The 57,671-nt window shown below is 71.5% G+C and carries 45 protein-coding genes, 1 pseudogene and 1 riboswitch (1 of these 47 running past the window's edge); of the genes and pseudogenes, 26 read left to right on the forward strand and 20 right to left on the reverse strand.

Annotation, left to right across the window (positions count from 1 at the left end; translation table 11 throughout):
• Positions 1-39: 39 nt before the first annotated feature.
• Positions 40-1,257, reverse strand: coding sequence for a class I SAM-dependent methyltransferase (locus ACZ5K7_RS13850; RefSeq protein ID WP_468913274.1), 1,218 nt, complete (start codon positions 1,255-1,257; stop codon positions 40-42).
• A gap of 90 nt (positions 1,258-1,347) precedes the next feature.
• On the opposite strand from ACZ5K7_RS13850, the gene ACZ5K7_RS13855 reads away from it, so the two are divergent.
• The 4 genes from ACZ5K7_RS13855 (at position 1,348) to groL (ending at position 5,583) form a co-directional block, all read left to right on the forward strand.
• Entirely contained in the window at positions 1,348-2,235 is an 888-nt protein-coding gene (locus ACZ5K7_RS13855) for a polysaccharide deacetylase family protein (protein WP_468913276.1), read from the forward strand.
• Positions 2,232-3,035 carry a polysaccharide deacetylase family protein gene (locus ACZ5K7_RS13860; RefSeq protein ID WP_351693591.1) on the forward strand — a complete coding sequence of 268 codons (804 nt, stop codon included), beginning with the start codon at positions 2,232-2,234 and terminating at the stop codon, positions 3,033-3,035. Before ACZ5K7_RS13855 ends, ACZ5K7_RS13860 begins: the two co-directional genes overlap by 4 nt.
• 495 nt (positions 3,036-3,530) lie before the next feature.
• Entirely contained in the window at positions 3,531-3,839 is a 309-nt protein-coding gene (groES, locus tag ACZ5K7_RS13865; protein ID WP_066995800.1) for a co-chaperone GroES, read from the forward strand.
• 118 nt (positions 3,840-3,957) lie between these two features.
• Positions 3,958-5,583: a chaperonin GroEL gene (groL, locus tag ACZ5K7_RS13870; protein WP_351693584.1), complete on the forward strand. Its 1,626-nt coding sequence runs from the start codon at positions 3,958-3,960 to the stop codon at positions 5,581-5,583.
• Positions 5,584-5,806: 223 nt separating this feature from the next.
• Here the strand turns inward: groL and ACZ5K7_RS13875 are convergent, their stop codons facing one another.
• The 6 genes from ACZ5K7_RS13875 to ACZ5K7_RS13900 all read right to left on the reverse strand — a co-directional run bounded on the left by ACZ5K7_RS13875 (position 5,807) and on the right by ACZ5K7_RS13900 (position 11,928).
• Entirely contained in the window at positions 5,807-8,095 is a 2,289-nt protein-coding gene (locus ACZ5K7_RS13875) for an ABC transporter permease (protein WP_468913279.1), read from the reverse strand.
• Positions 8,092-8,784, reverse strand: a complete 693-nt coding sequence (locus tag ACZ5K7_RS13880) for an ABC transporter ATP-binding protein (protein ID WP_468913281.1) — start codon at positions 8,782-8,784, stop codon at positions 8,092-8,094. Before ACZ5K7_RS13880 ends, ACZ5K7_RS13875 begins: the two co-directional genes overlap by 4 nt.
• Positions 8,785-8,843: 59 nt before the next feature.
• Positions 8,844-9,254, reverse strand: a complete 411-nt coding sequence (locus ACZ5K7_RS13885) for a hypothetical protein (protein WP_351693576.1) — start codon at positions 9,252-9,254, stop codon at positions 8,844-8,846.
• 351 nt (positions 9,255-9,605) lie between these two features.
• A complete protein-coding gene (locus tag ACZ5K7_RS13890) occupies positions 9,606-10,313 on the reverse strand; it encodes an ester cyclase (protein ID WP_351693573.1) in 708 nt (235 codons plus the stop codon).
• Between the two features lie 75 nt (positions 10,314-10,388).
• The gene (locus ACZ5K7_RS13895) at positions 10,389-11,162 is read right to left on the reverse strand and encodes an SDR family NAD(P)-dependent oxidoreductase (protein ID WP_351693570.1); all 774 of its coding nucleotides are present in this window, start codon (positions 11,160-11,162) and stop codon (positions 10,389-10,391) included.
• 97 nt (positions 11,163-11,259) lie between these two features.
• Positions 11,260-11,928, reverse strand: a complete 669-nt coding sequence (locus ACZ5K7_RS13900) for an MOSC domain-containing protein (RefSeq protein WP_468913284.1) — start codon at positions 11,926-11,928, stop codon at positions 11,260-11,262.
• Between the two features lie 79 nt (positions 11,929-12,007).
• On the opposite strand from ACZ5K7_RS13900, the gene ACZ5K7_RS13905 reads away from it, so the two are divergent.
• Positions 12,008-12,907, forward strand: coding sequence for a LysR family transcriptional regulator (locus ACZ5K7_RS13905; RefSeq protein ID WP_351693564.1), 900 nt, complete (start codon positions 12,008-12,010; stop codon positions 12,905-12,907).
• 81 nt (positions 12,908-12,988) lie between these two features.
• On the opposite strand, the gene ACZ5K7_RS13910 is transcribed toward ACZ5K7_RS13905, so the two are convergent.
• Entirely contained in the window at positions 12,989-13,318 is a 330-nt protein-coding gene (locus tag ACZ5K7_RS13910; protein ID WP_351693561.1) for a WhiB family transcriptional regulator, read from the reverse strand.
• Between the two features lie 381 nt (positions 13,319-13,699).
• Here ACZ5K7_RS13910 and ACZ5K7_RS13915 point away from each other — a divergent pair, with 381 nt between their 5' ends.
• From ACZ5K7_RS13915 to ACZ5K7_RS13930, 4 genes are all read left to right on the forward strand, one after another.
• Entirely contained in the window at positions 13,700-14,311 is a 612-nt protein-coding gene (locus ACZ5K7_RS13915; protein ID WP_003948568.1) for a response regulator transcription factor, read from the forward strand.
• 277 nt (positions 14,312-14,588) lie between these two features.
• Positions 14,589-15,176: a sigma-70 family RNA polymerase sigma factor gene (locus tag ACZ5K7_RS13920; protein ID WP_351693558.1), complete on the forward strand. Its 588-nt coding sequence runs from the start codon at positions 14,589-14,591 to the stop codon at positions 15,174-15,176.
• Between the two features lie 152 nt (positions 15,177-15,328).
• Positions 15,329-16,831 (forward strand): IMP dehydrogenase, encoded by a 1,503-nt coding sequence (gene guaB / locus ACZ5K7_RS13925; RefSeq protein ID WP_450973572.1) that lies wholly within the window; start codon positions 15,329-15,331, stop codon positions 16,829-16,831.
• A 104-nt stretch (positions 16,832-16,935) separates the two neighbouring features.
• Positions 16,936-18,060 (forward strand): GuaB3 family IMP dehydrogenase-related protein, encoded by a 1,125-nt coding sequence (locus tag ACZ5K7_RS13930; RefSeq protein ID WP_351693552.1) that lies wholly within the window; start codon positions 16,936-16,938, stop codon positions 18,058-18,060.
• 70 nt (positions 18,061-18,130) lie between these two features.
• Here ACZ5K7_RS13930 and ACZ5K7_RS13935 read toward each other — a convergent pair whose 3' ends face one another.
• Complete coding sequence (locus ACZ5K7_RS13935; protein WP_468913287.1) at positions 18,131-18,694, reverse strand: hypothetical protein; 564 nt, start codon at positions 18,692-18,694, stop codon at positions 18,131-18,133.
• 144 nt (positions 18,695-18,838) lie between these two features.
• Positions 18,839-20,047, reverse strand: a complete 1,209-nt coding sequence (locus tag ACZ5K7_RS13940; RefSeq protein WP_351693546.1) for a nucleotide sugar dehydrogenase — start codon at positions 20,045-20,047, stop codon at positions 18,839-18,841.
• Positions 20,048-20,337: 290 nt separating this feature from the next.
• Between ACZ5K7_RS13940 and ACZ5K7_RS13945 the strand changes: the two genes are divergently transcribed.
• Positions 20,338-22,044, forward strand: coding sequence for a glycerol-3-phosphate dehydrogenase/oxidase (locus tag ACZ5K7_RS13945; RefSeq protein WP_351693543.1), 1,707 nt, complete (start codon positions 20,338-20,340; stop codon positions 22,042-22,044).
• A gap of 54 nt (positions 22,045-22,098) precedes the next feature.
• Here ACZ5K7_RS13945 and ACZ5K7_RS13950 read toward each other — a convergent pair whose 3' ends face one another.
• Positions 22,099-23,142 carry a serine hydrolase domain-containing protein gene (locus ACZ5K7_RS13950; RefSeq protein WP_468913290.1) on the reverse strand — a complete coding sequence of 348 codons (1,044 nt, stop codon included), beginning with the start codon at positions 23,140-23,142 and terminating at the stop codon, positions 22,099-22,101.
• 170 nt (positions 23,143-23,312) lie between these two features.
• Between ACZ5K7_RS13950 and ACZ5K7_RS13955 the strand changes: the two genes are divergently transcribed.
• The 7 genes from ACZ5K7_RS13955 (at position 23,313) to ACZ5K7_RS13985 (ending at position 36,513) form a co-directional block, all read left to right on the forward strand.
• Entirely contained in the window at positions 23,313-25,400 is a 2,088-nt protein-coding gene (locus ACZ5K7_RS13955) for a serine/threonine-protein kinase (protein WP_468913292.1), read from the forward strand.
• Between the two features lie 136 nt (positions 25,401-25,536).
• Positions 25,537-28,227 carry a protein kinase domain-containing protein gene (locus tag ACZ5K7_RS13960; RefSeq protein WP_468913294.1) on the forward strand — a complete coding sequence of 897 codons (2,691 nt, stop codon included), beginning with the start codon at positions 25,537-25,539 and terminating at the stop codon, positions 28,225-28,227.
• Positions 28,228-28,404: 177 nt separating this feature from the next.
• On the forward strand, positions 28,405-30,153 hold the full coding sequence (locus ACZ5K7_RS13965) for a serine/threonine-protein kinase (RefSeq protein ID WP_351693533.1): 1,749 nt from the start codon (positions 28,405-28,407) through the stop codon (positions 30,151-30,153).
• Between the two features lie 88 nt (positions 30,154-30,241).
• Entirely contained in the window at positions 30,242-31,846 is a 1,605-nt protein-coding gene (locus tag ACZ5K7_RS13970) for a serine/threonine-protein kinase (RefSeq protein ID WP_468913296.1), read from the forward strand.
• 109 nt (positions 31,847-31,955) lie between these two features.
• The gene (locus tag ACZ5K7_RS13975; RefSeq protein ID WP_468913298.1) at positions 31,956-32,870 is read left to right on the forward strand and encodes a serine/threonine-protein kinase; all 915 of its coding nucleotides are present in this window, start codon (positions 31,956-31,958) and stop codon (positions 32,868-32,870) included.
• A 136-nt stretch (positions 32,871-33,006) separates the two neighbouring features.
• On the forward strand, positions 33,007-34,632 hold the full coding sequence (locus ACZ5K7_RS13980; RefSeq protein ID WP_468913300.1) for a succinic semialdehyde dehydrogenase: 1,626 nt from the start codon (positions 33,007-33,009) through the stop codon (positions 34,630-34,632).
• Between the two features lie 105 nt (positions 34,633-34,737).
• Entirely contained in the window at positions 34,738-36,513 is a 1,776-nt protein-coding gene (locus ACZ5K7_RS13985) for a GMC family oxidoreductase N-terminal domain-containing protein (protein WP_468913302.1), read from the forward strand.
• Positions 36,514-36,609: 96 nt separating this feature from the next.
• Here the strand turns inward: ACZ5K7_RS13985 and ACZ5K7_RS13990 are convergent, their stop codons facing one another.
• Positions 36,610-37,641, reverse strand: coding sequence for an LAETG motif-containing sortase-dependent surface protein (locus tag ACZ5K7_RS13990; RefSeq protein ID WP_468913304.1), 1,032 nt, complete (start codon positions 37,639-37,641; stop codon positions 36,610-36,612).
• Positions 37,642-37,857: 216 nt separating this feature from the next.
• Here ACZ5K7_RS13990 and ACZ5K7_RS13995 point away from each other — a divergent pair, with 216 nt between their 5' ends.
• Positions 37,858-39,003 carry a hypothetical protein gene (locus ACZ5K7_RS13995; RefSeq protein ID WP_468913306.1) on the forward strand — a complete coding sequence of 382 codons (1,146 nt, stop codon included), beginning with the start codon at positions 37,858-37,860 and terminating at the stop codon, positions 39,001-39,003.
• 719 nt (positions 39,004-39,722) lie between these two features.
• Here the strand turns inward: ACZ5K7_RS13995 and ACZ5K7_RS14000 are convergent.
• Positions 39,723-40,031: a chorismate mutase gene (locus ACZ5K7_RS14000; RefSeq protein ID WP_351693511.1), complete on the reverse strand. Its 309-nt coding sequence runs from the start codon at positions 40,029-40,031 to the stop codon at positions 39,723-39,725.
• A 282-nt stretch (positions 40,032-40,313) separates the two neighbouring features.
• Between ACZ5K7_RS14000 and guaA the strand changes: the two genes are divergently transcribed.
• Positions 40,314-41,894, forward strand: coding sequence for a glutamine-hydrolyzing GMP synthase (guaA, locus tag ACZ5K7_RS14005; RefSeq protein ID WP_351693508.1), 1,581 nt, complete (start codon positions 40,314-40,316; stop codon positions 41,892-41,894).
• Between the two features lie 11 nt (positions 41,895-41,905).
• On the opposite strand, the gene ACZ5K7_RS14010 is transcribed toward guaA, so the two are convergent.
• Positions 41,906-42,373, reverse strand: a complete 468-nt coding sequence (locus ACZ5K7_RS14010) for a pyridoxamine 5'-phosphate oxidase family protein (protein ID WP_468913890.1) — start codon at positions 42,371-42,373, stop codon at positions 41,906-41,908.
• Between the two features lie 175 nt (positions 42,374-42,548).
• Between ACZ5K7_RS14010 and ACZ5K7_RS14015 the strand changes: the two genes are divergently transcribed.
• Positions 42,549-43,343: a class II aldolase/adducin family protein gene (locus ACZ5K7_RS14015; RefSeq protein ID WP_351693505.1), complete on the forward strand. Its 795-nt coding sequence runs from the start codon at positions 42,549-42,551 to the stop codon at positions 43,341-43,343.
• Positions 43,344-43,411: 68 nt separating this feature from the next.
• On the opposite strand, the gene ACZ5K7_RS14020 is transcribed toward ACZ5K7_RS14015, so the two are convergent.
• Entirely contained in the window at positions 43,412-44,299 is an 888-nt protein-coding gene (locus ACZ5K7_RS14020) for a DUF4429 domain-containing protein (RefSeq protein WP_450973568.1), read from the reverse strand.
• A gap of 188 nt (positions 44,300-44,487) precedes the next feature.
• Here ACZ5K7_RS14020 and ACZ5K7_RS14025 point away from each other — a divergent pair, with 188 nt between their 5' ends.
• Together ACZ5K7_RS14025 and ACZ5K7_RS14030 are read left to right on the forward strand one after the other, a co-directional pair.
• The gene (locus ACZ5K7_RS14025) at positions 44,488-45,765 is read left to right on the forward strand and encodes a hypothetical protein (RefSeq protein ID WP_468913309.1); all 1,278 of its coding nucleotides are present in this window, start codon (positions 44,488-44,490) and stop codon (positions 45,763-45,765) included.
• 213 nt (positions 45,766-45,978) lie between these two features.
• Positions 45,979-46,509, forward strand: a complete 531-nt coding sequence (locus tag ACZ5K7_RS14030; RefSeq protein WP_468913311.1) for a DoxX family protein — start codon at positions 45,979-45,981, stop codon at positions 46,507-46,509.
• On the opposite strand, the gene ACZ5K7_RS14035 is transcribed toward ACZ5K7_RS14030, so the two are convergent.
• Both ACZ5K7_RS14035 and ACZ5K7_RS14040 read right to left on the reverse strand, forming a co-directional pair.
• Positions 46,506-46,736 (reverse strand): hypothetical protein, encoded by a 231-nt coding sequence (locus ACZ5K7_RS14035; RefSeq protein WP_351693493.1) that lies wholly within the window; start codon positions 46,734-46,736, stop codon positions 46,506-46,508. The genes ACZ5K7_RS14030 and ACZ5K7_RS14035 overlap by 4 nt on opposite strands.
• Positions 46,723-48,150: a PspC domain-containing protein gene (locus ACZ5K7_RS14040; RefSeq protein WP_468913314.1), complete on the reverse strand. Its 1,428-nt coding sequence runs from the start codon at positions 48,148-48,150 to the stop codon at positions 46,723-46,725. The genes ACZ5K7_RS14035 and ACZ5K7_RS14040 overlap by 14 nt, the downstream gene beginning before the upstream one ends.
• Positions 48,151-48,556: 406 nt before the next feature.
• Between ACZ5K7_RS14040 and ACZ5K7_RS14045 the strand changes: the two genes are divergently transcribed.
• Both ACZ5K7_RS14045 and ACZ5K7_RS14050 read left to right on the forward strand, forming a co-directional pair.
• Positions 48,557-49,849, forward strand: a complete 1,293-nt coding sequence (locus ACZ5K7_RS14045) for an ATP-binding protein (RefSeq protein ID WP_468913316.1) — start codon at positions 48,557-48,559, stop codon at positions 49,847-49,849.
• A complete protein-coding gene (locus ACZ5K7_RS14050) occupies positions 49,846-50,559 on the forward strand; it encodes a response regulator transcription factor (RefSeq protein ID WP_351693484.1) in 714 nt (237 codons plus the stop codon). Before ACZ5K7_RS14045 ends, ACZ5K7_RS14050 begins: the two co-directional genes overlap by 4 nt.
• A gap of 48 nt (positions 50,560-50,607) precedes the next feature.
• On the opposite strand, the gene ACZ5K7_RS14055 is transcribed toward ACZ5K7_RS14050, so the two are convergent.
• Positions 50,608-51,666, reverse strand: a complete 1,059-nt coding sequence (locus ACZ5K7_RS14055) for a C40 family peptidase (RefSeq protein ID WP_468913318.1) — start codon at positions 51,664-51,666, stop codon at positions 50,608-50,610.
• Positions 51,667-52,167: 501 nt separating this feature from the next.
• Here ACZ5K7_RS14055 and ACZ5K7_RS14060 point away from each other — a divergent pair.
• Complete coding sequence (locus tag ACZ5K7_RS14060; RefSeq protein ID WP_351693476.1) at positions 52,168-52,521, forward strand: hypothetical protein; 354 nt, start codon at positions 52,168-52,170, stop codon at positions 52,519-52,521.
• Positions 52,522-52,524: 3 nt separating this feature from the next.
• Here ACZ5K7_RS14060 and ACZ5K7_RS14065 read toward each other — a convergent pair.
• Positions 52,525-53,494 (reverse strand): annotated as a pseudogene (locus tag ACZ5K7_RS14065) (tellurite resistance/C4-dicarboxylate transporter family protein).
• 90 nt (positions 53,495-53,584) lie between these two features.
• The gene (locus tag ACZ5K7_RS14070) at positions 53,585-54,730 is read right to left on the reverse strand and encodes a C40 family peptidase (RefSeq protein WP_468913320.1); all 1,146 of its coding nucleotides are present in this window, start codon (positions 54,728-54,730) and stop codon (positions 53,585-53,587) included.
• An 8-nt stretch (positions 54,731-54,738) separates the two neighbouring features.
• A riboswitch (cyclic di-AMP (ydaO/yuaA leader) is annotated at positions 54,739-54,911 on the reverse strand.
• Between the two features lie 323 nt (positions 54,912-55,234).
• Between ACZ5K7_RS14070 and pcrA the strand changes: the two genes are divergently transcribed.
• On the forward strand, positions 55,235-57,671 hold the 5' portion of the coding sequence (gene pcrA, locus ACZ5K7_RS14075; protein ID WP_468913322.1) for a DNA helicase PcrA. It continues 50 nt past the right edge of the window; only the first 2,437 of its 2,487 coding nucleotides appear in the window; the start codon lies at positions 55,235-55,237; its stop codon lies off the right edge, out of view.

Genomic DNA, 57,671 nt, shown 5'->3' on the forward strand with positions numbered 1-57,671 from the left:
CAGCTAACCCACCCCCCACCCCCCCCGACCCGAAAACCATCACGAAAAGGAAGGGCCCCCCCCCCCCCCTCCCCCCCCCCCCTCCCCCCCCCCCACCCCCCCCCCCCCCCCCCCCGCCACCCGGGTCAGGAACACGGTCGCCGCGTTCGGCCCCTGCGGCTTGACCTTCCTGCGCAGCTCCTCCGGCTCCACGGCCGAGCCGCGCTTCTTCACGGTCAGCGTGCCGACCCCGCGCTCGCGCAGCAGCGCCTTCAGCTTCTTGACGTTGAAGGGGAGCTGGTCGGTGATCTCGTACGCGCTGGCATACGGGGTCATGTGCCGCTCGTCCGCCGTGATGTACGCGATGGTGGGGTCGATCAGTCCGCCGTCCAGGTCCGCGGCCACCTCGGCGACCAGGTGGGCCCGGATGACGGCGCCGTCGGGCTCGTACAGGTACCGCCCGACGGGCCGCACCTCGGGATTCGGCAGCATGCTGTCGGGCGAGGCCCACACGCCGGCCCCCGAGGGCAGCAGCACCGCCCGCCGGGCGCCGGGCGTCACCCGCGCGCCGAACCACACCGTCGCCTCCTTGACGTCGCCCCCGTCCGAGATCCATTCGGCCTCGGCATCCGCGGGGATCGCCTCGTGCGGGATGCCCGGCGCGACCTTCAGCACACCGCACGACGCCTGCCGGGCCGCCTCGACGGCCCACGACAACGGTGGGGAGTAGGCCTCCGGATCGAAGATGCGGCCCCGGCCGCCGCGCCGGGCCGGGTCGACGAACACGGCGTCGTAGCCGGCCGTGTCCACCTCCGTGACGTCCGCCTCCCGCACCTCGATCAGGTCGTCGAGCCCGAGCGCCTCGGCGTTGGCCCGTGCCACGGCCGCGGCCGACGGGTCCCGGTCCACCGCCAGCACGCGGATCCCGGCACGGGCGATCGCGATCGCGTCGCCGCCGATGCCGCAGCACAGGTCGGCGATGGTGCGGACGCCCAGCGCCCGGAGAGACTCCGCCCGGTACGAGGCGACGCTCGCCCGCGTCGACTGCTCGACCCCGTTCGGCGTGAAGAACATGCGGTCCGCGTCCGCCTCCCCGAACTTCGCCGCCGCCCGCTGCCGCAGCCGGGCCTGGGTGAGCGCCGCCGACACCAGTTCGGCGGGGTGCTCGCGGCGCAGCCGGGTGGCCACGGCGAGTTCGTCGGCGGGCGCGGTGCCGCGCACCTCGGCGAGGAGGGCGCGGCCCTCGGGGGAGAGGAGGGGGGCGAGGAGGTCGTTCACCGGGACATTGTCGGCCAGTCGGTGGATGGTTCGCCTCCGGCGGCGGTGTCGGCGCCGGTTCCGGGGGAGGTCCTGGAAGGATCCGACGCCATGCGAGTAGTCGTACAAAATGACAAAAAAGGGTTGAAGGCGGGTATGGCGGGCCTGCTGGCCGCGGCCACCCTGATGTCCGGCTGCGCGGGGCCCGACACCGGCTCCACCGCCCGTCCCGCCGCCGGCCAGCAGCCGCACCGGGCAGCGCCCGCCCCCGACTCCCACGCCGCCCTGGTCGCCGCCGCCAGGCGCTGGGGCCTGGACGCGGTCCCGCTGCGGCCCCCGGCCCCGCCGAAGGTGAAGCCGAGGATCACCGCGCGCGACGGCTTCGAGGTGGACGGGCAGGAGGAGGACGACCTGCCCCCGGTCTTCACCACGATCCCGACCAAACAGAAAATCGTCTTCCTGACCATCGACGACGGCTGGAACAAGGACCCGCGGTTCCTCCGCATGATGAACGACCTGCGGATCCCCTACACCGCGTTCCTCAGCAACTACCTGGTCAAGGACGACTACGGCTTCTTCCGCAGGATGCAGGCCGAGGGCCACACCCTCAACAACCACACCCTGACCCACCCCTATCTGCCCGGTCTGTCCTACGAGGAGCAGAGGGACGAGATCTGCGGCATGCAGGCGATCATGAAGAAGCAGTTCGGCAAGGCGCCGACGGTCTTCCGGCCGCCCTACGGCAACTACAACGGCGACACCCTGCGTGCCGCCAAGTCCTGCGGCATCAAGTACGCGCCGATCTGGGACGAGGAGGTGTTCGTCGACCACTGGGAGTATCGCGAGTGGGACCGCGGCCTGCACCCCGGTGACATCGTGCTCACGCACTTCCGGGGCAAGGACGACTGGGACGGCACGATGATCGACGACATGCGCCGCTTTCTGAACAAGGTCACCCGCGAGGGCTATGCGGTGGCGCGCCTGGAGGACTACCTGTGAGCCGGCCGAGGGCGACGGCCGCGCTGCTGACCGCCGCCCTCCTCCTGGCGGGCTGCGCCCAGTCCGTCGACCCGATCGAACGGCTGGGCAAGAAGGCGGCCGACCGGGTACGGCCGCACGGCCCGGCCGCCGAACAGCCGTACCGCCGCTGGGGCCTGACCGCGCCCCTGCTCCCGGCGCCGCACCCCCCGCTCCACCCGCTCGCCCTCCGCACGGACCTCCCGCCGGTCGTCGACCACGTCACCACCACCGACAAGGTCGTCTTCCTCACCTACGACGACGGCGCCGAGAAGGACCCCCGGTTCGTGGACATGGTCCGTGAACTGCGGCTCCCGGTGAGCATGTTCCTCACGGACAGCGTGGTCGGCCCGGGCTACGGCCACTTCGCCCGCCTCCAGGAGGTCGGCGCGAGCGTCCAGAACCACACCCTCGACCATCCGGCCATGCCGGGCCTGCCCTACGCCGGACAGCGTGCCGAGATCTGCGGCCAGCAGGAGAAGCTCAAGTCCCGCTTCGGTATCCGCCCCCGCCTCTTCCGCCCGCCCTACGGCACGTACGACACCACCACCCTGCGCGCGGCGGCCGACTGCGGGGTGACGGCGGTGGTCCTGTGGCGCGCGGCGATGACGGCCGACGGCATCGCCTACCGCCGCGGTGAGAAGCGGCTGCGCCCCGGCGACATCGTCCTGGTCGGCCCGGACGAGGCCACGGGCCTGACCCTGCGCGAACGCACGACCCGCCTGCTCCGCCGGGTCCAGGAAAACGGCCTGACGGTGGGACGGCTGGAGGATTACCTGTAGGCCCGACCGTCGTCGTCGCTGCTGCTGCTGCTGCTGCTGTCGCTGTCGCTGTCGCTGCCGCCGTCGCCGTCGCCGTCGCCGTCGCCGTCGCGCCGCCGCCGCCGCGTCCCGGCCCGGCCGCCGCCGCGTACCGGCCCGTGCGGTGTCCGCGTGCCCGGCCCGTGCGGTCTGCGCGTGCCCGGCCCGTGAGGCGTTCGCGTTCCCGGCCCGTGCGGCGTTCGGGGGCGGGGGCGGAGCCGAAAGCGGGGGTCCGGGGTGGCAGTCCCAGGGGTGGTCACCGCGGCCCCGGTCACCGTTTTTTTCGACGCCGCGCCGCAGGTAATTGGCACTCCGCTTGACCGAGTGCTAATCGCGGTCATAGTCTCGGCTCTGGCACTCGGCAGATGAGAGTGCCAACTACGCGACGGGCAGGTCCGGCACCCGCGACGACGGATCCACCTGGTCGCCACCTCAGACAGTTAACCCCGTGAGATCTCCGAAGGGGGAGGTCGGATCGTGACGACCACCAGCTCCAAGGTTGCCATCAAGCCGCTCGAGGACCGCATTGTGGTCCAGCCGCTCGACGCCGAGCAGACCACCGCCTCTGGCCTGGTCATCCCGGACACCGCGAAGGAGAAGCCCCAGGAGGGCGCCGTCCTCGCCGTGGGCCCGGGCCGCTTCGAGAACGGCGAGCGCCTGCCGCTCGACGTCAAGGTCGGCGACGTCGTGCTGTACAGCAAGTACGGCGGCACCGAGGTGAAGTACAACGGCGACGAGTACCTCGTCCTCTCGGCTCGCGACGTGCTCGCGATCATCGAGAAGTAGTTCACCTCAAGCACATTCTGCTTTGAGCTGCGCCCCTGGCCCCCGCGACCTTATGAAGCCGGGCGTCAGGGGCGCGGTTCGTTTCACCCACGCTTTCCGAGAGGGCTGAACCGCTCCCATGGCGAAGATCCTGAAGTTCGACGAGGACGCCCGTCGCGCCCTCGAGCGCGGCGTCAACAAGCTTGCCGACACCGTCAAGGTGACGATCGGCCCCAAGGGCCGCAACGTCGTCATCGACAAGAAGTTCGGCGCCCCCACCATCACCAACGACGGCGTCACCATCGCCCGCGAGGTCGAGCTCGACGACCCGTACGAGAACCTCGGCGCCCAGCTGGTGAAGGAGGTGGCGACCAAGACCAACGACATCGCGGGTGACGGTACGACCACCGCCACCGTGCTGGCCCAGGCGCTCGTCCGCGAGGGCCTGAAGAACGTCGCCGCCGGCGCCTCCCCGGCCGCCCTGAAGAAGGGCATCGACGCGGCCGTCGCCGCGGTCTCCGAGGAGCTGCTCTCCTCCGCCCGTCCGATCGACGACAAGGCCGACATCGCCGCCGTCGCCGCGCTGTCCGCCCAGGACCAGCAGGTCGGCGAGCTCATCGCCGAGGCGATGGACAAGGTCGGCAAGGACGGTGTCATCACCGTCGAGGAGTCCAACACCTTCGGTCTGGAGCTGGACTTCACCGAGGGCATGGCCTTCGACAAGGGCTACCTGTCGCCGTACTTCGTGACGGACCAGGAGCGCATGGAGGCCGTCCTGGAGGACCCCTACATCCTCATCAACCAGGGCAAGGTCTCCTCCATCGCGGACCTGCTCCCGCTGCTCGAGAAGATCATCCAGAGCAACGCCTCCCGCCCGCTGCTGATCATCGCCGAGGACGTCGAGGGCGAGGCGCTCTCCACCCTCGTCGTCAACAAGATCCGCGGCACCTTCAACGCGGTCGCGGTCAAGGCCCCCGGCTTCGGCGACCGCCGCAAGGCGATGCTGGAGGACCTGGCGATCCTCACCGGCGCCACGGTCATCTCCGAGGAGGTCGGCCTCAAGCTCGACCAGGTCGGCCTGGACGTGCTGGGCTCCGCCCGCCGTGTCACGGTCACCAAGGACGACACCACGGTCGTCGACGGCGCCGGTGACTCTGGTGCCGTCACCGGCCGCGTCGCCCAGATCAAGGCCGAGATCGAGAACACCGACTCCGACTGGGACCGCGAGAAGCTCCAGGAGCGCCTCGCGAAGCTGGCCGGCGGCGTGTGCGTGATCAAGGTCGGCGCCGCCACCGAGGTGGAGCTGAAGGAGAAGAAGCACCGTCTGGAGGACGCCATCTCCGCGACCCGCGCCGCGGTCGAGGAGGGCATCGTCTCCGGCGGTGGCTCCGCGCTCGTCCACGCCGCGAAGGTGCTGGAGGGCGGCCTGGGCAAGACCGGCGACGAGGCCACCGGTGTCGCCGTGGTCCGCCGCGCGGTCGTCGAGCCGCTGCGCTGGATCGCCGAGAACGCCGGCCTGGAGGGCTACGTCATCACCTCCAAGGTCGCCGAGCTCGACAAGGGCCAGGGCTTCAACGCCGCCACCGGCGAGTACGGCGACCTGGTCAAGGCCGGCGTCATCGACCCGGTCAAGGTCACCCGCTCCGCCCTGGAGAACGCCGCCTCCATCGCCTCCCTGCTCCTGACGACCGAGACCCTGGTCGTCGAGAAGAAGGAAGAGGAGGAGCCGGCGGCCGCCGGTCACTCCCACGGCCACTCCCACTGAGGCACGCCGGCAAAGCCGGTAAGCAGTAAGTCACTGTGCCCCGCCGCTCCGCGGCGGGGCACAGTGCTGTCGTGCTGGGGGGGGCGGAGGGGACGGCAGATCCGGATCGGCGGTGTGCGGCTCGCCCGCCCTCGTCGGCTGCCCTCCCCGCTCGGCTCCGAGGGGCGGCCCGAAGCCGAGGACCTGCTTCGGGCAGCCGCTTTCGCCATGGCGAGCCGAGCGGTCAGTCGCGGCGGATCAGCTCCGGATCGATCCGGCGGCCGGCCAGTGGCAGTGAGCCCGCCGCCGCGGCCGCCAGCACTCCCGCCACCGCCAGGGACAGCAGGGGGATGCCGGCGACATCCCAGCGGACCACTCCACCGCCGGTGATCAGGTAGCTGGACTCGGCGAGCTTCCCGGTGACGACCGCCAGGGCGAGACCGAGACCGAGCGGCAGCACCACCTGGAGGCACTGCACGGCCCGCATGGTCCGTGCCCGGGCGCCGATCAGGGTGACGGCGGTGACCTGCGCACGGCGTTCGACCGCGCGATCGGTCACGGACACCAGGAACGCGGCCACGCCGATGACCAGCCCCATGATCATGCCGAGGGCCAGCAGGGTTTCGACGACGGATATCTGTTCGAGTCCCTGGACGTTCATTCCGACCAGCTCCACCTCGGCGATCGGGGCGATCGCCCCGATACCGTCGAGGACCTTGCGGACCTGGCCCGGCTCCGAGCCGCTGGTGAGCACGAGCTCGGCGTCACGGGGCCGGGCGTGTGCGGGCAGTGCCGACGGTGGGACGAGGAGCACGGCGTTGCCCACGGCGGACGCGGAGTACCCGCTGTAGACGATCCCGTCGGTGGGGAAGCCGATGTCCAGGTGCCCGGTCCCGCTCCCCGAGAGGCGGAACCGGAACGGCGTGCCCGGTTTCACGCCGGATCCGACGCTGGAGTTGGGGTCGACGAGCCTCATCACCTTGCCGTCCACGCAGCCATGGGAGCGCTGGACCATGTGCTCCAGCTGCGCGCAGGTGGCGATCAGGGCGGTGGCCGACGACGCGAACGCGTCCTCGGGGCTCTTCCTCTCGAAGTCGACCCAGGAGTTCATCATGACGGCGTGGGTGCGCACACCGGCGAGGCCGCCGAGTTCCCTCTGCCGGTCCGGGGTCAGAGCGGACAGGGAGAGGGAGTAGTCCTGCACGGGTCCGGACGGCCGGCTGACCTGTTCCAGCTGGATGAGAACACCCTGGGCGAGCGAGGCGGCGTAGACGAGGAGTACGAGACCGGTGACGACCCTCATCGTGCTTCCGGGCTCGGCCTCGTTGCGCCGCATCGCCAGGTTGAGCGTGAGGGACTGGGTGGACGCCGCCACTCGGCGGGCGAGAACGTACGAGATCAACGGGAGCGTGAGCACGAGCCCGACTCCGGTCAGCACGACGCCGCCGACCACGAGCAGCGCGTTCACGCCCACACTCGACGCGGGGTGCCCGAGCACACCGCTGACGCAGAAGCCGGACACGATGCCCATACCGGCGATCAGGAGGAGACCGCCCCACCTGGACGGCGGCCGCGGCAGCGCGGTGCGGCGTACCGCCAGCGGGTTGGCGGCGGCCTCCCGCGCGCTCTTGCGGCCGACGAACCAGGCCAGCGCCGGGCAGCCGATCAGGCACACGGCGACCGTGGTCGCGGACAGGGCGCCGTCGTCCGGATACCACCGCAGCGCGGGCAGCCCCGTCCTGGACATCACCTGGTTGAGAACCCAGTACTCACCCAGGCCGAGCACCGCGCCGAGCAGTGCGGCCATCACGGTCTCCGCCGCGTTCACGCGCTGGGTGCCCTTGACGCTGAGGCCGAGCAGGCGCAGCGCCGCCAGGCGCCGCATGCGGCTGGCGGCGGACAGACGCGCACAGACGGTGAGGAAGATCCCCAGGGGCAGCAGAACCAGGGTGGCCAGAGCGAACCGCACGTCCGTCAGCGTGGACGGTTCCACGGCGGGGGACGGGGCGTAGTCGTACCCGAACCCCTTCAGGGTCCGGCCCTCGTGGGCGATCCGGCCGCGCGTGGTGCCGATGTACGCGTACAGCTCGTCCGGGTGCGCGAGCCCGGCCCCCGCGATGGTTCCCTTCTCCCGTCCCGGCAGCAGCCCCTTGACGGCGGGTGCCTCACGCAGGAGGTCGTGGACGCGCGGCGAGACGAACACCTCGCCGGGGCCGGGGAGCCGGGTCAGACCGGGCGGGGCCGACCGTGTTCCCTCGGTTCCCCGCGCGATGAACACGCGGGTGAACGGCCTGGATCCGTACGCGTCGGAGCGCTGGACGACGAGCGTGCCGTCCGCCGGCCCCTTGGCGGAGGTGACGGGCTGTCGTGCCGCGGCCCGGCCGTCGTGGGCGTGCAGGATCGCCGGAACGGTGAGGACGAGGGCCAGGCAGCAGACACCGATGGAGCCGCCGGCCGCCATCAGGAAGAAGCGTGTGCGGTTGCCCCGCCCCGCGCCGAAGAGGAGTCGCAGACCGAGCAGGAATTCCGTCACGCCGCACCTCGCGGCGTGAGCACCCCGTCCGACATCGTGTAACGGGTGTCGGCCTGTGCGGCCACCCCGTGATCGTGTGTCACCAGAATGACGGCAGTGCCCTGCGAGCGGGCCAGTCCGAGGAACTCCTTCAGTACGGCGGAGGCGTTGGCGGTGTCCAGGGAGCCCGTCGGTTCGTCCGCGAACACGACCGCGGGCCGGTGGACCAGGGCCCGTGCCACCGCGGCGCGCTGGCTCTGTCCGCCCGAGACCTGCGAGGGCCGGCGTTCACGCAGCTCGCCGAGGCCGAGCCGTTCCAGCACTTCGCCCGCTCTGGCGAGAGCGGGCCGCTTGCGCTGTCCGGTCAGGCGCAGGGGCAGCGCGGTGTTCTCCTCGATGGTCAGTTCCGGGAGCAGTTCGCCGTACTGGAAGACGAACCCGAACCGTTCCCGGCGCAGGGCGCTGATCTCGTCGTCGGAGAGGTCACCGAGCGAGCGCCCTTCGAAGCGCACCTGACCACGTGTGGTCGGCAGGACGCCGGCGAGGCAGTAGAGCAGCGAGGACTTTCCGGAGCCGCTCTGCCCTGTGATGGCCACGACCTCACCCGGGGCGACCGAGAGGTGGGCGTCGCGGACGGCCTGGTGGTTGCCGTAGGAGAGGTCGACTCCGACGGCCGAGATGATGTCTGACGTGCTGATGGCTTCCCCCAAAGAAGCGTGCGGGCCCAGGGGGATGTGCCCCTGGGCCCGCGGTCCTGCCGAAGCGCCGACTACCTCTGGTAGTGCTTCGTCGACGAGCAGTTGTCAGGGTTGAGCGAGCCCTTGTCACGGCAGACGCGGATGTAGGCGTCGTCGGTGTGCAGAGCGGCGCCGTCCCAGTTCAGCTTGTCGAGCGGGACGCTGTGCTTCTGCTTGCCGTTGTAGCGACTCCAGTCGTAGCCCTCGACGCGGACCTGCATGTAGACGTTGTGACCGTCACCGTTGTCGGTGTCGTTCAGGTTGCCCGCCCACTCGAAGGCGCCGTGGTTCTGGTTCGAGGGCCAGAAGGCGTACTGGCCACTGGTGAACGAACCGCCGCCGGTGGACAGCGTCGGAATGGTGTGCCACGAGACGGCGGCCGCCGTCCCCGCGCTGACGGCGAACAGGCCTGCGGCTATCGCGCCGACTGCCAACTTACGCATGTTTTCCTCCCGTTGTTGTGCATGACGCCGGATGGTCAGGTCCGGAGCCGTCGTGAACCTAGCAGCCGTGAAGGAGGGTGAATGGCGCGGTAAATTCGATTCTGTTCACTTTCGATCATGTTCCTATGCGGCGGACTTTGCCTGCACGTTGCCTTTGCTTGGCTTGGGGTTGACCATTAGCTGAGCTTTTTCTGAGGGTTGGTGATGGTTCGTCTGACGCAGAGCCGACATCCGGGACCAGGGACAGATGAAGCCCCCGTTCCGGATACGGAACGGGGGCTTCGCCCCTCGCGGGTACTTCCTACTGTCGTACCACTGGGCCCGTCGTACTACTTCCCGGCCGCTGTCATGTCAGATCTGCAGCGCGTCCAGCGCTCCGAGCCGCTCCATCAGCCCGAGCCGGTCGTACTGCAACCAGCCCTCGGCCATCTTCCCGTCGGCGTCGAAGCGGTGGATCGTCGTCCCGGCCATGCTGACCTGCCGGCCGGTGTTCGGCACCCCCATGAACGCCGCCTTCTGCACACCCGTCCAGAGCCACCTGGTGCACACCCGGTCGCCCTGGGCGATCTGGTCCTCGACGAGGAACGAGAAGTCGAAGGCTCCCCGCCACATCTCCAGCTTGCGCCGCATCGCGTCCATGCCGATGGTGACCTGGCCCTCGACCGGCTCGTGGTCGTGGTAGTCCTCGGTGATCAGACCGTCCAGCGGAACCAGCGGGCCGGGCGCGGCGATCGTCTCGAAGAACCGCCGCGCGGTGTCGGCGTACCACCGCTCGTCGCGCACCACGTCCAGATCGGTGAAGGTCGGCATCCCGTCGCAGAGCGCCAGGATCTCGTCGAGGACCTGGTCGGTCTCCGGCCGGTTCGAGTTCAGCATCGCCTCCTCGTACGAGGGGAACTCCACGATCTCGACCAGGTGCGACGCGTCGGAGCGGTCCTTGCCGACCACCGCGTGCGTCGCCGTCCGCTTCCCCTTGGCCTGCGTGACCCACTTGTCCATCAGCCGGTCCATCTCGGCCGGCCGACTGGTCCTGCACTCGATGAGCTGTACGAACGTCATGCCACCGCCTCCGGCCCCCCTGGGTCCGGTACCGTCACGCCCATTTTCCCACCGAGGGAAGCGGCACCGCAGCCGTCACTGCGGCCCGTACTTACGCCCCGTCTTCGAGGTGATCCCGCCCAGCAGCCCACGCGGGGCCACCTTCGCCAGGCCGGTCAGCACCTTGTACCGCGGGTCCGGGATCGACAGCGTCTTGCCGCGCGAGAGGTCGGCGAGCGCCGCCTCGACCAGCTTGTCGGCGTCCAGCCACATCCAGTCCGGGATGTTGTCCGTGCCCATCCCGGCCCGCTGGTGGAACTCGGTGCGCACGAAACCGGGCGCCAGCGCCATCAGCCGGACGCCGGTACCCGCCAGATCGCGCGCCGCGCCCTGGGTGAACTGCACGACCCACGCCTTCGACGCGCCGTAGGTGCCCCGGGGCACGAAGGCCGCCACCGAGGCCACGTTGACGACACCGCCGCGCCCGCGCTCCCGCATCGCCTCCGCCGCCGCCGAGGTCAGCCGCAGCACCGCCTCGCAGTGCACCTTGAGCATCTTCAGCTCGTCGGCCATCGAGACGTCCAGATAGCGGCCCTTGTTGCCGAAGCCGGCGTTGTTGATCAGCAGGTCGACCGGGTTCCGGCGGTCGCCGAGGCGGGCGGCGACCGACTCGATGCCGGTGTCCTCCGCGAGGTCGGCGGTGAGTACCTCCGCCTCGATGCCGTGCCGGTCGTGCAGCTCGGTCGCCTGTTCACGCAGCCGTTTGGTGTCCCGCGCCACCAGGACGAGGTTGTGCCCGTCCGCCGCCAGCCGCCGCGCGAACGCGGCACCGATTCCCGCGGTCGATCCCGTAATCAGAGCCGTTGTCATGGCCCAAGGGTAGTTACCCGGACTGACGGCGTCCGCTGCGCGCACCAGCTCTCCCGATGGGTGAAGCGCTGGTGAACGGCGTGCGGGTGACGGCCGTTCAGTCCTGCTGTGCCGCCATGTACTTCCGGGCCTGCGCCAGCGCCTCCGGGTGCAGGGCCTCGCCCGCCGCGAGGAGCCGGGGCAGCAGCTCCCGCTCGGTGGTGACCGCGCGGAACTGCAGCGCCGCCGTCACCCCGTGGGCCGGGCGGTGGATGATCTCGATCGGGTCGCCGGCCCGGATCTCACCCGGTTCGATCACCCGGAGGTAGGCACCGGTCGCACCCTTCCGCGTGAACCTCTTCACCCATCCCCGTTCGCCCAGATGGCCCTGGAAAGTGCGGCACGGGATGCGCCCGGAGGTGACCTCCAGTACGACCCCGGAACCGATCCGCCAGCGCTCGCCGATCAGCGCATCCGACACGTTCAGCCCGTTTGTCGTGAGGTTCTCACCGAAACAGCCGTTCGGCAGCGGCCGGCCGAGCTCCTTCTCCCAGGCGTCCAGGTCCTCGCGCGCGTACGCGTACACCGCCTGGTCCTCGCCGCCGTGGTGGCGCAGCTCGCACACCGCGTCCCCGGCCAGTCCGCTGCCCGCGACCCCCTTGGGGCCGGGCGCCTGCACCCGCACCGGGCCGTCCGTGGGCCGCTTGTCGATGCCGGTCACGCCGTCCTTCTGGTCCGTGTGGGGCGACGGCGTCGGGATTCCGAGGTTCACCGAGAGAAGCTCCATGGTCCGAAGGTACGGGACCTGCCTCAAAGCGTCGACGCATTATTGGGCGTGCTGTCCAAGCCCGCCTTATGCTCGGAGAGTGATAGAGGCCCGTCATCTCCGCGTCCTGCGTGCCGTCGCCACCACCGGTTCCTTCTCGGCGGCGGGGCGCGAACTGGGCTGCACCCAGCCCGCAGTCAGCCAGCAGATGAAGGCCCTGGAGACCTCCGTCGGCACCCCGCTGCTGGTGCGCAACGGCCGCGAGATGCGCCTGACCCAGGCCGGCGAGGCCCTCGTGCGGCACGCCTCCGGGATCCTCGCCGGGCTCACCGCCGCCGAGGAGGAGGTCGCCGCGATCGCCGGCCTGCGCGCCGGCCGGGTCCGCCTGGTCTCCTTCCCGAGCGGCAGCTCCACCCTGGTCCCGACGGCACTGGCCGCCCTGCGCGCGGCCCACCCCGGCACCCGGGTCTCCCTGGAGGAGGCCGAGCCGCCGAAGTCCGTGGAGCTGCTGCGCGCGGGCGACTGCGACATCGCGCTGGCCTTCCGCTACGAGGGCGCGGCGGGTGCCGAGGAGTGGGACGACCTGGTGGTGCGGCCGCTGCTGACGGACCGGCTGGTCGGCCTGCTGCCCGAACGGCACCGGCTCGCACGCGCGGAGTCGGTCGCCCTCGGGGAACTCGCCGACGAGCCCTGGATCGCGGGCTGCCCGCGCTGCCGGGGACAGCTCGTCCAGGCCTGCGAGAACGCGGGCTTCACGCCGCGCATCGACTTCGCCACCGACGACTATCCGGCCGTGGTCGGCCTGGTCGGCGCCGGTCTGGGCGTCGCGGTGCTGCCCCAGCTGGCGGTCGAGTCGGTACGTCCGAGAGGTGCGCGCACGGTGGCGCTGGAACCCGCGGTGGTGCGGGAGATCGTCGCTCTCACCCTGCCCGACCTGGCACAGGTGCCGGCCGTGGCGGCGACGCTGGAACAGCTGCGCCGGGCGGTCCGGCGGGCCTAGGAAGGCGGGGCCGACGGACGGCCCACTCGGCAGCGGTTTGAAGAAACGTTATTTCAGGCGTGTGCGGGGGAGTCGGTTCTTTCAGGTGTGCGGGAGGGGGTCGCCGCTGGTCGTCGACGCCGACACCAGCCTGTTGCGCGCCCGCCCCATGAGCTCTTCGCGCTCGTCCTCGGTCAGGCCGCCCCAGACGCCGTACGGCTCGCGGACCGCCAGCGCGTGCGCCGCGCACTCCGCGCGGACCGGGCACCTCATGCAGACCTCCTTGGCCGAGTTCTCACGGGCACTCCGAGCCGCCCCGCGCTCGCCCTCGGGATGGAAGAAGAGCGAGCTGTCGACCCCACGGCAGGCAGCCAGGAGCTGCCAGTCCCACAGGTCCGCGTTCGGTCCGGGAAGGCGGGAGAAATCTGCCATTACGTGACCCCTTGTAGCCGTTCTGGGCGGATACGGTGCCAACGACCGTACATCTCCGGTCTAGAGAGATGAAAATATGACTCATTGCGAATCTAGCCCCAGACACCGTGAAACGGGAAGAAAAAGGTCTAAATGGGGCATTGGATGTGATGAAAAGTTGAGGGTCTGACGTCCATGTCTGCACCGTGTCCGCGCCCTCACGTAGAGTGCCGAAGACGGCACGCGGCCCCGTAACTCTTTCGAGTGACCGTCGTTGAGAGGGCGGAGGCGGTTGAAACAACAAGCGCTCGGGCAGGCGTCCGAGACGGTCGACCGCACAGGTGACGATTCCGTACCAGCCTGGAGGCTCAAGGTGACGCGCATCAGCTGCGGAGGGCGGTCATGACATCCGTCCTCGTCTGCGACGACTCCCCGCTTGCCCGAGAGGCGCTGCGCCGCGCGGTGGCGACCGTGCCCGGCGTCGAGCGCGTGACGACGGCGGCCAACGGCGAGGAAGTCCTCCGCCGCTGGGGCGCCGACCGCTCCGACCTGATCCTGATGGACGTGCGCATGCCCGGACTGGGCGGTGTCGAGACCGTGCGCCGGCTGCTGTCGGCCGACCCCGGCGCGCGCATCATCATGCTCACGGTCGCCGAGGACCTGGACGGGGTGGCCCTGGCCGTCGCGGCCGGCGCCCGCGGCTACCTGCACAAGGACGCCTCGCGTGCGGAACTGCGCGCGACCGTCACCCAGGCGCTCGCCGACCCCACCTGGCGGCTGGCGCCCCGCCGTCTCCGCTCGGCCGAGATGGGCGCCGCGCCCACGCTCACCGCGCGCGAGATCCAGGTCCTGGAGGGCATGAGCCACGGCCGCTCCAACGCCGAGATCGGCCGCGAGCTGTTCCTCTCCGAGGACACCGTGAAGACCCATGCCCGGCGCCTGTTCAAGAAGCTCGGCGCCTCTGACCGCGCCCACGCGGTGGCCCTCGGCTTCCGCTGGGGACTGGTCCGTTAACAGGGCGCTGAGCTGCGTCGCAGCGGGACCGCGGACCGACCGGACGCCCCCGCCTACCTCATGGTGGGCGGGGTCCGCAAGGCGGAGCGCCGGAGACCCGCTGCTCGTTTCGGCGCCGATGCCGCATCCTTGAGGTGTGGAGTCTCTCGGGGACGAGTCGTTCGAGCGGAAGGGGAGGGCGCAAGGGATGAGTTCCGGCGCACCTGCTCATAACGCTTCGGTGCACAACGACGGACGCGGTGCCACACCGCCGACGGCCGCAGGGCACGATGGACCGATGCGCGACGACGAGGCGGTCACCGCCATAGGGACGATCGGCGCTCTCGTCCATCGCGCCGTCGACGGGGACGAGCAGGCCACGCACGACCTGCTCGCCCATGTCCACCCACTCGCGCTGCGCTACTGCCGCACGCGCCTGTCCCGCCTCCCGGGCGACGCCCGCCACTTCGTGGAGGACCTGGCCCAGGAGGTCTGCGTGGCGGTCCTCCTCGCGCTGCCCCGCTACCGCGACACCGGCCGCCCCTTCGAGGCCTTCGTCTTCGCCATCGCCTCCCACAAGGTCGCCGACCTCCAGCGGGCCGCGATGCGCCATCCGGGCTCCACGGCCGTCCCCTCCGACGAGATGCCGGAACGTCCCGATGACTCCCTCGGCCCCGAGGAACGGGCGCTGCTCAGCAGCGACGCCGAATGGGCCAAGAAACTCCTGGCCAACCTCCCCGAGAACCAGCGCGAGCTCCTCCTCCTGCGCATCGCGGTGGGCCTCACCGCCGAGGAGACGGGCCAGATGTTGGGAATGTCACCGGGCGCCGTCCGGGTCGCCCAGCACCGGGCCCTGAGCCGGCTGCGCGCCCTGGCGGAGCAGTAGCCGCACGGCTCGCCGCCCCCGATGAACAGGCGTGCGGTCATTTCCGTACGAACATACGAAGCCCGTAGCTGGGCCGTACCGTGGAATTTGGGGCCTGTGCTTCCCGTTAGCATGGACATCCGCACCGTTCAAGGCCATTTGGGGAAGGTGTCATGACTGCCAACGTCGACGGAGTGCCCGGAAAATTCGCGACACTCGGGCTTACCTACGACGACGTGCTGCTGCTGCCGGGCGCATCCGAGGTGCTCCCGAACGCGGTCGACACCTCGTCCCGCATCTCCCGCAACGTCCGGGTCAACATCCCGCTCCTGTCGGCGGCGATGGACAAGGTGACCGAGTCCCGCATGGCGATCGCGATGGCCCGTCTCGGCGGCGTCGGCGTGCTGCACCGCAACCTGTCGGTCGAGGACCAGGTGAACCAGGTCGACCTGGTCAAGCGGTCCGAGTCCGGCATGGTCACCGACCCCATCACGGTGCGCCCGGAGGCCACCCTCGCCGAGGCCGACGCCCTGTGCGCCAAGTTCCGCATCAGCGGTGTGCCCGTCACCGACCCGGCCGGCAAGCTGCTCGGCATCGTCACCAACCGCGACATGGCCTTCGAGAGCGACCGCACCCGCCGCGTGCACGAGGTCATGACCCCGATGCCGCTGGTCACCGGCAAGGTCGGCATCTCCGGCACCGAGGCCATCCAGCTGCTGCGCAAGCACAAGATCGAGAAGCTGCCGCTGGTCGACGACGAGGGCGTCCTCAAGGGCCTGATCACGGTCAAGGACTTCGTCAAGGCCGAGAAGTACCCGAGCGCCGCCAAGGACGCCGAGGGCCGCCTGCTCGTCGGCGCCGCCGTCGGGGCCAGCCCCGAGGCCCTGGAGCGGGCCCAGGCGCTCGCCGAGGCCGGCGCGGACTTCCTGGTCGTCGACACCTCGCACGGTCACAACAGCAACGCCCTCAGCTGGATGTCGAAGATCAAGTCGAGCGTGGACGTCGACGTGATCGGCGGCAACGTCGCCACCCGCGACGGCGCCCAGGCGCTCATCGACGCCGGTGTCGACGGCATCAAGGTGGGCGTGGGCCCCGGCTCCATCTGCACCACGCGCGTGGTCGCCGGCATCGGTGTCCCGCAGGTCACGGCCATCTACGAGGCGTCCCTCGCCGCCCGCGCGGCCGGCATCCCGCTGATCGGCGACGGCGGTCTGCAGTACTCCGGCGACATCGGCAAGGCGCTCGCCGCCGGCGCCGACACCGTGATGCTCGGCAGCCTGCTGGCCGGCTGCGAGGAGTCGCCCGGCGAGCTCCTCTTCATCAACGGCAAGCAGTTCAAGTCGTACCGCGGCATGGGATCGCTCGGCGCGATGCAGTCCCGCGGCCAGGGCAGGTCGTACTCGAAGGACCGGTACTTCCAGGCCGAGGTGGCCGCCGACGACAAGCTCGTGCCCGAGGGCGTCGAGGGCCAGGTGCCCTACCGCGGCCCGCTCTCCAACGTGCTGCACCAGCTCGTCGGCGGCCTGCGCCAGACCATGGGTTACGTGGGCGCCGCCACCATCGAGGAGATGGAGTCCAAGGGCAGGTTCGTCCGCATCACCTCCGCGGGCCTCAAGGAGAGCCACCCGCACGACATCCAGATGACGGTCGAGGCGCCGAACTACAGCCGCAAGTAGTCACCACGGTCTTTCCAGGGCGGCCCCGGGCGCACCGGGGCCGCCCTTGTCGTACCCGTCGGCGATACTGGAAGACGCTGAAACGAAGAGGAAAGGCCACAGACGTGACTGAGATCGAGATCGGGCGCGGCAAGCGCGGCCGCCGGGCGTACGCCTTCGACGACATCGCCGTCGTCCCCAGCCGCCGTACGCGGGACCCGAAGGAGGTCTCGATCACGTGGCAGATCGACGCCTACCGCTTCGAGCTGCCGTTCCTGGCCGCCCCCATGGACTCGGTCGTCTCGCCGGCCACCGCGATCCGCATCGGTGAGCTCGGCGGCCTCGGCGTGCTGAACCTCGAAGGCCTCTGGACGCGCTACGAGGACCCGCAGCCGCTGCTCGACGAGATCACCGAGCTGGACGCGGACGCCGCGACCCGCCGCCTCCAGGAGATCTACGCGGCTCCCATCAAGGAGGAGCTGATCGGGCAGCGCATCAAGGAGGTGCGCGACTCGGGCGTGGTCACCGCCGCCGCGCTCTCCCCGCAGCGCACGGCCCAGTTCTCCAAGGCCGTCGTCGACGCGGGCGTGGACATCTTCGTCATCCGCGGTACGACGGTCTCGGCGGAGCACGTGTCGGGTTCGCACGAGCCGCTGAACCTGAAGCAGTTCATCTACGAGCTGGACGTCCCGGTCATCGTCGGCGGCTGCGCCACGTACACCGCGGCCCTGCACCTGATGCGCACGGGCGCGGCCGGCGTGCTCGTCGGCTTCGGCGGCGGCGCCGCCCACACCACGCGCAACGTCCTCGGCATCCAGGTCCCGATGGCCACCGCGGTCGCGGACGTGGCCGCCGCCCGCCGCGACTACATGGACGAGTCCGGCGGCCGGTACGTCCACGTGATCGCCGACGGCGGTGTCGGCTGGTCCGGCGACCTCCCCAAGGCGATCGCCTGCGGCGCGGACTCGGTGATGATGGGCTCCCCGCTGGCCCGCGCGACGGACGCGCCCGGCAAGGGCCACCACTGGGGCATGGAGGCGGTCAACGAAGAACTGCCGCGCGGCAAGAAGGTCGACCTCGGCACGGTCGGCACCATCGAGGAGATCCTCACCGGCCCGTCCCACACCCCCGACGGCTCGATGAACCTCTTCGGCGCGCTGCGGCGGGCGATGGCCACGACCGGCTACAGCGAGCTGAAGGAGTTCCAGCGCGTCGAGGTGACGGTGGCGGACTCGCAGCACAAGCGGTAGGTCCCGCAGGACGGGCGAAGGGCCGGTCACCCGTTTCGGGTGACCGGCCCTTTCACGTGCCGCGAGCCGGTCAGGCAGCCGCCTTCCGGGCGCCCGAGAACGCCGCCCACCCGGCGATCGCGAAGAAGAGGAAGGTCAGCGGATCGGTCTCTTCCTTCCACGCGTCCTGGACGACGCCGAAGTGCTGGAAGAACAGCTCGGAGAAGCTCACGCCGAGCTGGTCGGCGCCGATCATCGCCTCGCCGACCAGCTGGCCGAAGTAGACGGAGCCGAGCGCGAGGACGGTGCTGACGACGGCGAGCAGCGGGTTGCGGCCGCCGAGCCTGCCGGCCGCGAGGCCGATGACGAAGCCGACGCCGACGGCCGCCCAGCCGATCTCGTGCTTGGTGAGGCCGATGACCATGCCGTAGAGAGCGGCGGCGGCCACAGCCGCGACGACGGCACCGACCACGCCGAGGGCGACATTGCCCCGGGGCGGCGCGGGCGCCGGAGGCGCGGGTACGGCGCCGGGCTGGGCGGCGTACGGCGCGGGCGCCTGCTGCTGGGCGAACGGGTTGCCGTCGGCCGGCTGCGACTGGGGCTGCGACGGCGACTGCGGCTGGGGCTGCGGCGGTGGTGGAGCTGACTGGCTCATGACAGAAAATCCCCCCTGATGGATCACCGCGCGAACAGCGAGGTGAGAAGACGTGCGCACACCTGTGCGACGAGTGAGGGGAGATTAACAGGAGCCAGTGACAACACCCCTGACGATTTCCGCGCCGGGTGCGCGGCGGAGGGCTCAGAGCCGGTGTGCCGCTCCCGTCGGTGTCGCCCCGCGGGTGTCGAGGAGCAGCTGTGCCTTCACCGACAGGCCCTGGAGGTCGTACGTCCGGTGCTGCTGGACCAGGATCGTCAGATCGGCGTCGGCGGCCGCCTCGTAGAGGGAGTCCGCGCGGGGGACCGGGCGGTCCAGGACGTTCCAGGACGCGATGTGCGGGTCGTGGTAGCTGATCGAGGCGCCCAGTTCCATCAGCCGGATCGCGATCTCACGGGCGGGCGTGGCCTGCTGGTCGGCGAGGTCGGCCTTGTAGGTGACGCCGAGCAGCAGCACGCGCGCGCCGCGGGCCGACTTGCCGTGCTCGTTGAGAAGCGCGGCGGCGCGCTGGACGACGTACCCCGGCATCCGGTTGTTGACCTGCTGGGCCAGTTCCACCATGCGCAGGCCGCGGCCGGCGACGCCGGACAGGTCCTGGGCGACCCCGTGGCCGCCGATACCGGGGCCGGGACGGAAGGCCTGGAAGCCGAACGGCTTCGTCTCCGCGCAGCGGATCACGTCCCACAGGTCGACGCCCAGGTCATGGCAGAGGACGGCCATCTCGTTGACGAGGGCGATGTTGACGTGCCGGAAGTTGGTCTCCAGGAGCTGCACGGTCTCGGCCTCGCGCGGGCCACGCGCGCGTACCACCTTGTCGGTGAGCCGGCCGTAGAAAGCGGCGGCCGACTCCGTGCACGCGGGCGTGAGACCGCCGATGACCTTCGGGGTGTTGGCCGGGGTGAAGTCGCGGCTGCCGGGATCCACCCGGCTGGACGAGTAGGCGAGATGGAAATCGCGCCCCGCCCGCAGACCCGACCCCTTCTCCAGCAGAGGCCGCAGGAAGTCCTCCGTCGTCCCCGGGTGGACCGGCGACTCCAGGATCACCGTGGTGTGCGGGCGCAGCCGCTCGGCCAGGGTGCGGGCCGCGGCCTCCACCCGGCTCAGGTCGAGCCCGCCGTCGGCGCCGCGCGGGGTCGGCGCGCAGATCACGGCCGTCCGCACCCGCCCCAGTTCGGCCGGGTCCTTGGCCACCCGGAAGCCCCTCGAGAGCATCCGGCGCAGCTCGGCGGGGCTGAGCGAGCCCGCCTCGGGACCGGTGGCGTACCCGATCGTGGGGATGCCGGCGGCCACGGCGGCCTGGGCGAGGGGCAGGCCGAAGGGACCGAGTCCCATGACGGCGAGGTCTGCGGGCATGGCGTGGGCCGTCCTTCCCAGTAACCGAAGCGGGACAGGTGCGCAAGCCCTGTGGACAGGATGAGCGAAGCGCAATGTCAGACTAGGAGTAAATATGAACGTTATGTGGGATTGTGTACGTGTGTCTTCCGGGGGTTCGGTGAGCGTTGTCCACAGGCTGGGGGCGCGTGGTGGCTGAAGTCGGGCAACGCGGTCAGACTTTGGGCATGGGCCGCGCCTGCCGGGTGGGGCCCATGCGACCGACGACCGACGACGAGCCATGACCGATGGCGGCAGAGCGGGAGGCAGCGGTGAGGACAGCGACACTGGGGCCGAAGCAACGGGCGGAGTCCTTGGCGGCCATGGCCGAGCGCGAGCTGGACGTGCTGGTCGTGGGCGGCGGAGTGGTAGGCGCCGGAACCGTGCTGGACGCGGCCACCCGGGGCCTGAACACCGGCATCGTCGAGGCCCGTGACTGGGCCTCCGGCACCTCCAGCAGATCCAGCAAGCTGATCCACGGCGGGCTGCGCTATCTGGAGATGCTCGACTTCGCCCTGGTCCGCGAGGCCCTCAAGGAGCGCGGCCTGCTCCTGGAGCGCCTCGCCCCGCACCTGGTCAAGCCGGTGCCCTTCCTGTACCCGCTCCAGCACCAGGGCTGGGAGCGCCTGTACGCCGGCTCGGGCGTCGCGCTCTACGACGCGATGTCCATGGCCAGCGGGCACGGCCGGGGCCTGCCCATCCACCGTCACCTGACCCGCCGTCACGCCCTGCGGATCGCGCCCGCGCTGCGCAAGGACGCCCTGGTCGGCGCCATCCAGTACTACGACGCCCAGATGGACGACGCGCGCTATGTGGCGACCCTGGTGCGCACGGCGGTGTCCTACGGCGCGAAGGCCGCCAACCGCGCGCGGGTGACCGGGTTTCTGCGCGAGGGCGAGCGGGTCGTCGGGGCCCGGGTGCAGGACGTGGAGGGCGGCGGGGAGTACGAGATCCACGCCCAGCAGGTCGTCAACGCGACCGGTGTGTGGACCGACGACACCCAGGCGATGGTCGGCGAGCGCGGCCAGTTCCACGTCCGCGCATCCAAGGGCATCCACCTGGTCGTCCCCAAGGACCGCATCCACTCCACGACCGGCCTGATCCTGCGCACCGAGAAGTCGGTCCTGTTCGTCATCCCCTGGGGCCGGCACTGGATCATCGGCACCACCGACACCGACTGGGACCTGGACAAGGCCCACCCGGCCGCCTCCAGCGCCGACATCGACTACCTCCTCAACCACGTCAACTCGGTGCTCGCGGTGCCGCTGTCGCGGGACGACGTCCAGGGTGTGTACGCGGGGTTGCGTCCGCTGCTGGCCGGCGAGTCCGACGCCACCAGCAAGCTGTCGCGCGAGCACACGGTCGCGCATCCGGTGCCGGGGCTCGTGGTCGTCGCGGGCGGCAAGTACACGACGTACCGGGTGATGGCCAAGGACGCCGTCGACGAGGCGGTGCACGGGCTCGACACGCGGGTCGCGGAGTGCGTCACCGAGGACATCCCGCTGCTCGGCGCGGAGGGCTACCGGGCGATGTGGAACGCGCGGGCGCGGATCGCCGCCCGCACCGGCATCCACGTGGTCCGGGTCGAGCACCTGCTGAACCGGTACGGCTCGATGGCGGACGAGGTCCTCGAACTCATCGCCGCCGACCCGGCGCTCGGCGAACCGCTCTCGGCCGCCGACGACTATCTGCGCGCCGAGGTCGTCTACGCCGCCTCCCACGAGGGCGCCCGCCACCTCGACGACGTCCTCACCCGCCGTACCCGCATCTCCATCGAGACCTTCGACCGGGGCACCCGCAGCGCCCGCGAGGCCGCCGAGCTGATGGCGCCGGTCCTCGGCTGGGACAAGGACCAGATCGAGCGGGAGGTCGAGCACTACGAGAAGCGGGTGGAGGCGGAACGGGAGTCCCAACTCCAGCCGGACGACCAGACGGCCGACGCGGCCCGCCTGGGAGCCCCGGACATCGCACCGCTCTGAAACCCACCCGATCGAGCGACCCGGGCCGGGATCTTCTGCCGGACCCCGGCCGTTCTACTCACTGCGAGGGCAGAACTCGGCCGCGAGCAGTGCGGGTTCGAGGTCCGGGTCCCCGACCGCCGTCGTGTTCACGCGGAACGTAACGACATGCCGGCCGCCGATCGAGGCAGCACTCCGCACATAGCTGCCCGCGATCCGGCCGTTGTGCCCCCACACCGTGGTCCCGCACGGCAGCTTCACAGGAAAGATCCCCAGGCCGTACACCCCATGTGCGGCACGGGTGCCGAGCATCTCGCGCAGCCAGTGCGAGGGCAGCAGCTCGCCGTCCAGCAGCGCCGCGTAGAAGCGGTCCAGGTCGTCGAGCGTGGTCACCAGCTCACCCGCGGCGCCGGCCACGCGCGGGTCGAGCTCGGTGACGTCGGAGCCGTCGGCCGCGTAGGCGCGGCCGTGCGGCGCGGGCAGCGAGGCACGGGCACCCGGGAAGGACGTGCCGGTGAGACGGAGGGGAGTGATGACGCGGCGCCGCGCCTCGGTGGCGTACGAGTGACCGGTGACCCGGCGGATGACCATGCCGAGCACGACGTAGTCGGTGCTGGAGTACGAGTAGCGGCCGAGGCCGGTCGAAGGGAGGGCGAGCGCGACGCGTACGGCCTGAAGCGGAGTCAGGGGGACGGCCCCTCGGGTGAGCTCGGTGAAGTCGGCGAGCCCGCTGGTGTGGCTGAGCAGGGCACGCAGGGTGATGTGCCGGCCGTCGACGCCTCGTGCGCGCAGCAGTCCCGGCAGGTAGCGCTCGACGGGGTCGGACAGGGACAGCCGGTGTTCCGCGGCCAGTTGCAGGACGACGGTGGCGACGAAGGTCTTGGTGATGCTGCCGGCGCGGAAGTGGTCGGCACGGGTGATGCCCCGGCCGGCGGCCGCGTAGCGGACGTCGTCGCCGTCGACGTCCAGGAGGGCGGCCGCGGGTGCCCGGCCTTTGATGACGAACTGTGACAGGAGCGGGTCCGTGGCCTCCGCCGAGGACGCGGAACCGACCGTCACCAGGGCGAGCAGCAGGGCAAGAGAGACCGGTATGGCCACCAGTGTCCGAAGCGACGGCATCCGGGTCCCTCCCCTGTCGCGGCCCATCATCCCGGCTCGCGTGACGCCCTCGTCACCGGGGGTTCCGGTCGGGCGGCCCCGATGCGCGGTCAGGGGCACCCTGGGCGCTGGGCACTTGTCGGGTGAGGGACAATGAAGGCTCTGTCAGGGCGGGTTGCATGAGGGGACGCATGTCGGAGGCGGAGCGGGCGGGTACTTCTCGTCAGGAGACTCGTCAGGACAACAGTGAGCGTCTTCTCGCCGGGCGGTACCGGCTGGGAAGGGTGCTCGGCCGCGGTGGCATGGGCACGGTGTGGCGCGCCGAGGACGAGACGCTGGGCCGGACGGTGGCCGTCAAGGAGCTGCGGTTCCCGTCGAACATCGACGAGGAGGAGAAGCGGCGCCTGATCACGCGCACCCTGCGCGAGGCCAAGGCGATCGCCCGGATCCGCAACAACAGCGCGGTGACGGTCTTCGACGTGGTCGAGGAGGACGACCGGCCCTGGATCGTGATGGAGCTGGTCGAGGGCAAGTCGCTGGCCGAGGTGATCCGGGAGGACGGCCTGCTCAAGCCCAGGCGCGCGGCCGAGGTCGGGCTCGCGATCCTGGACGTGCTGCGGTCGGCGCACCGCGAGGGGATCCTGCACCGGGACGTGAAGCCGTCCAACGTGCTGATCTCCGAGGGTGACGGCCGGGTGGTGCTCACCGACTTCGGTATCGCCCAGGTCGAGGGCGACCCGTCGATCACCTCCACCGGCATGCTCGTCGGCGCCCCCTCCTACATCTCCCCGGAGCGGGCCCGCGGTCACAAGCCCGGCCCGGCGGCCGACCTGTGGTCGCTCGGCGGCCTGCTGTACGCGGCGGTCGAGGGCGCTCCGCCGTACGACAAGGGGTCGGCGATCGCCACGCTGACCGCGGTGATGACCGAGCAGTTGGAGGAGCCCAAGAACGCGGGGCCGCTCCGGGACGTCATCTACGGGCTGCTCACCAAGGACCCGGCCAAGCGGCTGGACGACGCCGGCGCGCGGGCGATGCTCAACGCGGTGATCAGCGCGCCCGAGGAACTGCCCGTCGATGCCACGCGGGTCGTGCCGCTGCCTCCGCAGCCGGACGCGCCGCAGGCGGAGAAGAGCGCCGGGGCCAGGCGGGGCGAGGAGGCGGGGGAGAAGCTGCGCGGGGCGCTGCGGTCCGTGCGGAAGGCCACGGGAGCGGCCGGCGCCGCGTCCACGACCCGGGCGAAGAGCCCCGCCGTGGAGGCGGGCGGCGCCAAGGACGGTTCGGTCGCTTCCGGCTCGGGCCCGGTCTCCGGCTCGGCGGGCGGTGCACGTCCGGCTGCCGGTCCTGGCACCGGTTCCGCCGCTGGTGCTGGTGCTGGTGCTGGTGCCGTTTCCGGTGCCGGCGGTGCGTCGGCGGGGGTCAAGCCCGCCGTCGGCAAGGCGAGTTCCGGGTGGCCCGTGGTGCCGCCGCCGGATCTGGACCTGGCGCCCCGGCCCGTGCCGCGGGCTCCGCTCACGGACGTGGTGCCGAAGCGGACCCTGGTGATCATCGCCGTGGTGGTGGTGCTCGCGGTGCTCGGTACCGTGCTCGCCCTCACGCTGGGCGGCGACGACGGGGACGACAAGGGGAGCGGCAAGAGCGGCGGTTCCAAGGCGGTGGCCACCTCGAGCGCGAGCGCGAGTTCCGGCTCGGGGTCCGGCGGCGGGTCCTCCACCAAGGAGGACACGAGTGGCGGTAAGCAGACGGACGGTGACTCCGCCGCGGCCGCCGGGAGCACCGGCGACGACACCGACGCGTCGAACGACGACGGTTCCTCGGCGTCGAACTCCAGTGGCAGCGGCAGCGACAGCGCCTCGGCGGTGCAGACGTACAACGGAGGCCAGGGGTACTCGATCGGGCTGCCCAAGGGCTGGAAGTTCCAGACCGGCAGCTCCGCCGGGGACCGGTTCACCGGGCCCGACGGGCAGAAGCTGCTGATCGCCTGGACGAGCACGCCCAAGGACGACCCGGTGGCGGACTGGAAGAACCAGGAGCGTTACATGGTGCGCTCCCAGTACCAGAAGATCCGAATAGCGGCGGTGAGCTACCGCGGTTGGAACACGGCCGACTGGGAGTTCACCTACGTCGACGGCGGCACCGAGTACCGGACCATCGACCGCGGGTTCGTTGTCAGCCCGACGCAGGGGTACGCGCTGATGTACACCGCGAAGGCCGCCGACTGGAGCAGTGAACTGCGCAAGGACACCTGGAAGGAGCTGGCGGCGAGCTTCGAGCCGAAGTGACAAATTCGCATCCCCTCAATGCGACTTGCCTCCGGCACGTATCGTGAGTGGTTGCGGACCGTACGCATCCAGGTAGGTGTGCGGAACGGGCCGCGAAACGAACGGATTTGACCACCGGGCGGCCGGGGGAGGCTACGTGGACGACTACGCGGGTCGGGTACTCGCCGACCGCTACCGCCTGCCCCTGCCCCCCTCCGACGAGTACGAACACACCGAGACCCGGGCCTTCGACACCTACAGCGGGCAGGAAGTGTACGTCCGGCAGGTGCCGTTGCCGGAGGTCGTCGAGGCGGAGGTGCTCGACGCCGAGGGGCTGCCCGACGGGTTCACGGCCCGTGACCGTGGCGCGCGTCGGCCACCGGCAGCCCGTACCGCGACACGCCGGCCGAGCGATCCCGCGGTGCGCCGCGCCGTGGAGGCCGCGCAGGCCGCCGCCCGGATCCCCGACCATCCCCGGCTCGACCAGGTCTTCGACGTGTTCGCCGAGGGCGGTTCGCTCTGGATCGTCAGTGAGTTCGTGGCCGCGCGGTCGCTGGCGACCCTGCTCGCCGAGCGGCCCCTGACGCCGTACCGGGCGGCCGAGGTCGCCTCCGACGTGCTGATGGCGCTCCGGGTGCTGCATGCGCACGGCTGGGTGCACCGCAACATCACCGCCCGCACGGTCCTCGTCTGCGACGACGGCCGGGTGATGCTGACCGGCCTCGCGGTCGGGGCGGCGGAAGAGGCGCTGTGCGGGTACGACCCGGTGCCGGCGCCGGAGGGAGAGGGCGGTGCGGAGGCCGTCGGCCGTCGGCGTGCCGGGGAGGCGGAAGGTTCCGCCACATCCGGCCCTCCGGCGGGTCCCGGAGGCTCGGGCGCCCTCGCTGTCGGGGGCATCGGGAGCATGGGTGGTGCGGCAGGTGGTACGACCGGCGCGCGGACGGCGCCCGGAGGGCCGGAAGCGGATCCCGAGGCCGCCCGGCGTGCCGCCATCCAGGCCCGGGCCGTCGGCGGCCTGCCGGGGTCCGGGCCGGACGAGGGTCCGGGCGGAGCCGGTACGGGCGCGGTGGAGCGGCGGGCGCTGGAGACCGGTGCGGACGTCCGGGCCGCGCGGGCCGGGGCGATCGCCGCGTACCGGGCGGGGGCCAGGGCCGCCGCCCGGGTCCAGGAGGCCCAGCAGAACGGCCGGGCCGCGCTGCCCGGCGCCCGGCCGCCGGCCGACGCCGGCACGTCCACACCGCAGCCCCCGTACGGTCCGGGGCAGGCCAACGGTGCGGCGCAGCCGCCGTACGCCAACGGGGCGGCCCCGTCGCCGTATGCCCCGGGGCACGGCAACGGGGCGGCCCAGCAGCCGCCGTACGCCCAGGGGCAGGTGCAGGAGTCCGGCGGCAGTGTGCCGCCCGGCCAGATCGCCGACCCGTACGGGGTGAGCGGTGCGCCCTCGTCCTGGCACGGGGCCGTGCCCCGTCCCGGCGCGGCTCCCGCGGAGCGCACCGCACTGCCGGCCGTCGGTCCCGGTACCGACCTCCCGCGACCGGTCGTGCCCGCGCAGGCCCCCCGTTGGGGCGAGCCGGGTGCCACCGTGACCGGGCGGCGCGGGCCCGCCACCGCGCTGGCCGCCGAGCGGGCGCGGCAGGTGCGGATGACCGTGGTCGGGCCGGTGACCGAGCGCTGGGCGCCGGAACAGGCCGGTCCCGTGCACGAGAACTGGCAGCTGGCGGCGCCCATCGGACCGGCCACCGACCTGTGGGCGCTCGGCGCGCTGCTGTTCCGGTCCGTGCAGGGACACGCGCCGTATCCGGAGGAGTCGACGGCCGAGCTGGTGCAGCTGGTGTGCTCGGAGCCGCCCGCCTTCGCGGAGGAGTGCGGGTCGCTCAGGCCGGTCGTGGAGTCGTTGCTGCGTCAGGACCCCACCGAGCGGCTGGACTTCGAGGAGCTGCGCGGCTGGCTGCGTTCGCTGGTGCGGTCCGCGCCCGAGCCGGACGCCGGCGCGCATGTCGTCGCCGCCCCGCCCGCCGCCGACCCCGCTCGGCTGCCGATCGTCCGCAAGCGCGGGCAACTGGTGCGCTGGCGCCGGGCCGGACTTCCGGCGACCAGTCCGCACGGCCGGCACAAGCGGGCCCGCCAGGAGGCCAAGTCCCCGCGCAGACTGGGCCGTACGCTGCTTCTGCTGGTGCTGCTCCTGCTGGCCGCCGTGGTCGCGTACGCCATGCTGTTCCTGCCGAAGAAGGACAGCGCGGACAACGGCGCGACGAACGGCGACCGGACCGGCGCGGCCGGCGAGGCCGGTCCCGCGCCGAGCCCCAGCCCGACCCCCACGCCGACGCAGACGCAGACGGCGGCCCCGTCCACCGAGACGCAGACCACCGCCGGTTCGACGGGCGGCGACACGGCCGCCGACGGCTTCACCCTGCGCGACGACCCGGACGGCTTCCGGGTCGCCGTCGCCCAGGGCTGGAGCCGCACGCCGCGCAACGGCAGCGGCCAGGTGATCTACTCGCACGGGAAGTTCGAGCTGATCGTCGTGGCCGGGCGGGACAGCGCGGCGACCTACGGCAACGACCCGATGACGTACCAGCGGGACAAGGAGGCGGAGTTGCAGCCGTACCGGGACTCCAGCTGGGCCACGGCGGGCGGACTGCGGACCATCACGGTGGGCCGGCAGGTGTCCGCCGAGGGGCAGTTCACCTGGACGGACAGCCGGCAGGGCGACCTGTTCGTACGGAACATGGTCTTCCTGATCAACGGTCGGTACCACATCGTCCAGGTCCGCGGTCCGGAGTCGGAGCGGGACGAGGTCACACGGCTGTACGACCAGGCGTCGTCGACCTACAAGTACACGGGGTGACCTCAACGCCGGTGTGAGCCGAATGGTTCCCGTTCCGGTGGGCGGATTCTGTTCACTTTCCGTGCCGAAAGCGAAAACCGTCACAGTGCTGTCTCCGTGGGACCCCACCGGTTCCATGACCGAAGGCCGGTCCTTAGTCTGGCCCTGACAAGACCATTGCGGGGCAACGTGAATCAGATGCAGGGCCTGCTCATCGCGGGCCGCTACCGGCTGGCCGACACCATCGGCAGCGGCGGCATGGGCCGGGTGTGGCGCGCCCACGACGAAGTGCTGCACCGGGCCGTCGCCATCAAGGAGTTGACGGCCGCGCTCTACGTCTCCGAGGGCGACCAGGCCATCCTGCTGGCCCGCACCCGGGCGGAGGCCCGGGCCGCGGCGCGCATCAACCACTCCGCCGTCGTCACCGTCCATGACGTCCTCGAACACGACGGCCGTCCGTGGATCGTCATGGAGCTGGTCGAGGGCCACTCGCTGGCCGACGAGGTCAAGGAGCGCGGGCGCGTCGAGCCGCGGGAGGCCGCGCGGATCGGGCTGTGGGTGCTGCGCGCGCTGCGCGCCGCGCACAGCGCCGGGGTGCTGCACCGGGACGTCAAGCCGGGCAACGTCCTGATCGGCCGGGACGGCCGGGTCCTCCTCACCGACTTCGGCATCGCCCAGATCGAGGGCGACACCACGATCACCCGTACCGGGGAAGTCGTCGGATCCGTCGACTACCTCGCGCCGGAGCGCGTGCGCGGGCACGATCCCGGGCCGTCCTCCGACCTGTGGGCGCTGGGCGCGACGCTGTACACCGCGGTGGAGGGGCGCTCGCCGTTCCGCCGCACCTCACCGCTGACCACCATGCAGGCCGTCGTCGAGGACGAGGCCGCCGAGCTGAGCAACGCGGGCCCGCTGGAGCCGGTCATCACCGCGCTGCTGCGCAAGGAACCCGCCCAGCGGCCCGGCCCCGAGGAGGCCGAGCTGATGCTCGCCGAGGCGGCGGAGGGCCGGCGGCCGAGCGGGGCGCAGGCGTACGTACCGACGCGGTCGCAGATCACCGAGGTGCCACGGCCGGACTCTGGGACGCCGTACGAGGGCTCGTACGACAGCTCGCGGGACTCGGCGTCGTACGGCAGCCCGTACAGCGGTGCGCAGGGCGGCTCGTACGGCGGCTCGCAGGGCGGTTCCTACAGCGGCTCGTACGAGGGCCGGAGCCCCTCGGGCGGCTCCATGGACGCGGCGACGACCATCGGGCCGCCGTCCGTCCCCGCCGCCCGGCCCAGGCGGCGCCGGCTGCGTACGCTCGCGCTCGTCGTCGCCATGGCCGCGCTGCTCGGCGGTGGCGCGGCGGTCGCCCTGCAGAAGTGGGACTTCGGGCAGCAGGACGGCACCGGCCGCGTGGCCGCGCCGGCCACGTCCGGCTCCTCCTCCCCCTCCTCCGGCTCGACCTCGGCGCCGGACGGCGCGGTCCCCACCGACTGGCGGTCCGTGGAGGACCCGTTGGGCTTCAAGCTCTCCCTGCCCAAGGGCTGGAAGCGGAGTGTCTACGGCATCGACGGTGACCTCAAGCAGATCGACTACACGCCGGACAACGGCCGCCACTTCCTCCGCATCGCCATCGACAGCTCGCCCGACTTCTCCGACGCCCTCGCGCACCAGCTGGATCTGGAGCAGCAGTTGCAGCGGCTGGTCGACTACAACCGCGTGACCATGAAGAAGAACCTGTACCGGGACCGGGACGGGTCGGTGTGGGAGTACACCTGGACCGCGCTGGCGAAGGACGGGGCGAACGCCGCCGGGCCGCGGCGCGCGATCGAGGAGACCTACTACTCGCGGGCGGGCGTCGAATACGCCATCTACATGTCGTCGCCGGCGAAGGACTGGGCGACCGCGAGCAAACAGTTCAAGTGGGTGCTGCAGAGCTGGGACCCGGGCACGTCCGGGTGACACCGCGCGCTCCCGTGCGCCGCCCCGGGCGCGTTTGTTGGCCGGTCACCGTCCGGAACGCGGGCGTCCGGTGCGGCATCATGGGGCCATGGGGACCGACGGGGAAGCCGTCCGTCTGATCGCGGGGCGTTATCGCCTGGAAACGCGGCTCGGGCGGGGCGGGATGGGTGTCGTATGGCGTGCGACCGATCAGTTGCTCGGCCGGCAGGTCGCCGTGAAGGAACTCACTGTCGACGACTCCCTCCCGGACGACGACGCCCGGCTGCGCCGCGACCGCACCCTGCGGGAGGCGCAGGCCGTCGCGCAGTTGCACCACCCGCACATCATCGTCGTGCACGACGTGGTGGAGGAGGGTGAACGGCCCTACATCGTCATGGAGTTGATCGACGGCGGCTCGCTCGCCGACCGGATCTCCCGGAGCGGCCCGGTGGACGTCGGGGAGGCCGCGCGGATCGGGATCGCCCTGCTGAGCGCGTTGCGGACGGCGCACACGGCCGGGGTGCTGCACCGGGACATCAAGCCGGCGAACGTACTCGTCGAGGCGGCCACCGGGCGTGTCGTGCTCACCGACTTCGGGATCGCGCAGGTCGCGGGCGCCACCACGCTCACCGAGACCGGTTCCTTCGTGGGATCGCCCGAGTACACCGCGCCCGAGCGGATGTCCGGCGTCCGGGCCGGTCCCGCCTCCGACCTGTGGTCGCTGGGCGCGCTGCTGTGCGCGGCGCTCAGCGGCGAGTCGCCGTTCCGGCGCGACTTGCTCGGCGGGATCCTGCACGCCGTGGTCTCCGACGAGATCCGGCCACCTGCCCAGGCTGAGCCGCTGCTGCCGGTCGTACGGGGGCTGCTGGAGCGGGATCCCGAGCGGCGGCTGGGTGCGGCGGAGGCCGAGCGGATGCTGCGCGGCTTCCTGGAGACGGGAGCCATGGCGGTCGCGAGTGCGAGGGAGAGCGTCGGCGTCTCCGCGTACACGCCGACCCAGCGGGACCTGCCCCGGCCGCCGGCCCCGGCACCGGCCGGGCCGCCCCGGTACTCGCCCCGCGGGGTGCTGGTCGCCGCGCTGCTGGTCGCGGCGATGGCCGGGGCCGGGGTGTCGGCGGCCGCGCTGCTGTTCAACGGCGGCGGAGGCGGCGGTGCCCCGGGCCCCGGAGGTACGGCGACCGTCTCCGCCTCGCACACGGCGCCCCCCTCGACACCGCCGCCGTCCTCGCCCTCACCGTCGCGGTCCTCGCCTCCGGCCACCAACTCCCGTACCGCGCCCTCCGGTTACCGCCTCGCGCGGGACCCGGCCGGCTTCTCCCTCGCCGTCCCGGAGGGCTTCACCCGCGACCCGCAGGGCCAGCGCGTCTTCTACCTGTCGCCGGGGCAGACCTTCCGGCTCGGCATCAAGATCTCCGAGCCGCAGACGGGCGGACCGGGGACGGCGATGCGCCGGGCGGCGGCCGACGGGCCGAGCACGAACCCCGGCTACCACGACGGACGGGTCACCGACACCACCCACTCCGGGCACCCCGCCGCCTTCTGGGAGTTCACCTGGAAGGGCTTCAGCGCGACGGAGGGCCCCCGGCACACCTACGACCTCTGCTGGGAGGAGGACGGCCGGCTGTACGACGTGTGGGTGTCCGCGCCGGTCGGGAAGGTACGGGAGGCACGGGAGTACTTCGACGTCGCGGTGGACACGTTCGCGGGGGACTGAGGGCCCCTGAAGGGGTGACTCGGCCGGGGGTGACGCCGACGTCCGCCGGCCGTGGGCCTCTGACCGCGCCGCTTCGACAAGGGCATGGTGCGCAAGGTACTCATGTGGCATGAGTGAAGACGGCGAACAGCCGGTCGGGGAACGTCTGATCGGTGGGCGCTATCGGCTCGCCGAACGCATCGGCTCCGGGCCCTCCGGCACCGTGTGGCGCGCGCGGGACGAGCAGGACGGGCGGCAGGTCGCCGTCAAGGAGCCGCGTCTGACCGGCGAGCCGGACGACGAGGAGCGGCAGCGCGCCGCACACCGCCTGCTGCACGAGGCCCGCGCCGCCGCCCGCGTCGACCATCCGGCGGCCGTCGCCATTCACGACGTACTCCTCGAAGGCGAACTTCCCTGGGTCGTCATGGAGTTGGTGGAAGGGGAGTCCCTCCAGGAGGCCCTCGCCGCCCACGGCCCGCTGGCTTCCGCCGAGGCTGCCCGGATCGGACTCGCCGTGCTCGGCGCCCTGCACGCCGCCCACTGTGTCGGCATCGTGCACCGCGACCTCAAGCCGTCCAACGTTCTCCTGGAGGCCGGGGGCGAGCGGGTCGTGCTGACCGACTTCGGTATCGGCGCGGGGCAGCAGGGGCACATCGGCTTCGGCGAGGACGGCTCCGGCGACGGTGGCTCCGGCGGTTTCGTCGCGCCCGAGTGTGCCGCGGGGCGCGGCGCCGGCCCCGCCTCCGACCTGTGGTCCCTGGGCGCGCTGCTGCGGGCGGCCACCGGGCAGGACGCCGGCCCCCTCGGCCCGCTCCTGGAGCGGCTCCTCGCGCCCGATCCGGAGGCCCGGCCGACCGCCCCGGAGGCCGCCGAGGTCCTCGCCGGGGTCGCGGGGGAGGCCGTGCCGAGGTGGGTCACGGAGCCCACCGCACCGGCACAGTCGCCGCCCCCGGCCGCACCTCCCCCGACGGCCCCCGAGCCCCGCCGCCTCACCCCCTTCGCCGCGCTCGGCCTCCTGCTCGCCAAAAAACCGGAACGCGGCTGACCGGCGCCGACCGGCCCCGTCCAACACCCTGATCAGCGCATTCTCTGCCAGTGATCACTGGCGGCGTGTGTGTACTCGGTGAAACCGAGTTACCCACGGGTACCCAAAGGCCCCGCTCCCGAATACCCTGCGGCTCATGACGGACTCGCAGGCCCCGGCCCACGCACCGGCGCACACCGGCACGAATCCCCTCGCCCCCGCCCCGGCGGGCGCCAGAACGGCCGCCGACGTGGTCACGCCCGAGCTGGTCGCCCAGCTCACCAAGGGCGTCGCCGGCTCCGGCCGCACGGCCAACCACACGCCCTTCACCGGCGAGAAGCTGGCCGACCTGCCCGAGTCCACCCCCGAGGACGTGGCCAAGGCCTTCGACGCCGCCCGCGCCGCGCAGGCCGTGTGGGCGAAGGTGCCGGTACGGCAGCGCGCGGCCGTCCTGCTCCGCTTCCACGACCTGATCCTGGCCCGGCAGGCGGAGGTCCTCGACCTCATCCAGCTGGAGACCGGCAAGGCCCGGCTGCACGCGCACGAGGAGGTGCAGGCCGTCGCCGTCGCCGCCCGCCACTACGGCCGCAAGGCCCCCTCCTATCTGAGGCCGAAGCGGCACGCGGGCGCCATGCCCACCCTCACCAAGGTCACCGAACTGCGCCACCCGCGGGGCGTGGTCGGCCAGATCGCCCCCTGGAACTACCCGCTCGAACTCTCCGTCGGTGACGCGCTCCCCGCCTTCGTCGCGGGCAACGCGGTCGTCATGAAGCCGGACACCGAGACCTGCCTGACCGCCCTGTGGGCCCGCGACATCCTCATCGAGGCCGGGCTGCCCGCCGACGTCTTCCAGGTCGTCCTCGGCGAGGGCCCGGTCGTCGGCCCCGAGGTCGTCAGGCACGCCGACTACGTCTCCTTCACCGGCTCCACCCGCACCGGCCGCGAGGTCGCCCAGGGTGCCGCCGCCCGGCTCGTCGGCGTCTCCCTCGAACTCGGCGGCAAGAACGCCATGCTGGTCCTCGCGGACGCCGACATCGAGAAGGCGGCCGCCGGCGCGGTCCGCGCCTGCTTCTCCTCGGCCGGCCAGCTCTGCATCTCCATCGAGCGGTTGTACGTCCACGAGTCGATCGCAGACGCCTTCGTCGAGCGTTTCGCCGCCCGCACCAAGGCGATGCGCCTCGGCCGGTCCCTCGCGTACGGCGCGGACATGGGATCCCTGGTCGGGGAGCGCCAGCTGGAGACGGTCACGCGGCATGTCGCGGAGGCCGTGGAGAAGGGCGCGACGGTCGTCGCCGGCGGCACCGCCCGCCCCGACATCGGCCCCTACTTCTACGAGCCGACCATTCTCGACGGCGTCGAGGACGCGATGGCCGTCTGCACGGAGGAGACCTTCGGCCCGGTCGTCTCCCTCTACCGCTTCAAGACGGAGGAGGAGGCCGTCGAGCACGCCAACGCGACCCCGTACGGCCTGAACTCCTCGGTCTGGACGAAGAACGGCGGCCACGGCCGCGAGGTCGCCGCCCGCCTGCGCACCGGCACGGTCAACGTCAACGAGGGCTACGCCCCCGCCTACGGCAGCGTCCAGTCCCCGATGGGCGGCATGAAGGACTCGGGCCTGGGCCGGCGGCACGGCTCGGAGGGCATCCTCAAGTACACCGAGGCGCAGACCGTGGCGCAGCAGAGGCTTCTTCCCATGGCCCCCTCGCTGGGCATGGACGACGAGAAGTACGCCGCCTTCATGAGCACCAGCCTCCGGGTGATGAAGGCACTGAGGCTGCGATAGCCGACCCGTCTTTTTTGGGGGCGCGGCCCGTATCGATATGCGGCTCCGCCGCGTGGGCGCGAGCAACCACGAACTACCCGCACGTACGCTCAAAGAGGAGAAATCGTGCCCCAGGACGCCTACGACTACGACGTCATCGTCGTCGGTTCGGGCTTCGGCGGTTCCGTAACCGCCCTGCGCCTGTCGGAAAAGGGCTACCGCGTAGGCGTCCTGGAAGCCGGCCGCCGCTTCACCCGCACCACCCTCCCCAAGAACTCCTGGGACATCAAGAACTACCTCTGGGCCCCCGCGCTCGGCTGCTACGGCATCCAGCGCATTCATCTCCTCGGCAACGTCATGGTGCTGGCCGGCGCGGGCGTCGGCGGCGGCTCGCTCAACTACGCCAACACCCTCTACGTCCCCCCGAAGGCCTTCTTCGATGACCCCCAGTGGCGTGACATCACGGACTGGCAGGAGGAGCTGAAGCCGTACTACGACCAGGCGCAGCGCATGCTCGGCGTACGGCTCAACCCGACGATGACCCCCTCCGACGTCCACCTGAAGGCGGCGGCGGAGAAGCTCGGCGTCGGCGACACCTTCCATCTCGCCCCCGTCGGCGTCTTCTTCGGCGACGGCAAGGACGCCGACGGCGAGACGAAAGCCGCGCCCGGCGACCAGGTCGACGACCCCTACTTCGGCGGCGCCGGCCCCGCCCGCAACGCCTGCACCGAGTGCGGCGAGTGCATGACCGGCTGCCGGCACGGCGCGAAGAACACCCTCAACGAGAACTACCTGCACCTCGCCGAGCAGGCGGGCGCGGTCGTCCACGCCATGACCACCGTCGTCTCCGTCACCGACGACTCCCAGGGCGGCTACGCGATCGCGACCCTCCCCACCGACGACAAGAAGGCGAAGGGCCGGATCCTCAAGGCCCGCCGCGTCGTCATCGCCGCCGGCACCTACGGCACCCAGACCCTGCTGCACCGGATGAAGGCCGGCGGCCAACTGCCGTACCTCTCCGAGCGGCTGGGCGACCTCACCCGCACCAACTCCGAGGCACTGGTCGGCGCCCAGACCGACGACCGCCGCTACCGCAGGGCACACGGCACCCCGAAGGCCGACTTCACCAAGGGCGTCGCGATCACCTCGTCGATCCACCCGGACGAGAACACGCACATCGAGCCGGTCCGCTACGGCAAGGGCTCCAACGCGATGGGCGGCATGTCCATCCTCCAGGTGCCGTACGCGGAGGGCTCCTCCCGTGTCCTCGGCTGGCTGGCGAACGCGGCCCGCCATCCCCTTCTCGTGCTGCGCTCGCTCTCCAACCGGCGCTGGTCGGAGCGGACCATCATCGGCCTGGTGATGCAGTCGCTGGACAACTCCCTGACGACGTACCTGAAACCGGACGGCGTCGGCAAGGGCCTGCTCACCGCCCGGCAGGGCCACGGCGCCCCCAACCCCAAGCAGATCAAGGCCGCCTCGGAGGCGGCCACCGTGCTGGCCGCCGAGATCAACGGCTTCGCCGGCAGCAACGTCGGCGAGCTGATGGGCACCCCGCTCACCGCGCACTTCCTCGGCGGCTGCCCGATCGGCGACTCACGCGAGACTGGGGTCATCGACCCGTACCACCGGCTCTACGGCCACCCGGGCATCTCGGTCGTGGACGGCGCCGCCGTCTCCGCGAACCTGGGTGTGAACCCGTCCCTCACCATCACCGCGCAGGCCGAGCGCGCGATGTCGTACTGGCCCAACAAGGGCGAGGCGGACCCGCGGCCACGGCAGGGCGAGGCGTACGAGCGTCTCCGGCCGGTCGAGCCGCACCGACCGGTGGTTCCGGCCGAGGCGTTCGGCGCGCTGCGGCTGCCCTTCCTCGGCATGCCGGCCGTGCCCCCGAAGAAGTAGCCGGACGCCGAAGAGGGACCTGTGCCCCCCTCCGAGCCCAGGTCCCTCTTCAATCGGTGCGCGGCCGCCGCATGACGACGGTCCGCGCGACCTTGCCTATGCGGCCGTCCCGGCCTTCCGGCGCCGCACCACGAACACCGCACCGGCGCCGGCCACGACGGCGACCCCGCCGACGAGGCCGATGACCGGGAGGGCCGAACTGGAGCCGGTGTCGGCGAGGTTGCCGGTCGGCAGGTCGGAGACGTTGCCCTGCGGCTTCTTCACGGAGTCCTTGCCGCCGTCGTCGCTCGGCGTGGCCGTACCCGGGTCCGGGTTGGACGAGCCGGCCTTGAGGACCGTGAAGTCGTACTGGGCCCAGCCCTCGGCGATGCAGTCCTGGCCGTCGACCTTGTCGAGGTAGGCGCCGGAGCCGAAGGAGTAGGCGTCACCGGCGGGCGCCTTGGCGTCGATGGAGACGCGCAGGTCGACCGACTTGCTCGCGCCGGACTTGAGCTTCTCGACGTAGAAGAAGTAGTCGCCGGCCCAGTCGTCGCTGCCGATCCGGTCCCAGGAGCCGCTGTCGGGGTTCTTGAACTCCAGGTCGACGTACGGGCTGAGGTACTTCGACTCGCTGAGCTCGTAGTTCTCGATCTCGGCGTAGAAGGCGACACCCTCGATGTCGGTCTTGGACTCGTTGGTCACGACCAGCTTGAAGCCGTGGAAACCGTCGCCCGCGACGATCTTGCCGGGCAGGCCCTTGATGTCGGCGGACACCTTGGCGTCGCTGAAGTCCTCGTCGAGGTCCTCGCAGTACGGGACGTCCGGGTCGGACGGGTCCTCGCTGGGCTCCGCCGACTCGGACGGCTCGGCAGAGGCGGACGCGCTGGCACTGGCGCTCGCGCTGTCGCTGGGCGAGGCGGACGCCGAAGCGGACTCGGACGCGGAGGCGGAGGCGGAGGCGCTGTCGCTCGGCGGGACGGAGTCCGACGGCGAGGCCGAGGCGGAGTCGCTCGGGATCTCGCTCGGGGCGCTCTCGGACGCGGGCGTGGAGGGCAGGTCGTCCGCGAAGGCGGCGGGTGCGGACAGCAGGGCGACCGGTGCGATGACAGCCGTGGCGGCTGCCGCGGCCATGGCGCGGCGAAGCTTCATGAGGACCCCCGTGATTAGGTGCGGCAGACGGATGTAACCGCTGGTTCCGGTGATGTGACCGGTGAATCCAGTGAATGGTTGCCTCCACATTCACAGGATTCTTATGTGATGGTCGTCACTTCATGCGTTACGGAAGGCCGAGTGCGGGGGCTGGCATGGACACAGCCGATGCCAAGGTTATTCTCGCCCCGTCGAACGGCCGAGCGAGAGAGTGCCATGTCTGACAGACGGTCCGAAGAATCGTCGGGGGACGAGCCGTCGTCCTCCTCTACATCCGACGAGGTGTGGGAGCAGTTCCTCCGCGACAGCGAACGGGACATCCGCAAGTCCGCGCCCAAGGAGCCCTCCGCCCGGGCCCGCGAGGTGACCCAGCGGCTCAAGGGACAGCAGGGGGAGCCCGAGGGCTGGCGGACCGGGCCCGCCTGGCAGGAGATGAACGGGCGGGCCGCCCGGCGCCGCAGGACATGGGCGGTGATCGGCCTGCCGCTGACGATCGCCGTCGCCGTCGTGGCGATGCGGCCGTCGCTGATCCCCGGCGACCCCTTCGGCTCGGCGTCCGACGTGGACACCGTCACCTCGCAGCTCCCCGCCGAGACCGCCGCCCCGACCGCGCCGCCGTCCGCGGTCGCCGCCGACACCCCCACCCTCGCCCACCCGTTCGCCGGTTCCCCGGCCCTGCGCTGGGCCGACGGCGCGGACGGCATCGTGCTGCCGAAGGCCACCGCGCTCGGCTCGATCCCCAAAGACCGCGTCGAACTGGCCCTCCAGCAGACCAAGAGGCTGCTGGTCGACGCCAACCTCAACCCCGAGGTCGTGGCCGGCGCGCACCCCGATGCCGCCCTCGCCGTGCTCGACCCCCAGCAGCCCCGCCTGCTCGACGAGCTCAACACCGCACTGCGCACCCCGAGCAAGACCCACGACCCGCTGTCACTCTTCAGCCGCTTCGACCCCGAGGACGTGCACCTGGCCGGCCAGGTCGTCAAGACGCGCGGCCGGATCACCTTCGCCAAGGGCAAGTTCGAGGGCGTGGCCGTGCACGCCGACTTCACCTTCGTCTACCCGGTCGTCCGTCCCGACGGCTCCACCGAGGTCACCCGCACCATCGTGCGCCGGGTCATCGACACCGAACTCTCCGACCCCGCGCACTACCAGGTCACCCCCGGCCGCCTGACCCTGCTGAGCTACGACCAGGACGCCGGCAACTCGGCCTGCGACATCTACGACGGCTATCTGCATCCGCAGTTCCCGTCCCAGGCGCCGACGGGCAGCGCCGCCCCGACCGGCCCGTCGATCGACCCGTACGACCGCAGCCGGAAACTCGGGAACGAGCCGGAGGGGTGCGGCACGGTGAGCCGTACCTAGACGTACCTGCCGTACCCAGCCGTCCGCGGGTGCGCGGGTGTCCGCGGGCAGGCGAAGGGCCCCGCGGGACGGAGCCGCGGGGCCCTTCTTCCGTCAGCACCGACGTCAGGGCAGCGCCGGTGCCGGGGAGCGGCGCCGGGGGGTTGCGCCGCTGGTCTCTGTGCCCTGTGCCACCGTCCGCGCCCCGGGTCGGCGCCCGGCGCACTCGGGGCGTACGGCAGGTCTCGACCTTTGACGGACGGTCGGCACACGGCAATTCCGTTGCCTGAACTGGGACTTGGGAGCTGTGAAGGCCTTGGGGGCCTTCTAGGCATCGTGCTGGATGCACGCGGCCTTCGCAACCGTTTGACCCAGCCCTTGTGCATTTTTGCAATTTTCCGCCGGTCGGCCCCGGGCGTCCCCGGAGCCGGCCGTCTCTGATGTGACCGGGCTGCTGTCCCCTGCCGTCCGGTCACGTGACTGGAACGAGGTCCCACGGCGCACGGCACAATCCGTACGCCTCACCGCTCCAGTGAGCCACGCGTGGTTCTTTCGGGCCCGCCCCTGGCTGACACGGACACCCCACCAACGAAGCGGTTCGCGTGCCGGTCACGCGCCGTACGGGTGAGAAGACCCCGAACTCAGATTTGCCCGACTCAGATGCGACCGGCTCAGACCGACTCAGATGCGACCGACTCAGATGCGACCGAGTCGGATGCGACCGAGTCGGATGCGACCGCTCAGACGCGGCCGCGGCAGAGTTCGAGGAGTGTCATGGCGAGGGAGGTGCCCGGCCTGCCGAGCGCCTCGCTGTAGTGGCCGAGGACCTCCATCTCCCGGGACAGGTTCACCCGGCGGCCGCCCGAGGTGATCCGGGCCTCCTGGATGACGGCGGAGACTGCCATCCGTTCCTGGATCAGACCGATGATCCGGTCGTCGAGCGCGTCGATGCGCTCCCGCGCACCGGCGATCACGTCGGCGGCCTCGGCGGTACGGGCACCGGTCCTCTCGGCGGGGCTGACGTGCTGCTCGGCGGGGCTGGCGGTCATGTCGGGGCTCCTCGTTCTCGGGAGGCGCCCCGGGCCGGCACGATCCGGAGAAACACCAGGCGCCCCGGACCTTGTCGGCCCGGGGCGCCTGGGGAAGTCGCTTGTCAGTTGCTCAAGCGTGACGACCATGGCAGCCGGCGGGCCGGTTGCCATAGGTAAAGAGGAAGGTCGTCTGCGTGAGCATGGCGGCGAGTATGCCACATCACCTCGTCGGGGTGTCCCACGCCCGCCCCGTTAGAATCGGTAACCACAGACCCCCGCCCCACCGCCGGAAGGCACCCCGTGTCATCAGCGACTCCCGCTGCCGCCACCCCCGACACCGTCCTGGTCGTCGACTTCGGCGCGCAGTACGCCCAGCTCATCGCCCGTCGCGTCCGCGAGGCCCGGGTCTACAGCGAGATCGTGCCCAGCACCATGCCGGTGGCTGAGATGCTCGCCAAGAACCCGGCGGCGATCATCCTCTCCGGCGGCCCCTCGTCCGTGTACGAGGAGGGCGCCCCCCGCCTGGACCGCGCGCTCTTCGAGGCCGGCGTCCCCGTCTTCGGCATGTGCTACGGCTTCCAGCTGATGGCACAGGCCCTCGGCGGCACGGTGGACAACACCGGCGCCCGTGAGTACGGCCGTACCGACCTGCACGTCTCCAGGCCGGCCTCCACCCTCTTCGAGGGCACCCCGGACGAGCAGCACGTGTGGATGTCGCACGGCGACGCCTGCTCCGCCGCCCCCGAGGGCTTCGCCGTCACCGCGTCCACGGACGTCGTGCCGGTCGCCGCCTTCGAGAACGACGAGAGGAAGCTCTACGGCGTCCAGTACCACCCCGAGGTCATGCACTCCACGCACGGCCAGCAGGTCCTGGAGCACTTCCTGTACCGCGGTGCCGGGCTCACGCCCTCCTGGACCACCGGCAACGTCATCGAGGAGCAGGTCACCGCGATCCGCGAGCTGGTCGGCGACAAGCGCGCCATCTGCGGCCTGTCCGGCGGCGTCGACTCCGCGGTGGCCGCCGCCCTCGTCCAGAAGGCCATCGGCGCCCAGCTGACCTGCGTGTACGTCGACCACGGCCTGATGCGTAAGGGTGAGACCGAGCAGGTCGAGAAGGACTTCGTGGCCGCGACCGGCGTCCAGCTCAAGGTCGTGGACGCGCAGGAGCGGTTCCTGAAGGCCCTCGCCGGTGTCTCCGACCCGGAGGCGAAGCGGAAGATCATCGGCCGCGAGTTCATCCGGGTCTTCGAGCAGGCCCAGGCTGAGATCATCGCGGACGAGGGCCCCGAGGTCGCGTTCCTGGTGCAGGGCACGCTCTACCCGGACGTCGTCGAGTCCGGCGGCGGCACCGGCACCGCCAACATCAAGTCCCACCACAACGTCGGCGGTCTCCCCGAGGACCTGGAGTTCAAGCTCGTCGAGCCGCTCCGCAAGCTCTTCAAGGACGAGGTCCGGATGGTCGGCCAGGAACTCGGCCTGCCGGAGGAGATCGTCCAGCGCCAGCCCTTCCCCGGCCCCGGCCTCGGCATCCGGATCGTCGGAGAGGTGACCAAGGACCGCCTCGACCTGCTCCGCGAGGCCGACGCCATCGCCCGCGAAGAGCTGACCGCGGCCGGTCTCGACCGCGACATCTGGCAGTGCCCGGTGGTCCTGCTCGCGGACGTCCGCTCGGTCGGCGTCCAGGGCGACGGCCGCACCTACGGTCACCCGATCGTGCTGCGCCCGGTCTCCTCCGAGGACGCCATGACGGCCGACTGGTCCCGCCTGCCGTACGACGTCCTCGCGAAGATCTCCACCCGGATCACCAACGAGGTCAGCGACGTCAACCGGGTCGTCCTCGACGTCACCTCGAAGCCGCCGGGCACCATCGAGTGGGAGTAGGCGCGTAGGCCCTATCTGCGCCTGACGGTGCGCGGGGGCTCACCGGGCTGCCAGATCTCGACGACCAGGTAGGTCTCGTCCTCGACGCGGGTCCTCACGACCTCCGTCAGCTCGGTACGGAAGAGGTGGAACGGCTCCGGCGGTTCCACCTCTTCCATGTACGCCCCCTTCACCGCCGTATCCACGACCTCGTACGCCCGCCCGGCGATCCGTACGTCCCCGCCGCCCATGTCGGTGCCGTTCCCCGGATTGGCCTGGAGCGCGAACCGCGGGTCGCGCAGCAGGTCGAGCGCCTTCACCGAGTCCGGCATCATGCCGAGCCAGAGCCCGCCGTCCAGGAAGCGGATCTCCAGGCCCGAGGTGCGGGGGGAGCCGTCCTTGCGGAGGGTGGCCAGGACGTGGTGGCGGTGGGCGGCGAAGCGTTCCTCGACGGTGCGTGCCAGTTCGGGCGCGGCGGCGACGAAGGCCGCCCAGTCGATACCGGCTGTTTCGCCCGTAGGGGCTGTACGTGTCATACGAGCCAGTGTGCTGCCGATACCCGACATCTTCTGTCGTGATTTGCTCGCGCGCGTCATCTTTACGGAACAGCTCTGTTTTCCTGCGCTGACCGACGGTAACTTCCGCCCGTAACACAAACCCAGTGCTGGAGGACCTATGCACGGGCCGACCCCGCCCCTGCCGCTGCCCACCGATCAGCTCCGGTTCGCGATGCCGCCGATGCACGACTCGCTCGACGACGAGCGCCGGCATCGCAAGGAACGGCTCGCGGGCGCGCTGCGGATCTTCGGCCGGGCCGGATTCGAGGACGGGGTGTCCGGGCACATCACCGCCCGCGACCCCGAGTACTCGAACTGCTTCTGGGTCAACCCGTTCGGCATGCCGTTCAAGCACGTCACCGTCAGCGACCTCGTCCTGGCCAACCAGGACGGCCAGGTGATCGAGGGCCGCTACCACGTCAACCAGGCCGCCTTCACCGTCCACGCCCAGGTGCACGCGGCCCGCCCGGACGTCGTCGCCGTCGCCCACTGCCACTCCGTGCACGGCCGCGCCCTGTCCGCCCTCGGCGACCTGCTCGACCCGATCAGCCAGGAGAGCTGCGCCTTCTACGAGGACCACGCCCTCTACGACGCCTACACCGGGGTCGCCGTCGACGCCGAGGAGGGCCGCCGGATCGCCGACGCCCTCGGCTCCCGCAAGGCGCTGGTGCTGCGCAACCACGGGCTGCTGACCGTCGGCGACTCGGTGGACGCGGCCGCCTGGTGGTTCCTGTCGATGGAGAAGTCCGCGCAGGTCCAGCTGGCCGCCAAGGCCGCCGGCCGCCCGCTGCTCATCGACCACAAACTCGCCGTCGCCACCCGCGAGCAGCTCGGCGGCGACCTGGTGGCCTGGATCAACTACCAGCCCGTGTGGCAGGACATCAGCCGCGCCGAACCGGACCTGCTGAGCTAGTGCCTGTCTGACAATTTTTGTCGTCGCCCGGAGGGCAGACGGGAATTGTCAGACAGGCCCCAGCAGCCTCAGAAGCTCCTGAGCACGGCCGCCTTCGTCAGCGCGAACTCCTCGTCCGTGAGCACCCCGTCCCGGTGCAGCTCGCCCAACTCCCGCAGCCTGCGCAGCAGTATGTCGTGATGGTCGGCCGACTGGCGCGGCACGGCCGCCGGGGGCCGGTCCCGGTCGGCGTACTCCGCGCCCGCGCGGGCCGAGGGATGCGGCAGCCGGGCCGTGACCGCCGCCGCGACCAGCGCCGTCAGCAGGTCGCGGCGGACACTGCCCCACAGGTCCAGGGCGTAGGGGTCGCGCTCCGCCGGCAGTTTCGAGAACACCGTCTCCCGGGTGACGAACCGCAGAAAGCCGTCCTCGTAACCGGAGTTGGGCAGCCACTCCACCTGCACCAGGTCGCCGATGCCGATGATCCGAGGCCCGGTCGCCCGCTTGACCCGGTCGGAGGTGTCGGCCCAGTCGATCCGCACCTGCGCGCCGTCGAACGACACCGTGCCGTCCGAGGACCGTACCGACACCGGCACCGGCGGCCCCGGCAGCAGATACGCCTTCGTCGGCTCCGTGGGGATCTGGTCCAGCAGCAGCGACTGCCGGATCTCTGCCACGACGTACTCCGCCACCCCGGAGCGGTCCCCGTCCACCGTCAGCAGATACGGATCCGCTCCTTCCGGCAGCCGGCCGCCCGTCGCCTGCAGCAATGGATCCGCGCCCTCGCGCAGCCGGATCCGCAGCCGCCCGCGCTTGCGCTCCGGCTCGTACACCACCCCCGACACCGCCTCCAGCGGTACGGCGATCTCCCCGTACGTCTGCCGGAACAGCGGCACGGAGCGATGGCGTCCCGGCGTGATCCGGACCGTGCTGCCGTCGAAGGCCCAGGTCCCGTCCCGCTGGATGATCTCGGCCATGGGGGAATTCTCGCAGCCGGGTCAACCTGTCGGCCGTACCTTCACCCGTCGTGACCAACCTGCTGAACGCGAACAGCGTGGCGTAGGGCACAATTCGCTCTCGACACAAGGGAGTTGCACGGCGTCGTCCGGCCCCGAGGAGGGCCCTGCGCGTCGTGCCCCGGGCGTGGGGAAGGCAGGCGTCGGGCGTGGCGGTGCAGGAGGCGAGGCAGGGTGCCGGTTCCGGTGTCCACGGGGGCGGGTGCGCGTGCGGGGACTGTCCGCACGGGGCGCGCGAGGGGCACCGGCGCGCGGTCGCCGAATTCCTCCTCAAACGCGAGGAGTTCGCGGCCGGACAGGGGCTGCCCGCGGCGGTGGCCCACTCCGCCTCCGCCTCTCGGCAGTGGGTCTCCGAGGAACTCTCCCAGTCCGCCGAGGTGGTCGCCGAACGCGGCCGTGCCGAGGGCGAGGCCTGGCTCGCCCGGCTCTGGCTGCGCACCGCGTGCACGGTCTGGGCGGCCGTCGTGATCACACTGCTCGCCCAGTCCCTCACCGCGATCGGCGCCGGCTGGACCAGTGCCCGCACCGCCGGACTGGTCGCCGCCGTGGTCGTGGCCCTCGCGCTGACCGCCGCCTCCTGGTTCCACCGCTCGCGCGGCGGAGTGGTCGCCCCCGTGATCGGCGAGGACAACCGCATGTCCACCTCCCGCACCGTGGCCGCCTCCTGGGTCCTCTTCGTCGCCTACGCCGTACTCGTCCTGGCCTGCCGTCTGGCCGTCGCCTCCTCTCCCGCCGACCGGGACACCCTCATCTCCGGACTCGACCTCGCCCGCGGCGCCGGTGTGGTGACCGTCCTCGCCGTGGTCTGCGGCATCGCCGTCCTGGTGCGCCGGGTGGTCGGCCTGCGCATCCTCGGCCAGCGCCTCCAGAAGGTGCGCGCGCACCGTCCCCGCGCGGCCGACCTGCTCACCGACGACTCCGGCCGGGGCACCTTCGCCGACATCCAGTACGTCGTGATCAGCGCCGTCGCCCTCGTCTTCGCCGCCGTACGCCTCGCCCGCCGCCCCGACCAGCTCCCGGACCTCCCCTGGGGCCTCGCGACGGTGGTCCTGATCTCCGCCGCGACCTACCTCGCCGGCAAGTACGCCGAGGGCGGCCGCCCGGTCATCCTCTCCGTGGTCCGCGCCCGCGAGGCCGGTGACCTGGACGCGCCCATCCGCACGGGCGACGACATCGAGATCCGCGGCACCGGCTTCGTCCCGCCCGGCGCCCAGACCGCCGACCGCCTCGCCCGCATGGTCGTCCGTGTCGGCGCGGTCAACGTCCATGTGCCCCTGGTCCCCGTCACCGGCGGCTTCAGCAACCCCACGGACAGCGTCCTCACCGTCCCCGTGCCCGCCGAGGTGGAACCCGGCTCGGTCGAGATCCAGGTGGTGACGGCGGCCGGGGCGGCCACCAACCGGTGCGTGGTGGAGGTGACCGAGTGAACCGGGTTAGCGGACCGAGGAAGGGGATCCGCGGGCGGGGATACGCGGGCGGGTGGCCGGGTCAGGTAGCCGGGTGAGGTGGCCTGCGGGCGGGTGACGGAGACCGGCTGAAATTCGTAAAAATATCCGGAGGAGGATTGAGCTGGTGCCTGTTGTCGTACGTATGGTCTGTTGAGGGGCTCTGGGTACAGCGGCGAGAGGCGGCTAGTGGCGATGACTCACGGCATTCGTACGGACACGCACCCCCCGTATCTGGACGGCGATCGCAGTCTGCGCGATACCGCCACCCGATATGCCCTCCTTCCCTTGCGGATCTTCCTCGGCGTCACCTTCATCTACGCGGGCCTGGACAAGCTGACCGACAGCGCCTTCCTGAAGTCCGGCGGCTCCGGCTCGATCGGCGACACCATGCGCGCGGTCCGCGACTCCGCCGCGATCCCGGCCCTGGTCGACCTGGCCCTGAAGAACCCCGTCGGCTTCGGCACCGCGATCGCCATCGGTGAACTCGCCGTCGGCCTCGGCACCCTCTTCGGCCTGCTGGCCCGCCTGGCCGCCCTCGGCGGTGCGCTGATCTCGCTCAGCCTCTGGCTGACCATCAGCTGGGCCAACTCCCCGTACTACTACGGCAACGACCTCGCCTACCTGATGGCCTGGCTGCCCCTGGTCCTGGCCGGCGCCCCCTACCTCTCCTTGGACGCGATGCTGCGCGCCCGGCGCCGACGCGGGTCCGGAGGTCTGCGCTAGAACCCGGCCGGCTCGCCCTGGCTCTGCGGTGCGCGGCGGCGCCTGCGTATCGCCCGGGTCAGGGCGGCGGTCAGGCCGGCCAGGAAGAGGCCGACCACCATCACGGGGATGACCGCGAACCACTCGGTCGTCCACAGGCCCCCCGCGTCACCGGCGTAGGCGATTCCCGCCGCCGTGAGGAAGACACCCACGATCAGCCGCCCGGGCTGGAACTCATGCCGCAGCACGGCTCACCTCCACCTGTCCCGCGCCGACCTGGAGATCCAGGTCGAGCGTGCCCGTGTTCTTCGCGCCGCCGGTCGGCCGCAGCGTCACATCCTTGTGCTTGCCCGGTTCCACGTCCACGTCCTTCTTGTCGTCACCGGGCAACTGGATGTCGCCCACCCCCACGTCGATGCTCATCCGCACGGTCACGTCCGCCGGCACGACGATCTTCAGCCGGCCCGCCCCCACCTCGGCGGCCGTCGACACCGTCTGCCCCCGGGCGATGCGTACACGGGTCAGGTCGAGCGTGGCGACGCCCGTCCCGAGGTCGTACGTCGACGACACCTCCGCCGCCGTGGCCGGGGTCCAGCTCTCGCGCGTCCAGTGGGTGCTGATGTCGGACGGCAGGGCCGTCGCCGCCGCGAGCAAGCCCGCCGTGACGAGCGCCAGGAACAGTGAGCCGGCTCCCGTGCGTCCCAGGAACGAGCTGACCGCCGTACCCAGGCCGAACACGATCAGCGCGCCGGCCAGACCGGCCTGGAGGCTGGTGCCCAGCGGATGCGTGTCCCATGTCAGGCCCGTGCCCAGGCCGCCCGCCAGCAGGGCGAACAGGAAGATCCAGCCGCCGATCCAGCGCGGTCCGCGCGGTCTCGGGGGCGCGCTCTGCCGGGCACGTATGTCCTGGCCGTGGACCCACGGGGTGCTCAGCCGGAAGTCGAGTCCCGGGACGTCCCGTCCGCGGGTGTCGCCGGGGCCCCACAGATAGCCGGTGCCCCCGACATGCGTGCCGTCCTTGACGATCGGGTCGCGCCACCACGACGGGTAGGTGATCGAGATCGGCGGTGCCTGGGCCTCGGGAGGAGCGTCGGCCACCGCCTGCGCGGCCAGCGGGTCGGGGTCCGGGGCGTCCCGCCGCCGCGACCAGTACCCGGCGCCCGCCAGCAGAACGGAGAGGACGACGGCGAACGCCAGCACCCCGCCGTTCCTGATCATCGTCAGCAGGACTCCGCAGCCGACCAGCGCGAACAGCACGGCAGCCAGGGCCTGCCCGTCGACCCGGCCGGTCAGCAGCTTGCGGACCTCGTTCTCCTCCTCGTCCTCGTACGGCACGAAGAGCCAGGCGAAGCCGTAGAAGAGGAGACCGATGCCGCCGGTCGCGGCCAGCACGGCCAGGGTGATGCGGAAGATCACCGGGTCCAGGTCGGTATGGCGCCCGAGCCCCGCGCACACGCCCGCGATCATCTTGTGCCGGCGGTCGCGCCGGAACCGGGGAAGCGCCTGCGCGCCGGTGCCGGTGGCGTCGGCCTCCGTCTCGGGCGCCCCCGTCCCTGCCGCCTCCGCCGCGGCGGGCGCGGCATCCGACGGCCCGGGGCCCGGGGCAGGCCGCGGGCCGGGGCCGGGTCCCGGACCCGTCGCGGCGTGCTCGTGATCAGTCATGAGTCAATGGTGACGGCCGGACCGCCGCAACGGCAGTCGGGATGACCCTGGCGGAACCCTGAAATCGGCCCCGAGGCCGGGCCGGGAAGAGTTCGAACCGCACCCCGGCGACGGACTCCGGCCGATCACCGCCGGAGGTTCCGGCACTCGCCGTGGGAAATCCCGGGACTCACCGCGGAGAGTGGGGACTTGCCGCGAAGGGCGGGAGACGGGGACCCCTGCGGGAGGAGGGTGCGTGTCGGGGAGGGGCGGGTAGCGGGGTGCCGCGGGGAGGAGAGCAGGCGCTGCGGGAAGTGGGCGTGCGCCGTGGGAAGAACGGGCCCGCCGCGGGGAGATCCGAAGATCAGGGGAGTCTCGGGGGCCGACCCTGATGCCCGGGGACTCCCGGCGTGTGAACATCGATGGCATGCCGGAAGCCGCAGCAGTGCCCCTCGACGACCCGCGGCCGCCGCGCAAGCTCTACCGCAGCAGCGACGGCCGTTGGCTCGGTGGGGTGGCGCGGGGCCTCGCCGGGCATCTCGGCCTGCCCGTCGTGTGGGTGCGGCTCGTCTTCGTCGGCCTGTTCATGGCCAACGGCCTCGGCGCACTGCTGTATGCCGCGTTCTGGTTCTTCGTACCCCTCGGCCTCGGCGGCGTCGGCGGCCAGAAGCCGCCCTCCCTGGTCACCACCGAGACCTCGGCGGACGGCCGCCGCAGACTCGTCGCCCGCAGACCCGACAGAGGCCAGATCGTCGCGCTGCTCCTCATGGTCATCGTGTCCATGGTGTTCGTGGGCAGCGTCAACCTCACCAGCGGCGCCAAGGCCTATCTCCTGCCCGCGGTCCTGGTCGCCGCCGGCGTGGCGCTCGTCTGGCGCCAGGCGGACAACGCCCGCCGGGCCCGCTGGGTCGAGGTCGGCAGCCGGCGCCGCACGCTCTCGCTGCTGCGCGCCGGCGTCGGTGTCCTGCTCGTCACCGCGGGCGTCTCGGGCGTCTTCGTCATGCAGGGCTCCGCCGCGCACATCGGGGCGGTGCTCCAGGCCTCGCTCGCCGTGCTCGTCGGCATCACGCTGCTCGCCGGGCCGTATCTCGTGCGGATGACCCAGGACCTCTCCGAGGAGCGGCTGATGCGTATCCGCGCTCAGGAGCGCGCCGAGGTCGCCGCCCATGTCCATGACTCCGTGCTGCACACCCTGACCCTGATCCAGCGCAACGCGGAGAACGCGAACGAGGTGCGCCGCCTCGCCCGCGCCCAGGAGCGTGACCTGCGCACGTGGCTCTACAAGCCCGAGGGAAGCGGCAAGGAGGAGGCCGACGAGCCCGTCACCCTCGCCGAAGCGGTCCGGCGCAATGCCGCGGAGGTCGAGGACAAGCACGGCGTCCCCATCGAGGTCGTGGTGGTCGGTGACTGCCCGCTCGACGAGCGGACGGGGGCGCAGATGCAGGCCGCGCGCGAGGCGATGGTCAACGCCGCCAAGTACGGTGGCGAGGGCGGCGCCGTCCAGGTCTACGCCGAAGTCGAGGGCAGGACGGTCTTCGTGTCCGTCCGCGACCGCGGTCCCGGCTTCGACCTCGACTCGATACCCGCCGACCGCATGGGTGTCAGAGAATCGATCATCGGCCGTATGGAGCGGCACGGCGGCACGGCACGGCTGCGGTCCGTGCCGGGCGGTGGCACGGAGGTCGAGCTGGAGATGGAGAGGGTGGAGAAGACGTCATGAGCGACGCGACCGAGGCGAACGGCCCGGCGGAAGGCACGGAGAAGGCCGGGCGTCAGGTGCGCGTGGTCCTCGTCGACGACCACCGGATGTTCCGTACCGGTGTCCAGGCCGAGATCGGCCAGACCGAGCAGACCGGTGTCGAGGTGGTCGGCGAGGCCGCCGACGTCGACCAGGCGGTCTCGGTGATCACCGCGACCCGGCCCGAGGTGGTCCTCCTCGATGTGCACCTGCCGGGCGGCGGCGGGGTCGAAGTACTGCGCCGGTGCGCCCCGTTGACGGCGGACGCCGAACGGCCGGTGCGCTTCCTCGCACTGTCCGTGTCGGACGCCGCCGAGGACGTGATCGGCGTGATCCGCGGCGGCGCCCGCGGCTATGTCACCAAGACGATCACCGGCACCGACCTGGTCGACTCGATCTTCCGTGTGCAGGAGGGCGACGCCGTCTTCTCCCCGCGGCTGGCCGGGTTCGTCCTGGATGCCTTCGCCTCCACCGACGCCCCGCCGGTCGACGAGGACCTCGACCGCCTCACCCAGCGCGAGCGCGAGGTCCTGCGCCTGATCGCGCGCGGTTACGCCTACAAGGAGATCGCCAAGCAACTGTTCATCTCCGTCAAGACGGTCGAGTCCCATGTGTCGGCGGTGCTGCGGAAACTGCAGCTGTCCAACCGGCACGAGCTGACCCGCTGGGCGACGGCTCGCCGCCTGGTCTGAGGCGGCGCCGGGGCGGTTCGGATGCCCGTGGAGGCCGGGCCACGGGGTTCACACGACCCGCGTCGCCCCCGCGAACGGCATCTCGTCGATGGGCGCGATCCGTACCGGCGCCGACGGATTGGGGGCGTGGATCATCTGGTCGTTTCCGATGTAGATGCCGACGTGACTGATGCCCGAGTAGAAGAACACGAGGTCGCCCGGCTGGAGTTCGGAGCGGGAGACGCGGCGGCCGGTGTCGATCTGGGCGTAGGTCGTGCGGGGGATGGAGACGCCGGCGGAGCGGTAGGCGGCCTGGGCGAGTCCCGAGCAGTCGAAGGCGTTGGGGCCGGTCGCGCCCCAGACGTAGGGGCTGCCGAGCTTGGAGTAGGCGTACGCCACGGCGGCCGCGGCACGCGAGTCGGAGGCCGTGACGCCGCCCGGCGCCAGGGGGGCGCGGGCCTCGGTGCCCGAGCGGGATGCGCGGGAAGAGGCGCCGTCCGCCGTGACCGCCGCCCGCTGCTGGGGCGAGAGCCGGTCCAGCAGCCGCCGGGCCTCGTCGAGCTTGCCGGTGACCGTGGTCTTCTGCTGCTTCAGCTCGGCCTGCCGGGACCGCAGCGAGGCCAGCTCGACGTGCGCCGCGCCGCGCAACTGCTCGATCTCCCGCAGCTGCCGGCGCACCCGCGCCACCGCACCGGCCTGCGCGGCACCGGCCCGTTCGGCGAACGCGGCGTTGTCCAGGTAGCGGTCGGGATCGCTGGAGAGCGCCAACTGCCACGCCGGATCGATACCGCCGTCGCGGTACTGCGCGGCCGCTGCCAGACCGAGGGCCTCCCGTGCGGAGTTGAGCTTCTCCTGCTTGCGGGCGGTCTCGTCCTGGAGCGCCTTGACCCGTCGCTGGGCCGTGTCGGCCTTCTCCTTGGCCCCGTCGTACTTCTCGGTGGCCGCCTCGGCCTCCTGGTACAGCTGGTCCACCTTGGCCTTCACCTGCGCCGGTGTCAGTTGCGGCTCGGCGTGCCCGGTCCCTTCGAAACCCGTCGCGGTGGCCGCGCCCGCTAGGGCGAGGGTGGCGGCCGTGCGGGCCGTACTGCCGCTGAGCGAGCGCTGTCGGGGCTTGCGGTGCGCTGCCACCTGGACTGGTCACGTCCTTTCGTACGACTGCCGTGTCGTCCGTACGCACGCCAGGGGGAGCGCGCATACGGCCGCGGGGGTGCGGATTGCGCGTCCGGCGGCGGCCCGCACAGGGGAGCGGGCCGCCGCCGGACTTTCTCGGCGGTGGTGTCCGACTGCCGCCCCTGGCCCGGGCGGCGGTGGGGAGTCGGTCACCTGGGGGAGGACGCTAGGCCGGACTGTGTCGGCCAGGTAACGCGATGCGCGGAATTGGCGTGACCAGATCGTTACCCGACGGTATGTGACCGGGATTCCGGTCCGGAGCCGTCGGCTTCACGGGGCGGGATGACCGAAGCGGCGGTTCCAGGGCGAGCGGGGCGCACGGGGTGCTATGGGGTGCATATATGCGATGCCGTGCGGGCGGCGCGGGCAGGCGCGTGCGAGTGCGGGCGGGCGGCGGCGGGCGCCGAGGGAGGGGCCGGTGCCCGGTGCTCCGGGGGACCCTGATTAGGCTCCGGGGCCATGGGCGTACTCATCCATCTCTTCGTCGGTCTGCACATCATCGGCATCGCCGCGCTCCTCGGCGGTTTCCTCACTCAGATGAAGGCGATGGGCCAGGGCACGGCCCGGTTCGTCCCCGGGATGCTGCACGGCGCGTTCACCATGCTCGCGACCGGTGTGATCCTGGTCGGCCTCAACGAGGCCGACGACCACCACGTCAACACCGTCAAGATCGGTGTGAAGCTCGCGCTGCTGATCGTGATCCTCGGGCTCGTCTATGTGAAGCGGGACGACGAGAAGGTGGAGAAGGGTGCCTTCGGCCTGGTGGGCCTGCTGACCATGGTGAACATCTTCATCGCCGTGCTGTGGACGTGACCCTCAGGAAGTCTTCCTGAGGGCGGCGCGGGCGACCGCCACCGCGCCGGCGGCCACCGCCAGCCAGGCGGCCACCGCGACCCACACCAGGACCCGCCCCGGCCACCTCAGCCACGGGACGGCGACGGCGGCCGCGACCGACAGCGTCGCCGCGGCCGTCATCCCCATCGGGAAGACCGTCGCCCAGCGGTGTTCGTTGTAACGCGGCCGGGGACGCGCCACCTCGGCGGTCAGCAGCACGACGTACCAGGCCAGGGACAGGACGAGCAGCGCCACCGTCACCGTGCGCAGGACGCCCCGGTCGTCGTCGTTCCACAGGTACAGCCGGGCGCTGTCGGCGGCCAGCAGCTTCGCCCCGGCCAGCGCGGAGATCGCGAGCGCGCCGCCCGCGACCCAGTGGTCGCCCGGCCCCTCGGTCACCTGCCGCCACTCGAAATGAGCCACGGCGAACCCGTACAGCACCAGGCCCAGCCAGAACAGCACCAACGCCGTGTGCGCGAGCCACGCGGTCGTCACGGCCGCCGCCAACGTCGCCCCGAGCACGGCCGGCCCCTGCGTGGCCACACAGGTCAGGAACACCGCACCGGGCATGCGCCGCTTCCAGTTCCGTACGACGAGGACCAGCAACGGCGGCCACAGCACCGCCGACAGCGCCAGCAGGGCCTCGGCGAGGGTCTGCCCGCCGAGCGCCGAGAACTGCGTCCCCAGTACCGTCGTCGCCGCCACGGCGGTGAGCGCGCCCGGTGTCTCCGCCTCCGCCACCCAACGCCGACGGTCCTCCAGCAGCCGTACGACGAAGTCCGTGGCCAGTGCCGCCCAGGCCACGCAGGCCAGCACCAGCGCGACCCGGGACACGGTCTCCGCCCCCGCCAGATGCAGCCCCCGCCGACACGATGCCGGTGGCCATCACGGCGGACCCGGCCGCCGGCGGACGCTGCGCCCACCAGGAGCCTAGGGGTGAAATGCCGGACATGCCCCTGATGCTAGGGAACCCTCACCCGTCGCATGAGCGGGGCACGCGCGCGTGCGGCACGCGATGCGGGCGGGCACGCGCCCGCGCCTCTCAGGCCGGTCGCACCACGCTGTGGATGATCGACTCGCCCCCGTAGTAGATCGACTCCTCCCGGACGTACGCGCCGGGCTTCGGGGCGTGGATCATCATGCCGTCGCCGATGTAGATGCCGACGTGGCTGACGTCGTCGTAGAAGAAAACCAGGTCGCCGGGCTGGGCGTCGGCGAGGGAGACGGTGGTGCCGGCGTTCACCTGGTCGTAGGTGGTGCGCGGCAGGGAGACGCCCGCGGCCTTCCAGGCGGCCTGGGAGAGGCCGGAGCAGTCGTACGAGCCGGGCCCGGTGGCGCCCCAGACGTACGGCTTGCCGACCTGCGCGCGGGCGAAGGCGATCGCCTTGGCGGCCTTCGTCCCGTAGGCGGAGTCGGAGGACGACGACGGGGAGCTGCTGGAGGCCGACGTCGAGGAGGGCGACGCCTCCTGCTTCGCGGCCGCCGCCTGCTGCTGCGCGAGCTCGGCCGCCTCGCGTGCCGCCGCCGCCCGCTGCTTCTGCTCGATCTCCGCCAGTCGTGCCTTCTCCTGGGCCGTCAGCTGCGACAGCAGCTCCCGCGCGGAGGTCAGCTTCGTCTGGACGGTGGACTTGGCGGTCTTGAGGTCGTCCTGCGTCTCGGTGAGCGTCTCCAGGCTCTTGGCGGCCTCCTGCCGCTTCGCCATGGTCGCGGACTGCTGTGTGGTGTAGTCGTCGACCGCGTCCTTCTCGCGCGAGGTCAGCCGGCTCATCAGTTGCGTCTGGTCGAAGTAGTCCTGAGGACTGTCCGCGAGCAGGAAGGTCGCCGTGTCGGGCGCACTGGCCCCGGTCCGGTACTGGGCCGCGGCGAACGACCCCAGTTCCTCACGCGCCTTGTTGAGCCGGTCCGTGCGCTCGGCGACGTCGTCGAGCAGGGTGTCGACCTGCTTGCGCTGCTTGCCGGTCTTCTCCTTGGCCGCGTTGTACTTCTCGGTCGCCGACTCCGCCTGCCGGTAGAGGGCGTCGACCTTCTTCTCGACCTCCTCCAGGCTGGGCTTGCCGTCCTCGGAGGGTGCGGCGTTGGCCGTCTGGGAGAGCAGTGCCACGGAGGTGAGGGCGGCGGTGGCCAGGGCGGGGGTGCGTATGCCTGCTACGCGCGTTGCGGACGGACGCGACTTGCGGTGCGACGCCAACGGGGGCGACTCCTTCCGTGCTCCGCCTACCGAGTTAGCTGTCGGATTCGGGCGGTGGTTCGGAAGGGTTGCCCTACGGTCCGTTCCCCAGTGGGAAGTCGGGACCGATTCACCCCAAGGTTCGGTGTGGGTCCCCGGTTCCGGATGCGCGGCGGCACCCTGGATTCGGCGGAGGCCGTGCGGCCCGGCGACGTTCGCCGGTGGGGGTCGTACGGCCTGCCCGGCACGTTAACCAACTCGTGTGCTCTGTGTGAAGTTTGATGTGCGATATGCCCGATACATTTTCGTGACCTTGGTGTTGCGGACCGGTCGGATCGGTCGATCGGGGATGGTATGGGGTTACTTGTCCGGCGCGGTCGAGTGGTCCGCGCTCTCGGCTGACGGGCACACCCGTGTTCACGGCGTGTGATCGCTGACCGTGAGGGGCCGATTCTGGCGGGTGACCGGGGTGACTTTCCGGGGTGGGGACCGGTTGTCAGTGGGGCGCCCTAGACTCGGAGAGCGATGAGCAGCCTCTTTGACGACAGCTTCCTGGCGAGCCTCCAGCCCCCGCGCGGCCACGAGGAGGAACCCCCGCCGCCGCCCGAGGACGAGCACGTACCGGAGCCGGTTCCGGACGATCTGTTCGGCGGGCAGTTCGACGCGCCCCCGGACCGTGACGCCTACTACCGCGACGGTGCCGCCCGCCCGGCCCTGGACCCGGCCGCGCTCCTGGAGGGGCTGAACGAGAACCAGCGGGCCGCCGTCGTGCACGCAGGGTCCCCGCTGCTGATCGTGGCCGGCGCCGGTTCCGGCAAGACGCGCGTGCTCACCCACCGCATCGCGCACCTGCTCGGCGCGCGCCAGGTGCACCCGGGGCAGATCCTCGCGATCACCTTCACCAACAAGGCCGCGGGCGAGATGAAGGAGCGCGTCGAGCACCTCGTCGGCCCGCGCGCGAACGCGATGTGGGTGATGACCTTCCACAGCGCGTGCGTGCGGATCCTGCGCAGGGAGAGCAAGAAGCTCGGCTTCACCTCCTCCTTCTCGATCTACGACGCCGCCGACTCCAAGCGCCTGATGGCCCTGGTCTGCCGCGACCTGGACCTCGACCCCAAGCGCTTCCCGCCGAAGTCGTTCAGCGCCCAGGTCAGCAACCTCAAGAACGAGCTGGTCGACGAGGAGGACTTCGCCGCTCGGGCGAGCGACGGCTTCGAGAAGACCCTCGCCCAGGCCTACGCCATGTACCAGTCGCGGCTGCGTGAGGCGAACGCCCTCGACTTCGACGACCTGATCATGACGACCGTCAACCTGCTGCGCGCCTTCCCGGACGTCGCCGAGCACTATCGCCGCCGCTTCCGGCACGTCCTGGTCGACGAGTACCAGGACACCAACCACGCCCAGTACGCCCTCGTGCGCGAGCTGGTCGGCACCGGCGCTCACGAGGCGGACGTGCCGCCGGGCGAGCAGGACCTGCCGCCCGCCGAGCTCTGCGTCGTCGGTGACGCCGACCAGTCGATCTACGCCTTCCGGGGCGCGACGATCCGCAACATCCTCCAGTTCGAGGAGGACTACCCGAACGCGACGACGATCCTCCTGGAGCAGAACTACCGCTCCACGCAGACGATCCTCTCCGCCGCCAACGCGGTCATCGAGCGCAACGAGTCCCGCCGCCCGAAGAATCTGTGGACCAACGCGGGCGCGGGCGCGCAGATCACCGGCTACGTCGCCGACACCGAGCACGACGAGGCGCAGTTCGTCGCCGACGAGATAGACCGTCTGACGGACGCGGGCAAGGCGAAGGCGGGCGATGTCGCCGTCTTCTACCGCACCAACGCGCAGTCCCGTGTCTTCGAGGAGATCTTCATCCGTGTCGGCCTGCCCTACAAGGTCGTCGGCGGTGTCCGCTTCTACGAGCGCAAGGAGGTCCGGGACGTCCTGGCCTACCTCCGGGTCCTCGCCAACCCCGAGGACTCCGTCCCGCTGCGCCGGATCCTCAACGTCCCCAAGCGCGGTATCGGCGACCGCGCGGAGGCGATGATCGACGCCCTCGCCCAGCGCGAGAAGATCAGCTTCCCCCAGGCACTCAAGCGCGTGGACGAGGCGTACGGCATGGCCGCGCGGTCCACCAACGCGGTCAAGCGGTTCAACACCCTGATGGAGGACCTCCGTACGGTCGTGGAGTCCGGCGCCGGACCGGCCACCGTCCTGGAGGCGATCCTGGAACGCACCGGCTATCTCGCCGAGTTGCAGGCCTCCACCGATCCGCAGGACGAGACCCGGATCGAGAACCTCCAGGAGCTCGCCTCCGTGGCGCTGGAGTTCGAGCAGGAGTCCGGGGAGGGCGAGGCACCGGCCGGGCTGTCTGCCTTCCTCGAGCGGGTGGCGCTGGTCGCCGACTCCGACCAGATCCCCGACGAGGACGAGGACGGCTCCGGCGTCATCACTTTGATGACCCTGCACACCGCCAAGGGCCTCGAGTTCCCGGTGGTCTTCCTGACCGGCATGGAGGACGGCGTCTTCCCGCACATGCGCGCGCTCGGCCAGACCAAGGAGCTGGAGGAGGAGCGGCGCCTCGCGTACGTCGGCATCACGCGCGCGCGGGAACGGCTGTACCTCACGCGGTCGGCGATGCGCAGCGCCTGGGGACAGCCGTCGTACAACCCGCCCTCGCGCTTCCTGGAGGAGATCCCGGCCGGGTATCTGGAGTGGAAGCGGACCGGGGCGATGGCGCCGGTGTCCTCCGGGCCCGCGTCGGGCGTGGCGGCCTCGCTGTCCTCGACCCGCTCGCGCTCCTCGGCGTCCGGTGCGTCCGGCTTCGCCACCCGACGGTCCTCGGAGAAGCCGGTGGTCTCGCTGGCCGTCGGCGACCGGGTCACCCACGACCAGTTCGGCCTCGGCACGGTCGTCGGGGTGAAGGGCACGGGCGGCAACGCGGAGGCGACGATCGACTTCGGCGACA

The organism is Streptomyces sp. NPDC031497 (genome assembly GCF_055580905.1).

Bases quoted from the DNA above. Each gene is read 5' to 3' on its own strand.
- ACZ5K7_RS13855 (WP_468913276.1), top strand. From the start codon at position 1,348: ATGCGAGTAGTCGTACAAAATGACAAAAAAGGGTTGAAGGCGGGTATG.
- groL (WP_351693584.1), top strand. From the start codon at position 3,958: ATGGCGAAGATCCTGAAGTTCGACGAGGACGCCCGTCGCGCCCTCGAG.
- ACZ5K7_RS13885 (WP_351693576.1), bottom strand. From the start codon at position 9,254: ATGCGTAAGTTGGCAGTCGGCGCGATAGCCGCAGGCCTGTTCGCCGTC.
- ACZ5K7_RS13890 (WP_351693573.1), bottom strand. From the start codon at position 10,313: ATGACGTTCGTACAGCTCATCGAGTGCAGGACCAGTCGGCCGGCCGAG.
- ACZ5K7_RS13895 (WP_351693570.1), bottom strand. From the start codon at position 11,162: ATGACAACGGCTCTGATTACGGGATCGACCGCGGGAATCGGTGCCGCG.
- ACZ5K7_RS13900 (WP_468913284.1), bottom strand. From the start codon at position 11,928: ATGGAGCTTCTCTCGGTGAACCTCGGAATCCCGACGCCGTCGCCCCAC.
- ACZ5K7_RS13910 (WP_351693561.1), bottom strand. From the start codon at position 13,318: ATGGCAGATTTCTCCCGCCTTCCCGGACCGAACGCGGACCTGTGGGAC.
- ACZ5K7_RS13915 (WP_003948568.1), top strand. From the start codon at position 13,700: ATGACATCCGTCCTCGTCTGCGACGACTCCCCGCTTGCCCGAGAGGCG.
- ACZ5K7_RS13920 (WP_351693558.1), top strand. From the start codon at position 14,589: ATGCGCGACGACGAGGCGGTCACCGCCATAGGGACGATCGGCGCTCTC.
- guaB (WP_450973572.1), top strand. From the start codon at position 15,329: ATGACTGCCAACGTCGACGGAGTGCCCGGAAAATTCGCGACACTCGGG.
- ACZ5K7_RS13935 (WP_468913287.1), bottom strand. From the start codon at position 18,694: ATGAGCCAGTCAGCTCCACCACCGCCGCAGCCCCAGCCGCAGTCGCCG.
- ACZ5K7_RS13940 (WP_351693546.1), bottom strand. From the start codon at position 20,047: ATGCCCGCAGACCTCGCCGTCATGGGACTCGGTCCCTTCGGCCTGCCC.
- ACZ5K7_RS13950 (WP_468913290.1), bottom strand. From the start codon at position 23,142: ATGCCGTCGCTTCGGACACTGGTGGCCATACCGGTCTCTCTTGCCCTG.
- ACZ5K7_RS13955 (WP_468913292.1), top strand. From the start codon at position 23,313: ATGTCGGAGGCGGAGCGGGCGGGTACTTCTCGTCAGGAGACTCGTCAG.
- ACZ5K7_RS13965 (WP_351693533.1), top strand. From the start codon at position 28,405: ATGCAGGGCCTGCTCATCGCGGGCCGCTACCGGCTGGCCGACACCATC.
- ACZ5K7_RS13970 (WP_468913296.1), top strand. From the start codon at position 30,242: ATGGGGACCGACGGGGAAGCCGTCCGTCTGATCGCGGGGCGTTATCGC.
- ACZ5K7_RS13975 (WP_468913298.1), top strand. From the start codon at position 31,956: ATGAGTGAAGACGGCGAACAGCCGGTCGGGGAACGTCTGATCGGTGGG.
- ACZ5K7_RS13980 (WP_468913300.1), top strand. From the start codon at position 33,007: ATGACGGACTCGCAGGCCCCGGCCCACGCACCGGCGCACACCGGCACG.
- ACZ5K7_RS13990 (WP_468913304.1), bottom strand. From the start codon at position 37,641: ATGAAGCTTCGCCGCGCCATGGCCGCGGCAGCCGCCACGGCTGTCATC.
- ACZ5K7_RS13995 (WP_468913306.1), top strand. From the start codon at position 37,858: ATGTCTGACAGACGGTCCGAAGAATCGTCGGGGGACGAGCCGTCGTCC.
- ACZ5K7_RS14000 (WP_351693511.1), bottom strand. From the start codon at position 40,031: ATGACCGCCAGCCCCGCCGAGCAGCACGTCAGCCCCGCCGAGAGGACC.
- ACZ5K7_RS14015 (WP_351693505.1), top strand. From the start codon at position 42,549: ATGCACGGGCCGACCCCGCCCCTGCCGCTGCCCACCGATCAGCTCCGG.
- ACZ5K7_RS14020 (WP_450973568.1), bottom strand. From the start codon at position 44,299: ATGGCCGAGATCATCCAGCGGGACGGGACCTGGGCCTTCGACGGCAGC.
- ACZ5K7_RS14030 (WP_468913311.1), top strand. From the start codon at position 45,979: ATGACTCACGGCATTCGTACGGACACGCACCCCCCGTATCTGGACGGC.
- ACZ5K7_RS14040 (WP_468913314.1), bottom strand. From the start codon at position 48,150: ATGACTGATCACGAGCACGCCGCGACGGGTCCGGGACCCGGCCCCGGC.
- ACZ5K7_RS14045 (WP_468913316.1), top strand. From the start codon at position 48,557: ATGCCGGAAGCCGCAGCAGTGCCCCTCGACGACCCGCGGCCGCCGCGC.
- ACZ5K7_RS14050 (WP_351693484.1), top strand. From the start codon at position 49,846: ATGAGCGACGCGACCGAGGCGAACGGCCCGGCGGAAGGCACGGAGAAG.
- ACZ5K7_RS14060 (WP_351693476.1), top strand. From the start codon at position 52,168: ATGGGCGTACTCATCCATCTCTTCGTCGGTCTGCACATCATCGGCATC.